The 50,083-nt window shown below is 41.4% G+C and carries 47 protein-coding genes and 1 riboswitch; of the genes, 21 read left to right on the forward strand and 26 right to left on the reverse strand.

The genetic code is table 11. The annotated features are described in order from the left end of the window. Nucleotides 1-236: 236 nt before the first annotated feature. Nucleotides 237-1,184 carry a GGDEF domain-containing protein gene (locus tag HGJ91_RS01140; RefSeq protein ID WP_291345844.1) on the forward strand — a complete coding sequence of 316 codons (948 nt, stop codon included), beginning with the start codon at nt 237-239 and terminating at the stop codon, nt 1,182-1,184. 468 nt (nt 1,185-1,652) lie between these two features. Continuing rightward, the gene (locus tag HGJ91_RS01145) at nt 1,653-2,903 is read left to right on the forward strand and encodes a M14 family metallopeptidase (RefSeq protein ID WP_291345845.1); all 1,251 of its coding nucleotides are present in this window, start codon (nt 1,653-1,655) and stop codon (nt 2,901-2,903) included. A 353-nt stretch (nt 2,904-3,256) separates the two neighbouring features. On the opposite strand, the gene HGJ91_RS01150 is transcribed toward HGJ91_RS01145, so the two are convergent. After that, nucleotides 3,257-3,511, reverse strand: a complete 255-nt coding sequence (locus tag HGJ91_RS01150) for a hypothetical protein (protein ID WP_291345846.1) — start codon at nt 3,509-3,511, stop codon at nt 3,257-3,259. Nucleotides 3,512-3,844: 333 nt separating this feature from the next. On the opposite strand from HGJ91_RS01150, the gene ispG reads away from it, so the two are divergent. Genes ispG through HGJ91_RS01170 form a run of 4 tightly spaced genes read left to right on the forward strand, consistent with a single transcriptional unit; the run spans nt 3,845 to nt 9,933 of the window. Next, nucleotides 3,845-4,939, forward strand: coding sequence for a flavodoxin-dependent (E)-4-hydroxy-3-methylbut-2-enyl-diphosphate synthase (gene ispG / locus HGJ91_RS01155; RefSeq protein ID WP_291345847.1), 1,095 nt, complete (start codon nt 3,845-3,847; stop codon nt 4,937-4,939). Continuing rightward, nucleotides 4,923-6,434, forward strand: coding sequence for a proline--tRNA ligase (gene proS / locus HGJ91_RS01160; protein WP_291345848.1), 1,512 nt, complete (start codon nt 4,923-4,925; stop codon nt 6,432-6,434). Before ispG ends, proS begins: the two co-directional genes overlap by 17 nt. A gap of 9 nt (nt 6,435-6,443) precedes the next feature. Further along, entirely contained in the window at nt 6,444-8,597 is a 2,154-nt protein-coding gene (locus HGJ91_RS01165) for a bifunctional (p)ppGpp synthetase/guanosine-3',5'-bis(diphosphate) 3'-pyrophosphohydrolase (protein WP_291345849.1), read from the forward strand. Between the two features lie 16 nt (nt 8,598-8,613). Then, nucleotides 8,614-9,933, forward strand: a complete 1,320-nt coding sequence (locus tag HGJ91_RS01170) for a PhoH family protein (RefSeq protein WP_291345850.1) — start codon at nt 8,614-8,616, stop codon at nt 9,931-9,933. A 93-nt stretch (nt 9,934-10,026) separates the two neighbouring features. On the opposite strand, the gene rpmB is transcribed toward HGJ91_RS01170, so the two are convergent. From rpmB to aroF, 7 genes are all read right to left on the reverse strand, one after another. Then, nucleotides 10,027-10,221 carry a 50S ribosomal protein L28 gene (gene rpmB / locus HGJ91_RS01175; protein ID WP_291345851.1) on the reverse strand — a complete coding sequence of 65 codons (195 nt, stop codon included), beginning with the start codon at nt 10,219-10,221 and terminating at the stop codon, nt 10,027-10,029. A gap of 84 nt (nt 10,222-10,305) precedes the next feature. After that, a complete protein-coding gene (locus tag HGJ91_RS01180) occupies nt 10,306-10,956 on the reverse strand; it encodes an outer membrane protein assembly factor BamD (protein WP_291345852.1) in 651 nt (216 codons plus the stop codon). Between the two features lie 2 nt (nt 10,957-10,958). Continuing rightward, nucleotides 10,959-11,879: a thioredoxin-disulfide reductase gene (trxB, locus tag HGJ91_RS01185; protein WP_291345853.1), complete on the reverse strand. Its 921-nt coding sequence runs from the start codon at nt 11,877-11,879 to the stop codon at nt 10,959-10,961. A 12-nt stretch (nt 11,880-11,891) separates the two neighbouring features. Beyond that, complete coding sequence (gene trxA, locus HGJ91_RS01190; protein ID WP_291345854.1) at nt 11,892-12,218, reverse strand: thioredoxin; 327 nt, start codon at nt 12,216-12,218, stop codon at nt 11,892-11,894. Nucleotides 12,219-12,393: 175 nt separating this feature from the next. Then, nucleotides 12,394-12,969 (reverse strand): rubrerythrin, encoded by a 576-nt coding sequence (gene rbr / locus HGJ91_RS01195; protein ID WP_291345855.1) that lies wholly within the window; start codon nt 12,967-12,969, stop codon nt 12,394-12,396. A gap of 18 nt (nt 12,970-12,987) precedes the next feature. Next, the gene (gene aroB, locus HGJ91_RS01200; protein ID WP_291345856.1) at nt 12,988-14,019 is read right to left on the reverse strand and encodes a 3-dehydroquinate synthase; all 1,032 of its coding nucleotides are present in this window, start codon (nt 14,017-14,019) and stop codon (nt 12,988-12,990) included. Between the two features lie 2 nt (nt 14,020-14,021). After that, nucleotides 14,022-15,029: a 3-deoxy-7-phosphoheptulonate synthase gene (gene aroF, locus HGJ91_RS01205; RefSeq protein WP_291345857.1), complete on the reverse strand. Its 1,008-nt coding sequence runs from the start codon at nt 15,027-15,029 to the stop codon at nt 14,022-14,024. Nucleotides 15,030-15,124: 95 nt separating this feature from the next. Here aroF and HGJ91_RS01210 point away from each other — a divergent pair, with 95 nt between their 5' ends. From HGJ91_RS01210 to HGJ91_RS01220, 3 genes are all read left to right on the forward strand, one after another. Beyond that, nucleotides 15,125-15,445, forward strand: coding sequence for a hypothetical protein (locus HGJ91_RS01210; protein ID WP_291345858.1), 321 nt, complete (start codon nt 15,125-15,127; stop codon nt 15,443-15,445). Continuing rightward, nucleotides 15,417-16,067, forward strand: a complete 651-nt coding sequence (locus tag HGJ91_RS01215; RefSeq protein ID WP_291345859.1) for a response regulator transcription factor — start codon at nt 15,417-15,419, stop codon at nt 16,065-16,067. Before HGJ91_RS01210 ends, HGJ91_RS01215 begins: the two co-directional genes overlap by 29 nt. Before the next feature lie 124 nt (nt 16,068-16,191). After that, entirely contained in the window at nt 16,192-17,337 is a 1,146-nt protein-coding gene (locus HGJ91_RS01220) for a response regulator (RefSeq protein WP_291345860.1), read from the forward strand. Nucleotides 17,338-17,416: 79 nt separating this feature from the next. On the opposite strand, the gene aspS (HGJ91_RS01225) is transcribed toward HGJ91_RS01220, so the two are convergent. From aspS (HGJ91_RS01225) to HGJ91_RS01255, 7 genes are all read right to left on the reverse strand, one after another. Further along, nucleotides 17,417-19,204 carry an aspartate--tRNA ligase gene (gene aspS / locus HGJ91_RS01225; protein WP_291345861.1) on the reverse strand — a complete coding sequence of 596 codons (1,788 nt, stop codon included), beginning with the start codon at nt 19,202-19,204 and terminating at the stop codon, nt 17,417-17,419. Between the two features lie 17 nt (nt 19,205-19,221). Then, complete coding sequence (gene hisS / locus HGJ91_RS01230; RefSeq protein WP_291345862.1) at nt 19,222-20,478, reverse strand: histidine--tRNA ligase; 1,257 nt, start codon at nt 20,476-20,478, stop codon at nt 19,222-19,224. Nucleotides 20,479-20,585: 107 nt separating this feature from the next. Then, on the reverse strand, nt 20,586-21,881 hold the full coding sequence (hisD, locus tag HGJ91_RS01235; protein WP_291345863.1) for a histidinol dehydrogenase: 1,296 nt from the start codon (nt 21,879-21,881) through the stop codon (nt 20,586-20,588). A gap of 126 nt (nt 21,882-22,007) precedes the next feature. Next, nucleotides 22,008-23,039: a metallophosphoesterase gene (locus HGJ91_RS01240; protein WP_291345864.1), complete on the reverse strand. Its 1,032-nt coding sequence runs from the start codon at nt 23,037-23,039 to the stop codon at nt 22,008-22,010. Between the two features lie 230 nt (nt 23,040-23,269). Next, on the reverse strand, nt 23,270-24,997 hold the full coding sequence (locus HGJ91_RS01245) for an aldehyde ferredoxin oxidoreductase family protein (protein WP_291345865.1): 1,728 nt from the start codon (nt 24,995-24,997) through the stop codon (nt 23,270-23,272). Between the two features lie 95 nt (nt 24,998-25,092). Beyond that, a complete protein-coding gene (locus HGJ91_RS01250) occupies nt 25,093-26,325 on the reverse strand; it encodes an RtcB family protein (RefSeq protein ID WP_291345866.1) in 1,233 nt (410 codons plus the stop codon). Then, entirely contained in the window at nt 26,294-26,971 is a 678-nt protein-coding gene (locus HGJ91_RS01255) for a Crp/Fnr family transcriptional regulator (protein ID WP_367142563.1), read from the reverse strand. Before HGJ91_RS01255 ends, HGJ91_RS01250 begins: the two co-directional genes overlap by 32 nt. A 175-nt stretch (nt 26,972-27,146) precedes the next feature. On the opposite strand from HGJ91_RS01255, the gene hcp reads away from it, so the two are divergent. The 7 genes from hcp to HGJ91_RS01290 all read left to right on the forward strand — a co-directional run bounded on the left by hcp (nt 27,147) and on the right by HGJ91_RS01290 (nt 34,780). Further along, the gene (gene hcp / locus HGJ91_RS01260; RefSeq protein ID WP_291345867.1) at nt 27,147-28,790 is read left to right on the forward strand and encodes a hydroxylamine reductase; all 1,644 of its coding nucleotides are present in this window, start codon (nt 27,147-27,149) and stop codon (nt 28,788-28,790) included. A gap of 79 nt (nt 28,791-28,869) precedes the next feature. Beyond that, nucleotides 28,870-29,604, forward strand: coding sequence for an HD domain-containing protein (locus HGJ91_RS01265; protein ID WP_291345868.1), 735 nt, complete (start codon nt 28,870-28,872; stop codon nt 29,602-29,604). A 74-nt stretch (nt 29,605-29,678) separates the two neighbouring features. Further along, nucleotides 29,679-30,422 carry an ATP-binding protein gene (locus tag HGJ91_RS01270; protein WP_291345869.1) on the forward strand — a complete coding sequence of 248 codons (744 nt, stop codon included), beginning with the start codon at nt 29,679-29,681 and terminating at the stop codon, nt 30,420-30,422. Next, nucleotides 30,419-31,207 (forward strand): 4Fe-4S dicluster domain-containing protein, encoded by a 789-nt coding sequence (locus HGJ91_RS01275; protein WP_291345870.1) that lies wholly within the window; start codon nt 30,419-30,421, stop codon nt 31,205-31,207. The genes HGJ91_RS01270 and HGJ91_RS01275 overlap by 4 nt, the downstream gene beginning before the upstream one ends. A 140-nt stretch (nt 31,208-31,347) precedes the next feature. Further along, nucleotides 31,348-32,313 (forward strand): TAXI family TRAP transporter solute-binding subunit, encoded by a 966-nt coding sequence (locus HGJ91_RS01280; protein ID WP_291345871.1) that lies wholly within the window; start codon nt 31,348-31,350, stop codon nt 32,311-32,313. Between the two features lie 178 nt (nt 32,314-32,491). After that, nucleotides 32,492-34,189 (forward strand): TRAP transporter fused permease subunit, encoded by a 1,698-nt coding sequence (locus HGJ91_RS01285; protein ID WP_291345872.1) that lies wholly within the window; start codon nt 32,492-32,494, stop codon nt 34,187-34,189. 138 nt (nt 34,190-34,327) lie between these two features. Then, the gene (locus HGJ91_RS01290; protein WP_291345873.1) at nt 34,328-34,780 is read left to right on the forward strand and encodes a MarR family transcriptional regulator; all 453 of its coding nucleotides are present in this window, start codon (nt 34,328-34,330) and stop codon (nt 34,778-34,780) included. A 1-nt stretch (nt 34,781) separates the two neighbouring features. On the opposite strand, the gene HGJ91_RS01295 is transcribed toward HGJ91_RS01290, so the two are convergent. Further along, nucleotides 34,782-35,420, reverse strand: a complete 639-nt coding sequence (locus HGJ91_RS01295; RefSeq protein ID WP_291345874.1) for a response regulator transcription factor — start codon at nt 35,418-35,420, stop codon at nt 34,782-34,784. A gap of 3 nt (nt 35,421-35,423) precedes the next feature. Further along, a complete protein-coding gene (locus HGJ91_RS01300) occupies nt 35,424-37,541 on the reverse strand; it encodes a PAS domain S-box protein (RefSeq protein ID WP_291345875.1) in 2,118 nt (705 codons plus the stop codon). A gap of 140 nt (nt 37,542-37,681) precedes the next feature. Here HGJ91_RS01300 and HGJ91_RS01305 point away from each other — a divergent pair, with 140 nt between their 5' ends. After that, nucleotides 37,682-37,966 (forward strand): MoaD/ThiS family protein, encoded by a 285-nt coding sequence (locus tag HGJ91_RS01305; protein WP_291345876.1) that lies wholly within the window; start codon nt 37,682-37,684, stop codon nt 37,964-37,966. Further along, complete coding sequence (gene thpR, locus HGJ91_RS01310; protein WP_291345877.1) at nt 37,966-38,550, forward strand: RNA 2',3'-cyclic phosphodiesterase; 585 nt, start codon at nt 37,966-37,968, stop codon at nt 38,548-38,550. Before HGJ91_RS01305 ends, thpR begins: the two co-directional genes overlap by 1 nt. A gap of 6 nt (nt 38,551-38,556) precedes the next feature. Here the strand turns inward: thpR and HGJ91_RS01315 are convergent, their stop codons facing one another. The 8 genes from HGJ91_RS01315 to HGJ91_RS01350 form a co-directional block, all read right to left on the reverse strand. Beyond that, nucleotides 38,557-40,020, reverse strand: coding sequence for a cobyric acid synthase (locus HGJ91_RS01315; protein WP_291345878.1), 1,464 nt, complete (start codon nt 40,018-40,020; stop codon nt 38,557-38,559). Further along, on the reverse strand, nt 40,017-40,529 hold the full coding sequence (locus HGJ91_RS01320) for a cob(I)yrinic acid a,c-diamide adenosyltransferase (protein ID WP_291345879.1): 513 nt from the start codon (nt 40,527-40,529) through the stop codon (nt 40,017-40,019). Before HGJ91_RS01320 ends, HGJ91_RS01315 begins: the two co-directional genes overlap by 4 nt. A gap of 35 nt (nt 40,530-40,564) precedes the next feature. Further along, complete coding sequence (locus HGJ91_RS01325; RefSeq protein WP_291345880.1) at nt 40,565-40,876, reverse strand: cobalamin biosynthesis protein; 312 nt, start codon at nt 40,874-40,876, stop codon at nt 40,565-40,567. Then, entirely contained in the window at nt 40,873-41,319 is a 447-nt protein-coding gene (locus HGJ91_RS01330; RefSeq protein WP_291345881.1) for a hypothetical protein, read from the reverse strand. Before HGJ91_RS01330 ends, HGJ91_RS01325 begins: the two co-directional genes overlap by 4 nt. A 3-nt stretch (nt 41,320-41,322) precedes the next feature. Continuing rightward, nucleotides 41,323-41,874, reverse strand: coding sequence for a sirohydrochlorin cobaltochelatase (locus HGJ91_RS01335; protein ID WP_291345882.1), 552 nt, complete (start codon nt 41,872-41,874; stop codon nt 41,323-41,325). A 133-nt stretch (nt 41,875-42,007) separates the two neighbouring features. After that, nucleotides 42,008-42,200, reverse strand: a riboswitch (cobalamin riboswitch). Between the two features lie 91 nt (nt 42,201-42,291). Continuing rightward, nucleotides 42,292-43,053, reverse strand: coding sequence for an ABC transporter permease (locus HGJ91_RS01340; RefSeq protein WP_291345890.1), 762 nt, complete (start codon nt 43,051-43,053; stop codon nt 42,292-42,294). Between the two features lie 34 nt (nt 43,054-43,087). Beyond that, entirely contained in the window at nt 43,088-43,699 is a 612-nt protein-coding gene (locus tag HGJ91_RS01345; protein ID WP_291345883.1) for an ATP-binding cassette domain-containing protein, read from the reverse strand. Next, nucleotides 43,686-44,012, reverse strand: coding sequence for a PadR family transcriptional regulator (locus HGJ91_RS01350; RefSeq protein ID WP_291345884.1), 327 nt, complete (start codon nt 44,010-44,012; stop codon nt 43,686-43,688). The genes HGJ91_RS01345 and HGJ91_RS01350 overlap by 14 nt, the downstream gene beginning before the upstream one ends. Nucleotides 44,013-44,338: 326 nt before the next feature. Between HGJ91_RS01350 and aspS (HGJ91_RS01355) the strand changes: the two genes are divergently transcribed. From aspS (HGJ91_RS01355) to gatB, 3 genes are read left to right on the forward strand one after another with little or no spacing between them, the layout of a single operon-like run. Continuing rightward, nucleotides 44,339-46,459, forward strand: a complete 2,121-nt coding sequence (aspS, locus tag HGJ91_RS01355) for an aspartate--tRNA ligase (protein WP_291345885.1) — start codon at nt 44,339-44,341, stop codon at nt 46,457-46,459. Between the two features lie 24 nt (nt 46,460-46,483). Next, a complete protein-coding gene (locus HGJ91_RS01360) occupies nt 46,484-47,728 on the forward strand; it encodes an amidase family protein (RefSeq protein ID WP_291345886.1) in 1,245 nt (414 codons plus the stop codon). Further along, the gene (gatB, locus tag HGJ91_RS01365) at nt 47,718-49,145 is read left to right on the forward strand and encodes an Asp-tRNA(Asn)/Glu-tRNA(Gln) amidotransferase subunit GatB (protein WP_291345887.1); all 1,428 of its coding nucleotides are present in this window, start codon (nt 47,718-47,720) and stop codon (nt 49,143-49,145) included. Before HGJ91_RS01360 ends, gatB begins: the two co-directional genes overlap by 11 nt. A gap of 162 nt (nt 49,146-49,307) precedes the next feature. On the opposite strand, the gene HGJ91_RS01370 is transcribed toward gatB, so the two are convergent. Then, nucleotides 49,308-49,844 carry a GrpB family protein gene (locus HGJ91_RS01370; protein WP_291345888.1) on the reverse strand — a complete coding sequence of 179 codons (537 nt, stop codon included), beginning with the start codon at nt 49,842-49,844 and terminating at the stop codon, nt 49,308-49,310. Nucleotides 49,845-50,083: the final 239 nt, after the last annotated feature.

Raw genomic sequence — 50,083 nt, forward strand, 5'->3', positions numbered from 1 at the left:
GCTGTCTCACGCTATCTAACCTATGTTTTATATCTTTATGGTACCTGCTTTTTTTTGTTTAGGTATGACAAACTGGGATTCTTGCTGGGATCTCAGGTAAATTTTCGAGCTTCTTTAGAGAGGATCAGTAAGTTTAAATAGGTTTTTCAATAACGCCACAATAATTGACAGAAATCCTTGATTCAATCGCACGCTCATGCCAGAATAAATAAAATTATATTAATGTAGAGTTTTATATGATTAATACAAGTGATCTAAATCAATTCAATGTCCTTCATGAGATTGATATCACATCTCTTTGGGGACTCTTTGAACATTGTGCTATACGTAATCTAGACAAAGGTGATGTGCTTTTATCCAAGGGTGATGTTAACCATACCATGTTTTTTGTACTGCTCGGTAGCCTGAGTGTTCATTTGGATTCTCCTGATAGTGAACCAGTGGCTTTTGTAGAAGGTGGTCAAACAGTTGGAGAGCTATCAGTTATCGATGCTGCTCCAGTTTCAGCTTATGTTGTGGCCGCTGAGCCTTTACGGCTGATGTCTGTTGAAGAAGACACGTTTTGGCGATTGATCCATGCTTCCCATGAGTTTGCTGCAAACATGTTATTGCTATTAGTTCAACGTATGCGCTCCACGAACAAAACTGTCTCTCAAACAACAGTTCAAAAAAAACAGTTCGAACGAGACGCCTTGTTTGACCGATTGACTGGTTTACATAATAGACGTTGGCTGGACAAAGAGTTGCCACGCATTGCCCAACGCTCTCATTTTGATAATTGTCCAATATGTGTTTTGATGACAGATATTGATCACTTCAAACATTTTAATGATACCTACGGACATTTATCTGGGGACAAAGTACTCGCCACGGTTGCAAAAACATTGCAAAAGAATGTTCGCCCACTTGATATGGTTGCACGCTACGGTGGTGAAGAATTTATTGTCATTTTAACAAACACAGATATTCATGGAGCAAAAATTGCTGCAGAAAGAATTCGAAAATCCGTCAGTGAAATCTCCCTTGTACTTGACAGTGGAGACTCTCCACAAGTTACTATTTCTATTGGTGCAGCGCAGTTTTTCCCTCAAAACAATAGCACAATGGTGATTGATAGGGCCGACGAAGCACTCTATAACGCAAAAAATAACGGTCGCAATCGAGTTGAATGTTGGCAAAAATAAGCTAATCTATTTCAGTTCGCTGTGAGAGGTCATAGAAGGTAGAGTCTAATCAAATTATTCGAAATCTAATTTTAATTCTATTTTGTAAAAAGAGTTATTAAATCAGTTTTTTAAATATTGAATATACTAACGATTATAGATGGTGTTATCAAACAGGAGTCAAATCCCCCAATTTACCGAGCGTTTCTTTAACCAGTCCGAGCTTTTTGAATATTTATCAGGATAACAGATGTAGTATGGACGGATTTTCAGGTTCAGATTTGAAATTACAATATATGTAACAGCCTCATTCCAAATCTAAAAAGCTTGCTATAAATTATATTGGAGATCAATTTTATTTTTATAATCCTGCATCCAGAAAATTTACTACATCATTGACACTGCCCTCTATTTTTTTATAGGGTTCTATTTGTCTTTTAAAAAAAACTCATATGACTTTTCAATTTAATTTGTAGACATGGAGATATTGTGAAAAAAACTCTAAAAATTATTTCTATTCTGTTGGTTTTAATAATTTTGTGCGCCCTTGTCGTTACAACGTATCAATACAATACTTTTACACCTGTTGCAGTAATACAGGATGCTGATTCAAAAAACCTTGTATATTTTCAAAACTCCTATGAAGAATGCCGTAAAAATTTTATTTTATTAGCTGATAAAATAAATAAAAGATTTGAAAAAGTAACAATCTCAAAATTAAATATTGAAAGTAAAAAAGATCCAGATTTGACGATTAACTATTGTTATGTCCCGGCACAAAAAAAATTTAAACGTCTGTTAATTCTATCATCGGCTGTTCATGGTATAGAAGGGTATGTAGGAAGCGCTGTGCAGCAAATGTTTATGGAGGAACTACTTGAAAAAATGAATTTGTCTGAAATGGGAGTTCTTCTTATACATGGAATGAATCCTTATGGATTTAAATATAAACGAAGAGTGTCGGAAAACAATGTCGATTTAAACAGAAACTGTTCAAATGATAGCAAACTTTATAAAAGCATTAATGCCGGATATTCAAATTTATACACAATGCTTAACCCAAAAGGAGAAGTCAGTCTTAAAAGTATTAAAAATATGTTTTTCCAGATAAATGCTATACAAAAAATCATTCAATATTCCATGGGAACTTTAAGACAGGCAATTTTACAGGGTCAATATCAGTATCCAGAAGGTCTCTATTTTGGCGGCAATGAACTTGAACCTTCAATCAAAGCTATTACACCAGTTTTAAAACAAATTACAGAAAACTATGGGATTGTATTTAATATTGATTTGCATACAGGATATGGTGCAAGAGGAACATTACATCTTTTTCCAAACCCTATTGAAGATAAAAAATTAAAAAATGATATAGAAACAATCTTCTCTGGTAAGCACATCGATTGGGGTGATGGAGATAATTTTTATACTGTTACAGGAGATTTTACCTCGTATATAGGACGGATTATTCCAAAAAAATATTATATTCCCATGGTTTTTGAATTTGGAACCCTCGATAGTCAGACAACAATGGGATCAATAAAATCATTACATAATATGATTGTTGAAAACCAGGGCTTTCATCATAATTACAAAACCAAAAAAGATGAAATCAAAATTAATAAGGATATACTTGAAATGTATTATCCCACTTCAGAAAACTGGAAATCCAAAGCTATTGAGGATGCAAGAATAATTTTATCAAAGTCAATGAAACAGTTTAGTTCCATAGAAAGGTAAATGTTAAAATACTGTATGCATAATAAAAAATACAGCACTATAAAGAGTGGTACAAGGTAAATAAATTTTCAAAATATAATTCAATTATATGGGAAAGGGCAAACCGACATGGATCAAAATTCCATTACGCTATATTGGAGAAAAAAATGAAGGATATCCATTCTGATATGGTGTAGACTTTGTCTATAATTTTTCTCCCCCAATACCGGAATTAAAAGCCAGAACTATTATTAACAGCCCCGGTGGGTTCTGAATTAAAGCCCGACACAATATTTTGTGGTTGAAGGAAATTTTATTCAACACGCAGATAATCAACTTGATATATAAATCATATTTTAGCAGATTTTGAAAAATTATTCCCCTGTTTCATCAAACGATTGATAATAACGAATATTTATTTTTGGTATTAAAAAAAAATCTGCTATTAAATCTGATGTATTCATATCTTTTGTTATATTGAATACTTTTAGATGTTTCGCACCATGCGTTTCTATAAAATCAGAAAATCTTTTAAAACTCATTATATTGATTTCCCCGGTTACCTGGTCACCACAATTTAATACAATCGTCACCCTTGTTGGATTCATTTTTGTTGGATTCATGTCCATAATGCATCACTCCCAAAATCAAAAATTAGTTTTTATCTGCCCTCCAGGCAAGAATCTATCTTGCCTTTATTGAGAAGTGTTTTGATGGCAGCTTCAATGGCCTGTTCTTAATTTAGTATTCTTAAAAGAAATGAAAAGCAACATTAAAAAGAAATGAATATCAATTATTTGGTAGAAAGTTAAAATTTACTGGCGATTACCCAAAGTTTAAAAGAGTGTTGTCTTGAATAAAAAGAACAGCTTTGATATCTTTCAAGAAGGTGAATGTTTTTAGCTTACAGTTTAAATGCAATGCTGTAAGCTTTTAATTTTTGTAAACTACAGGACAATAAGATGTCACTGGTTCGGAAAAGACGGCAAACAAGGCAAATCAGTATCGGAAAGGTCAAGATCGGTTCGGATGCACCGATTTCAGTCCAGTCTATGACCAATACCCAGACCCAGGATGTGGAAGCCACGGTTAATCAGATCCTTTCCCTTGAAAAGGCCGGGTGTGAAATCATCCGTGTGGCAGTTCCGGATATGGAAGCAGCCGAGGCCATTGAGAAGATCAAACAGCGCATCACCATTCCAATAATTGCCGATATTCATTTTGATTTCAGGCTGGCCCTGGCATCTGCCAGAGCAGGTGCTGACGCCTTGAGAATAAATCCGGGCAATATCGGGGAAGCGGAAAAGATCAGGGCTGTCGTGGATTGTGCAAAAGATCATGGTATCCTCATAAGAATCGGTGTGAATGCAGGCTCCCTTGAAAAAGAGATTGAACAGCGTCTTGGGATTACAGCCGAGGCCATGGTGGAAAGTGCATTGCGCAATATAAAAATTCTTGAAGACTTAGATTTTTATAACATCAAAGTTTCTCTGAAAGCGTCGGATGTCTCAAGAACGGTAAAAGCTTACCGGCTATTGGCATCAAAAACTAATGTGCCGTTTCATGTCGGGGTAACAGAAGCCGGAGGCCTTTATGCCGGTATCACAAAGTCGGCCATTGGCATCGGCATGCTGCTGGCAGAAGGTCTTGGTGATACCCTTCGGGTTTCATTGACAAGGGACCCTGTTGAGGAAATCAGGACCGGTTATGAGATCCTGAGGGCTCTTGGGATCAGAAGCCGGGGGCCGGAGTTAATCTCGTGTCCCACGTGCGGACGGTGTAAAATTGATCTTTTTAAAATTGCAGAACAAGCAGAAAAAGCTTTACTTGAACGGTCTTCCCAGATTAAAGTTGCTATTATGGGATGTGTTGTAAACGGTCCCGGTGAAGCAAAAGAGGCAGATATAGGTATCGCAGGTGGTGATGGCATGGGGATTCTATTTAAAAAGGGAAAAGTGATACGGAAAATAGACCAGGATAAACTTGTGGATCAATTGCTGAGCGAAATTGATACTATGACAGAGAATTCGGAGGAACTGAATGGCAAAAAAGAATAAAACAGCGATCACACCCACCCGGGAACAAGACTACCCCGCCTGGTATCAGGAAGTGATTAAAGTGTCGGATATGGCTGAAAATTCACCCGTCAGGGGATGCATGGTGATAAAACCCTGGGGATATGCGCTTTGGGAAAATATGGTGCGTGAGATAGATGCCATGTTTAAGGAAACCGGTGTAAAAAATGCCTATTTCCCTTTGTTTATCCCGTTAAGCTATCTGGAAAAAGAAGCAGAGCATGTGGAAGGGTTTGCCAAAGAGTGTGCTGTTGTTACCCACCACAAGCTTGAAAAGGATGATAAGGGCGGTTTAAAACCGGCTGGAAAACTGGCCGAACCGTTAATCGTCCGCCCTACATCTGAAACCATTATCGGGGAATCCATGGCCAAATGGACATCAAGTTACAGGGATCTTCCGATTTTATTAAATCAGTGGGCCAATGTGGTTCGATGGGAGATGCGGACTCGCATGTTTTTAAGAACCAGTGAATTTTTATGGCAGGAAGGCCATACCGCCCATGCCACAGAGCAGGAAGCAAAAGAGAGAACCATGCTCATGCTGGATGTCTATACAAAATTTGTTGAAGAATATCTGGCCATGCCGGTGATCAGGGGCAGAAAGACCGTATCAGAACGGTTTCCAGGGGCTGATGATACCACCTGTATTGAAGCCATGATGCAGGATAAGAGGGCGCTTCAGGCCGGCACATCTCATTTTCTGGGTCAGAATTTTGCCAAAGGTTCCAATATTAAATTTCAAAACGAAGAAGGCGAAGAAGCCTATGCCTGGACCACATCCTGGGGAACATCCACCCGTATGATCGGCGGGATGATCATGGTACACTCAGATGATGACGGTCTTGTGCTTCCACCACGGGTGGCGTCAGCCCATGTCGTCATTCTTCCGATTTTCAAAAAGGATGGTGACAATCGAGCTGTCAAGGAAAGCGCCCAAGACCTTAAAGATGCATTGGAAGAAAAGCAATACCATGGCAGAAATGTCACAGTTGAAATTGATGACCGGGATATCGGCGGTGCCAGGGGATGGGACTGGGTGAAAAAAGGGGTTCCTGTCCGGATTGAGCTGGGGCCGAGGGATATGGCACAAAACAGTGTTTTTATGGCCAGAAGGGATGAACCATCCAGTCAGAAACAATCCATGAACAGGGAAGAATTTATCGGTCAAATCACAGATATTCTGGACAATATTCAGGATAATCTTTTTAACCGGGCAAAGAACTATAGAGAAGAAAACACCTTTGAGATTGATGATAAAAAAGCCTTTTATAAATTATATAAAAAAGCCAGGGGATTTGATAATGGTGCCTTTGTCATGGCCCATTGGTGCGGATCAGAAGAATGTGAAGAAAAAATTAAAAAAGACCTGTCCGTCACCATTCGCTGTATTCCTTTTGACAGTTCGACAGAAGAAGGAAACTGTATTTGTTGTAATAACGCAAGCTCAAGAAGGGTACTTTTTGCAAAAGCATACTAAGCATAGCTCATGATCAGGATCACCGACATACTTGATAAAATTTATGAGTACAACCCCGAAGGGGATACGGATATTATAGACCGGGCCTATATTTACTCGGCAAGGGTTCATGAAGGCCAGATGCGGCTTTCCGGAGAACCCTATCTGTCCCATCCCCTTGAGGTGGCTGATATTTTGGCAGATATGCGGCTGGATGTTGAGAGCATTGCCGCAGCCCTTCTGCATGATGTAATTGAAGATACACCTGCAACAAAAGAAGATATTGAAAAAATGTTCGGGGCGGATGTTGCCCATATTGTTTCCGGTGTAACAAAGCTTTCAGCTCTTCAAACTTCAACCAAAATAGCCCAGCAGGCAGAAAGTTTAAGGAAAATGATTCTTGCCATGGCAGATGATATTCGGGTGGTTCTGATTAAGCTTGCAGACAGAATTCATAATATGAGAACCCTGAAATATCACCCTACTCCTGAAAAACAGGCGGCCATTGCCCAGGAAACCCTGGATATCTATGCTCCTATTGCAGCACGCCTGGGGATTTTCTGGATAAAGTATGAACTGGAGGAAATTGCTTTTTATTATACTTTAAGGGACGAATATGAACGTATTGACACCCTGGTGAATAAAGCCAAGGGCGAAAAAGAAGAGTACATTAAAGAGGTCAATGAGAAACTTCATGGAAAAATGAAAGAAATGGATCTGGAATGTGAAATTAAGGGGCGGTACAAACAACATTACAGCATTTACCAGAAAATGATCTCTCAAAATCTTGAATTTGATAAAGTTTATGACATTATAGCCTTTAGAATCATTCTTGATTCGGTTCCCCAGTGTTATGCCGCCATGGGTGCCATCCATTCCATGTGGAAGCCGATTTACTATAAAATTAAAGATTATATCGGCAACCCCAAGCCCAATATGTATCAATCTATCCATACCACGGTTGTGGGTCCAAAAGGGGAGCGGGTTGAAATTCAGATCAGGACCAATGATATGGACCGGATTGCAGAATCCGGAATTGCAGCCCACTGGAGTTATAAAGAAGGCTCAAAGGTTGAGGAGAGTGCCGGAGAGCTGTTCTCCTGGATCAGAAAGCTTGTGGAAAACCAGGAAAATTATAATGACCCGGATGAATTCCTGGAAAATGTCCGTATTGATTTATACCCTGGTGAAATATATGTATTCACCCCTCTGGGCGACATCAAGACCCTGCCTAAAAAAGCCACGCCTGTAGATTTTGCTTATTTGATACATACGGAAGTCGGTGCAGCGTGTACAGGAGCAAAGGTCAACGGAAAACTTATTCCGCTCACCCATGAGCTGAAAACCGGTGATGCCGTTGAAATTATTACAACCAAAGGCCATAGCCCAAGTCCTGACTGGCTTAATTTTGTAAAAACTGTAAAGGCCAGGACTAAAATACGCTCCTGGATCAATGCCCGGGAAAAAGAGAGAAGCTTTTCTCTGGGACGCGAGATGTGTGAAAAGACATTCAGAAAGAGAAACCAGAATTTCAATGCTCTGGTCAAATCAGGAGAAATCAAAAAGGTTGCCGACACCTTTGGGTTTAAAACGATAGACGACCTGATCGCCAATGTCGGTTTTGGAAAACTTACTCCTTTGCAGATTTTGAATAAAGCCCTGCCGGAGTTTGAAAAACAGGAAGTTAAAGTAGGAAACCTTCTTCAGAAACTGGTTGGAAAGCGAAAGAAAAAAGAGAGCACAGGCATCATCGTAAAAGGGCTTGATGATATTCTTGTTAAGTTTTCAAAATGCTGCAATCCTCTTCCGGGCGATCGTATTATCGGTTATATCACCCAGGGCCAGGGGGTGACCATTCACCGGAAAGGGTGCTTAAATATCATGAAAATGAGCAATGAGCGCCAGATCGAAGTCCAGTGGAGTGATGATTTTACAGAATTTTATCCTGCCAGTATCAAGGTCAGAACGGATGACAGGTTCGGGCTTCTGGCAGATATTGCCTCTGTTATCAGTAAATACAAATCTAATATTTTAAGCGCAAAAACCGAAACCCGGGAAACAGGTGTTAGTCTGTTCTATTTTACCATCCTGGTTGAAAGCTCTGATCAGCTTCGAAAAATTATGGCAAAAATTAGAAAAGTGAAAAAAGTAACCGATGTCAAACGGATCATCCGAAACGATTAAATCATAGGAGAGCTCTATGAAAAAAATCTTTATTCTGGACACCAATGTAATTCTTCACGACAGCAGCTGTATTCACCAGTTCAAAGACAATAATATTTATATTCCCATCACGGTTATAGAAGAGCTTGATAAATTCAAGAAAGGAAATGATGTTATAAATTGTAATGCCAGGGATTTTTTACGATCCCTGGATGCATTGTCCAGTGACAAGATTTTGAATGGCGGGGTGCCGATTGATAATGGGAACGGGAAAATATCAATATTACTTGAAACGCCTTTGAATGAGAAAATAAAAGAGAATTTTAGTGAAATTACACCGGATATCAGAATATTAAATATAGCTTATTCTATTACCCAAAAGCATGATTTTAAAAATGTTATTTTTGTGACCAAAGATGTTAATTTGAGGTTAAGAGCCAGATCCATCGGCCTGAAAACAGAGAATTACAATTCAAAATATGTTGAAAACCTTTCTGACATGTATACCGGGCTTAAGGTGATAGAAAATGTCAGGGAAGATGTATTTGACGATCTTTATCAAAAGCCATATAAGACTGAAATTTCTAGGCTTGAAGCCGACGAAAAATTTTTCCCCAATGAAAATGTGATTTTAAAAAACGGGTCAAAATCGGCCTTGGCTTTTTTTAATGGGATTGATCAAACCATAAGGCGGATACAGCCAAGGGTCTGTTATGGGATTAAACCGAGAAATTCAGAGCAGACCTTTGCTTTGAATGCCATGTTGAATCCTAATATTCCCCTTGTAACCATATCCGGAAAAGCAGGTACGGGAAAAACCCTTTTGGCGCTTGCCGCAGCACTTGAAAATAAACGGTTTTACCGGCAGATTTTTGTCGCCAGACCGGTTGTTCCGCTAAGTAATAAAGACATAGGGTTTCTTCCGGGGGATGTTGCCTCTAAGCTGGATCCTTATATGCAGCCGTTGTACGACAACCTGGCTGTTATCCAGAATCATTTTAATGAGAACAATGTTTCCTCAAAACCGATAACCCAGTTGATAGAAAAAGAAAAAATCGTTATTACGCCCATCTCTTATATCCGCGGGAGAAGCATTGTAAAAGTATTTTTTATTGTTGATGAGGCTCAGAACCTGACTCCCCACGAGGTAAAGACCATCATCACGCGGGCAGGAGAAGGGACTAAAATTATTTTTACCGGAGATATTTTTCAGATAGATCACCCCTATCTTGACAGCCAGACAAACGGGCTTGCCTTTATCATTGAAAAAATGAAAGGACAAAAAGTGTATGCCCATATCAATCTTGAAAAAGGTGAACGTTCCGAGCTTGCGGAGCTTGCCTCAAAAATATTGTAAAATATAAGTACAAATATAAAGGTTCGGGCTGTTTTTTTAAACTGCCCGAACCGGAATGCTTAAATTGGAATGATGTAAAAAAGGGAAGTGATCTTAGGATGCTTTAATTACTTTTCCTGCTTTAATACAACTTGTGCACACATCTATTTTTCTAACGCAACCTTGTTTAATAACTGCGCGAACTCTTTGAAGGTTAGGATTAAATTTTCTCTTATTCAGGTTGTGGGCATGACTGACATTATTGCCAACCATTGGTTTTTTTCCGCAAATTGCACATTTTTTCGACATTTTTATACTCCTAAAAGAAAAATCTTTTTAAACAAAAATAACCTGGGATTGATACAGCAAAAATAAATAAAAGTAAAGAAAATTTTAATTTTTGTTTGCCAGCGCCCGGCACTTAGGGATTTTATTCAATGCTTCTTTGCTTTCTTTTGAATCCGGATAGGTTTCGACAAGATACTCATATCTTTTTAATGCAGCCTTATATTTTTTTGTTTTGTAATAAAAATTGGCCACATAGAGTTCATGTCCTGAAAGGTTGGTCACACATTTTTTAATATTTTCCTTTGCTTTTTGGGCATATTCACTTTCAGGGTATTGCTCGATAAGGCGGTTAAACTGAGTCAGGCTGTTTTTAGCAGGGGTGTGGTCCCTGTCTATCGTATCCAGCTGGTTAAACCAGCAAAGTCCGATTCTGTAAACCACATAGGGAATGGCTTCATTCTTCGGGTGCATTCTTTCAAATTCTTCATAGGCGATAATTGCTTCATCATACTCTTCAAGATGATAATGGGAATCGGCAATTTTGAGCTCGGCTAAAATGGCATACTTACTGAACGGATACCAGTCCTTCAAGTCTGTATAGGCTTTTACCGCAGTTTTATAGTCTCCTGAAACAAAGGCAGAAGACCCTTCGGAAACAAGCTCGCCGGCATTTTTTTCCATTTCATGTGACGTTTCAAACAAAGCGCATCCGGAAAGAAGCAAAACAATTGTAAAAAATAAAAATAGTTTTTTCATAATTATAGGTTCTCAATAAAATGTTCTGCAGAAACAGCAGCAATAGCAGCATCGCCTACCGCCGTTGATATTTGCCTTAAAGGGGTGTCTCTTACATCGCCGACAGCATATACTCCCGGAACAGATGTTTGCATGTTTGCATCAGATCGAATAAATCCGAATTTATCTGTTTCAACGGAATTATTCAAAAAAGAGGCGTTTGGTAAAATACCGACCCATATAAAACAGCCGTCCGCCTTTATGGTTTTTTCTTCATTGGTTTTTACATTTTTTACCTTGACACTCTCCACACCGAAAAAGCCTTCTACTCCGGTTGGAACACTGTCCCAGACAAGTTCAAGTTTATCATTTGCAAAGGCACGTTCCTGTAGTATTTTAGTGGCTCTCAGCTCATCTCTCCGGTGAACCAGATAGACTTTTTTTGCAAATTTTGTCAGGTAGATAGCCTCCTGGACTGCCGTGTCTCCCCCCCCAATTGCAACCACTGTTTTTTCCTTGAAAAAAGGTGCATCACATGTGGCACAAAAAGAAATGCCTTTTCCCATAAATTTATCTTCACCAATGCCAAGTTTTTTCGGTGAGGCTCCAGATGCAATGATGAGAGCTTTGGCTGTGATAGTCTTGTCCTTTAAAACAATTTCTTTTAATTCTTCGGAAAGATTGAGAGAGTGGACCTCTGCCGTTTCAATTTTCAGTCCCAGTTCTTCCGCCTGGACTTTCATTTTTTCAGCAAGATCAAACCCTGAAATACCTTCGGGAAAACCAGGGTAGTTTTCTATCCAGTCGGTCACCAGGATCTGACCGCCCGGTACGACTTTTTCTAATAAAAGGACATTCATCCTTGCCCTGGCGGCATAGATTCCTGCTGTCAGACCGGCAGGGCCTGCACCAATAATTACAAGGTCATAGTCAGTCGTTGTCATTATAATCTCCCCCTAGATGACGCCTTTGATAGTTTCCTCAAGTTTTTCTTTGGCAACCATTCCGGTGATCTGATCCGCTATTTCTCCGTTTTTAAAGAAAATCAGGGTAGGAATTGCCTGAACACCATATTTGCTGGGGCTGACTGGATTTTCATCAACATTTATTTTTACAAAAGCCATTTTGTCGCCATACTCTTTTTCAAGGGCATCAACTGTGGGGGCAATGGCTTTACAAGGACCACACCAGGGTGCCCAGAAATCTACCATTACAGGTTTATTTGATTTGAGAACTTTATCCTCAAAGGAATCATCATCAAGTTCAATTATATTTTGTGTCATGCTAACCGTCCTAAATTTATGTTTATGGTTTAAAAAATATCTTGTAAATATATGTTCTTATTCATTCTTTGTCAATTAATCAAATGCTGTTCGAATAAATAAGGGGCAAATGCTTTTGATGATTTAATAAAAGCTGTTTTACCCCTTAAATTCGTATTGACAAGTATATTAAATTTTACCAGTTTTCAGCCAGCAGCTCAAAATGAGCCTGTGGATGGACACAAGCCGGGCACATTTCAATGGCTTCTTCTCCTTCATGAACATATCCGCAGTTTCTGCATCTCCATTTTGTACTGCTCTTTTTTTTAAATACCATTCCCGTTTCAACATTGGCAGCCAGTTCTGCATATCTTTTCTCATGTTGTTTTTCTGCCACAGCAATCATTTCAAAAACAAGAGCAATGGCATCAAAGCCTTCTTTCCTGGCAGTTGCGGCAAAATCAGGATACATCTCTGTCCATTCATATTCCTCTCCTGCTGCAGCCGCTTTGAGATTTTCAAGGGTTGTTCCGATCACACCTGCGGGAAATGCACCTGTGATCTCAATTTCTCCGCCTTCAAGAAATTTGAAAAATCGTTTGGCATGTTCTTTTTCCTGGTTGGCGGTTTCTGTAAAAATATCAGAAATTTGAACAAAGCCTTCCTTTTTCGCTGCACTGGCAAAATAAGTATACCGGTTTCTTGCCTGGGATTCACCAGCAAATGCGGTTAACAGGTTTTTTTCAGTTTGGGTTCCTTTTAAGTTTGTCATAAATCTTTCCTCCTTTTATTATTTAAAGACCGATGTTATGAATTTATTCATTTCATCAAAGCTGATTTTTTCAACTCTTGCCCTTCCAATTTTTTCAAGGAAAACGTAAAAAAGGTCGTTGCCCTGTTTTTTTTTATCTTTACCGGCAGCGCCGATAATTTTTTTTGCATTATAATCAAGGGTTATTGGCAGATTAAGATCATGTAAGAGTGAACGGATTCTTGAAACATCTCCCTGGTTTATCAGCTGTCTGGCCTGAGAAAATCTGGCTGCAGCTACCATTCCCATGGCGACAGCTCTTCCATGACCTGCTTTTTCTATCTTTTCAATGGCATGGCCAATGGTGTGACCGAAATTGAGTTTTCTTCTTTCACCGGATTCTTTTTCATCCTGCTGGACTACTTGGGATTTGATTCTTAAGGAATCTGCGACAAGCCTGAAAATGGTGTCATAATCAAGAGCAAGGGCTTTTTGTTTATTGTTTTCGATAAAATCAAACATGTCGGCATTTGAAATCAACGCGTGTTTAACGATTTCAGCAAGCCCGTTTGAAATTTCATTTTTCGGCAGGGTGTTTAAAAGGTCAATATCACAAATGACAAATTCGGGCTGGTTAAAGACCCCCACCATGTTTTTATAGGAATCCAGATTAACCCCGTTTTTTCCGCCAATACTGGCATCAACCTGGGACAAAAGAGAGGTGGATACAAATCCGAAGTTTACCCCCCTTAAAAAGGTAGAAGCCGCAAATCCTGTAATATCACAGACAATACCACCACCGATTCCCACAATAAAGCTATCACGGTCACAGGAATGATGGATAAGCTCTTTGAGTATGGTTTCAACGGTTGCAAGGGTTTTAATCCCTTCTCCGGTGCCAATGGTGATGACGGGAACATTCGGGAAATCTTTTTGATAATATTTTTTTATATTTTCATCTGTGACAATAATTGTTTGGGTGGAAGGCAAGTAGTTTTCCAGGTTTTTAAGGCTTTCTCCCACATAGATGGAAGAAAGCTTTAACTGGCCTTTAACATGGAATGTTTCCATTATTATTTCTTAATAATTGCATGGATGGCGTTCATTTTTTCCATAACGGTAACAAACTGATCAGGATATAAAGATTGTGCCCCATCGCTCATGGCTTCTTCCGGGTTGTTGTGAACTTCAATCATTACGCCATCAGCACCTAAGGCTGCTGAGGCATAGGCAAGGGGAATAACCTGGTCTCTGACACCGGCTGCATGGCTGGGATCAACAATGATGGGAAGATGGCTTTCTTTTTTTGCTGCCGGCACAACAGACAGATCCAGCGTGTTTCTGCTGTGTCTGACAAAGGTCCTTACCCCTCTTTCACAAAGAATGATATTGGTGTTGCCTTCTTCCATAATATATTCAGCCGCCATGAGCCACTCCTGAAGTGTGGCCGACATCCCTCTTTTTAAAATTACAGGTCTGTCGGATTTTCCGGCGCGTCTTAAAAGACTGAAATTCTGCATGTTTCTGGTACCAATCTGAACAACATCAGCATATTCTTCAACAAGATTAAAGTTTTCAACATCCATGACTTCCGTTACAATGGGCAAGCCTGTTTCTTCCCGTGCTTTTGCTAAAAACACAAGACCTTGTTTTCCAAGTCCCTGGAAAGAATAAGGAGAGGTTCTCGGCTTAAACGCACCCCCTCTGAATAATTTTGCACCGGCATCTTTAACAGATTTTGCAATAGATAGAACTTGGTTCTGGCTTTCAACAGCACAGGGGCCGGCAATTACAGGAAAGCTTCCATTGCCGAAAACAGCATCCCCAACTTTAATGTGGGTATTTTCCTGCTTAAACTCTCGGCTGACAAGTTTATACGGTTTTGTCACCGGAATAACCTCCTTTACACCGTCAAGCCCTAAAAAATGGGCGGCATCGACAGAACCCTTATTGTGCAGAATTCCGATGGATACCCTGTCTCCTCCGGGTATGGGGCGAGCGGTGTAACCTCTTCTTTCAATTGCATTTACCGCAGCTTTAATTTTTTCTTCGCTTGTGCCTTTTTCCATTACGACTAACATTGTTTTCCTCCATTTGATTTTGTATCAGTATTCAACCGTTTGAGCAATAAAAAAGGCTGTAGGTTTTTACAGCCCTAAAATAGGAAAAGGCTGCAATGTTTGCCCGCAGCCTTTTTGTTTTAAGTTATGGTTTTATTTTTCAGGGTAGACTGCTGCTACAGGTATTTTTGCGCCACCATCGCCAAAGTGGGAAACCTGCCGCAGTGTTTTTGTCGACTTGTTGCTGCCCAATATTTGTTTCTATATACAAGAACATCGTAATGTGGAATTATACGCAATCAAATTTTTTTGTCAATAAAAATAATAAAGGATTTAAAGTATTGTTTGATTTTAGGGTGTCGTCAGGATACACTTTTGTCGGTTCAAATAAAATTGGCAGCAGGGAATATGAAAATCAAAGTAATCATAGCAGATGATCATACCATTGTTCGGGAAGGACTGAAAAGTCTTCTTGAAAAAAAGGGAATTGATGTCATTGATATTGCAAAGAATGGCCGTGAAGCCATATCTCTTGCAAAAGCGCATCAGCCCGATGTTGTGCTGATGGATATTTCAATGCCGGATCTCAATGGCGTGGAAGCAACGGCAGCTATTCGGCGGGCAGTTCCAAAGACTAAGGTCATTGCTCTTTCCATGCATTCCAGTAAGAAAATGATAGATAAGATGGTTGCATCCGGTGCATCAGGATACGTCCTAAAAGAGTCTGCATTTGATGAATTGTATGATGCCATAAAGGAAGTTAATAAAGACAATTTTTATTTAACTCCATCCATTGCCAGGATGTATGGGGGCAGCAAGGGTAAAATGGTTAAAGATATCGATGATATGCCGAAATTCAAAGAAATTTCAAAAAAAGAACGGGAAGTTCTTCAACTGGTTGCAGAGGGGAAAAAAACCAAGAATATTGCTGAAAAACTGTGCGTCAGTATCAAAACAATAGAAACCCACCGCGCAAGTATCATGAAAAAACTCGGTATTTCTACTATTGCCGGGCTGACAAAATTTGCAATTAAAGAAGGGATTATTTCCCTGGAGTAAAAAAAGTTTAATTTTTTTCAAAAATCAGGGTTTTCCCTGATTGAAAAATTCTTATAGTTTTATTATATTAAAAGTTGTTTGAATTAATATAGAATATTAATTGGTTATAAAATAGGGTGGGAAAATGGAACATATTCAATTAAAAGGTGAAGCTCCCGATGTGATGGAAGCGATTGCAGGTGGAATGGCTCATGATTTTAATAATCTTTTAGCCGAAATTAAAGACAGAGCATCGCTGATGATGAATAGTGTAGAACCTTCTGATCCGCTTTACCAACATATTATAGAAATCATCCGCTGTATTGATAAAGGCTCTGAAATTGCAAACCAGTTACTTGGTTTTGCAAAAGTTGATGGGTATTCTACCAGCTCTATTGATATGAACCGGCTGGTTCGAAAAGCAGTGGAAAATCTTGATCTTAAGGGAAAAAGAATTGTTTTGGATGTGGACCTTGACTCAAAACCCCTGATCGTTGAAGCAGATTCTGATAAAATCAATCAGGTTCTTATAAGTATTGTCGACAATGCATTACAGGCCATGCCAAGGGGTGGGAAACTTTCCGTTGTCACGGAATCCACCACTATTTTAAATGGAAGTGCAGGCTCTTATGGGTTAAACACCGGATTTTTCGTAAAAATTACCATAACAGATACCGGTATCGGGATGGAAAAAGATGTGTTGGAGAATATTTTCACTCCTTTTTATTCCACAGACCAGGAACGCTATCCTGAGAAAAAGGGACTGGGGTTAACCTTTGCCAAAGGAATTATTCAGAATCATAACGGGGTCATTGATGTGTGGAGTTCTCCAAAGATTGGATCTTCTTTTTCCATTATTTTACCTTTAAAGGAAACGACAGATAATATAGATATCCCTGCTGAAGATGAAAAGCTGGTTTTGGGGAATGAATCGGTTCTTCTGATTGATGACGAGGAAAGGATTCTGACGATTGGACGAGAAATTTGTAAGGCGCTTGGGTATAGTGTAATAACTGTAGCTTCCGGAGAAGAAGCAATAAGAATTTATAAAGAGAAAAAAGAAGAGATCAACCTTGTTGTTCTTGATATGATTATGCCGGAAATGAACGGACTTGAGACATTCCTGAAACTCAAGAAACTAAATCCCGATATTAAGGTGTTGCTTTCAACAGGGTATTCCATTGATGAAAAGGTCCAGGAAATGCTCAGACAAGGGTGCAAAGGGTATATTCTGAAACCTTACAGTGTTATCGATTTTTCTCATAAATTAAGAGAAGCTTTAGAATTGTAGACTTTCCAAAAAACTTGCAGGCAGCAGTGGAAACTGCTGCCTGCAAGTTTTGTTTTTCAAACACATTCAATCCTTGACGCTATTCTTTTATTTTGGATACTTTAATTGCAAGATCCTGAAGCTGTGCCGTTGCTGCTTTTGACGGTGCTTCCGTCAGAAGGCAGGTTGCTTTCTGTGTTTTTGGAAAGGCAATGACATTTCTGATAGAGTCTTCTTTGCACAACAGCATCATCAGCCGGTCGAGCCCGAATGCGATTCCGCCATGGGGTGGCGCCCCGGATGCCAGGGCATTTAAAAGAAACCCGAACTTTTCATTGGCTTCGGTTTCATCAATTCCAAGACAATCTAACACTTTTGACTGAAGTTCGGCAGAATGGATACGTATACTTCCGCCGCCGATTTCAATTCCGTTCAACACCAGGTCATAGGCCCTTGATTTAACCGCAAGAGGATTGGAAGAAAGCTTTTCAATATCTTCCTCAAGAGGTGCGGTGAATGGATGGTGAAGGGCTTGATAGCGTTTTTCTGTTTCATCATACTCAAGTAAGGGGAAGAGGGTCACCCAGGTAAATTCATAGGTATCATCAGAAATCAGCTCAAGCCGTTTTGCCAGTTCATTTCTTAACTGGCCAAGGGCTTCATTTGTGATTTTCGGCTGGTCTGCCACAAAGAAAACAATATCCCCGGGTTCAAGCTCAAGTCGTTTTCTTAAGGTCTCTTTTTCTTCATCGGTGAAGAATTTTACTATGGGAGACTGCCATCCCTCTTCTTTTATCTTAATCCAGGCAAGCCCCTTTGCTTTATATACAGCAGTAAAATCCGTCAGTTCGTCAATCTGTTTTCTGGTAAAGCTCGCGCATCCTTTTGCATTAATGGCTTTAACAAGCCCACCGTTTTTCACCACGTTTGCAAACACTTTGAACCCGGCATTTTTTACAATATCCGAGATATCACATAATTCCAGGCCAAATCGCAGGTCAGGCCTGTCCAGACCAAATCTTGCCATGGCTTCATCGTAGGTGATCTGTGAGAATGGTGTGACAAGGTTAATATCCAGCACTTTTTTGAAGATAGCGGTTATCATGCCTTCGGCAATTTCCATAACCTGCTGCTCCTCAACAAAAGAAAGCTCCATATCGATCTGGGTAAACTCGGGCTGCCGGTCCGCTCTTAAATCTTCATCCCTGAAACATTTGACAATCTGATAATATTTGTCAAAACCTGCGATCATCAATAATTGTTTGAAAAGCTGGGGAGACTGAGGCAAGGCATAAAATTCCCCTTGATTGACCCTCGAAGGAACTAAGTAATCCCTTGCTCCCTCAGGTGTACTTTTGGTCAAAAAAGGTGTTTCAATATCCACAAACCCGTTATTATCAAGATAGTTCCTGACAGCTATGGTGGCCTTATGTCTTGCCAGAATATTGTTTTTCAGCTGGGGTCGTCTTAAATCCAGGTATCTGTACTGTAACCGAATGGATTCCGATGCTTCCACCCGGTCTTCGATCTGGAATGCCGGGGTTTTGGCCCTGGAGAAAATACGAAGCTCGTTTATCAGAACTTCAATGGCACCGGTTTTCATATTCGGATTGAGCATATCATCGGGTCGAGCAATGACTTTCCCCTTTACACCAAGGACATATTCGTTTCGAAGTTTCTGGGCTTTTTCATGAATTTTTTTTGAGACTTCCGGGTTAAAAACGATCTGAGTGATACCTTCTTTGTCCCTTAAATCAACAAAAATAACCCCTCCGTGATCACGACGGTGCTGAACCCAGCCCATTAAGACAACATCCTTATTAATATCGGTGTCTCTTAATTGGCAGCAATGATGTGTTCTTTTTAAATCTCCTAGTAAATCTGTCACGTAATATTTCCTCTAGTTTATTTTTTTAATATCTTGATCAGTTCAGGAATCAGAGTTTCAAGGCTAAGTGAAACCTGCTCTTTTGTATTCATGTTTCTTAAAATAATGGTATTTTCAGTCAGCTCATTTTCTCCCGCAATCAATACATATTGGGTATTGAGTTTATTTGCCCGTTTCATAAGGGCTTTCATGCTTTTCCCCCTGAAATCCATTTCTGTACGGATGCCGGCCTGATTCAGCTTGCAGGACCAGAGATATCCTTTTTCCATGGCCGTATCGCCTAAAGATACGATAAACAGATCAAGAGGCTTTTCTTCAGGTGCTTTATCAATCTGTTCCATGACCTCAACCAGACGGTCAAATCCAATGGCAAATCCAATCGCAGGGGTTTGCGGTCCGCCCAGTTCTTTGACAAGGCCGTCATATCTGCCACCGCCGGCAACAGCACTTTGTGCACCAAGGGTGGTGGTCTGAATTTCCCAGGCGGTTCGGGTATAGTAATCCAGACCGCGTACAAGGGATTTGTCTACAATAAAATCAACACCTTGTTTTTCAAGGGTTGCTTTCACTGTGTTAAAATGGTCTTCACACTCTTTGCAGAGACAATCCAGGGTTGCAGGTGCATCAGCAATCGCTTCTTTACAATCTAATACTTTACAGTCAAGAATCCTTAACGGGTTCTTGTCCATCCTTCTTGTGCAATTGTCACAAAGACGGCTTTTTTTTGATTCAAGAAAGTCTAAGAGTGCCTTTTGAAAGGAAGGTCTGCATTTGGGGCATCCAAGGGAGTTAATATGTGCAGAAAGTCCGCTCAGGCCAAGACGTTTAAATAATTCGTTTAAAAGATAAATCAATTGGCTGTCGATATAGGCGGATTCTACTCCAAATATTTCCGCATCAATCTGATAAAATTGACGGTATCTTCCTTTTTGGGGTCTTTCCCTTCTGAACATGGGGCCGATCATGAAAAATTTTCTGACAGGATCAGTGGCATACATTTTATGCTGGATATAAGATCTGACAATAGAGGCAGTGGCTTCCGGCCGCAATGTCAGTTTGTCTCCTTTTCTGTCCGGAAAGGTGTACATCTCTTTTTCAACGATATCGGTTACTTCACCGATGCTTCTGGCAAAAAGTTCTGTTTTTTCCAGGATGGGAATCCGGATTTCTTTAAACCCGAATGCTTCAAATAAACATGTTGCCTCTTTCTCTACTTTTTGCCAGAGGGGAATATGCTTCGGCAGTATATCTCTAAACCCTCGTATGGTCTGCATTATTTTTTCTTTAACCTAAAAATTATTATCAAAATTTAAAACAACCGTTATTTATAGATTAAAATCAGGGTGTTAGTCAATACGTAAAATGATGTTTCAATAAATTGTTATTTTCTGATTTTAATCGAGTTAGCATGGGCGGCCAGCCCTTCGGTTTCAGCCAGTCGGATCACATCGTCGGCTTCCTTTTTAAAGGCAGCTTTTGAATAATGAATTAAACTGGTTTTTTTTGTGAAATGCTCAACACTTAAAGCTGAAGAGAATCTTGCTGTCCCGGCAGTCGGCAGGACATGGTTGGGCCCTGCAATATAATCTCCCATGGGTTCAGGGGTGTATGGCCCTAAGAATAAGGCGCCGGCATTCTGTATCCGGTCAATATAATCAAAGGGATCTTTGACAATCAGCTCAAGATGCTCAGGCGCAAGACGATTTGAAAGTTCGATTCCGGTTTCAATATCCGGCACCAGCATAATGGCACCGAAATGATCGATGGACTGCTTTGCTATATCTTTTCTGGGCAGTTTTTTAATCTGTATTTCAAGGGCGTCGGCCGTATTTTGGGCAAGGTCTTGTGAATCTGTTACAAGTATGGAAGAGGCCATGGTATCGTGTTCAGCCTGGGAAAGGAGATCTGCTGCTAAAAATTGGGGATTGGCATGTTTATCGGCAATGATCAATATTTCACTGGGGCCTGCAATCATATCAATTCCTACTATGCCCGCAACAATTTTTTTGGCAAGGGTCACATAAATATTTCCAGGACCGACAATCACATCCACTTTTGGAACGGTTGGGGTTCCATAGGCTAAAGCCCCTATAGCCCAGGCACTGCCGGCCTTAAAAACTGAAGTAATACCAATTTTTTGGGCCGCGGCAAGAATGTGCGGATTGATTTCACCGTTTTCCATTGGAGGGGTCATAAGATTAATGGATGAAACACCCGCTGTTTTTGCAGGGATTCCTCCCATTAATACAGATGACACAAGAGGTGTTTTCCCTCCCGTTGCACCTGGCGCATAAATACCTGCTGCACCCACGGGTTTTACAAGCTGCCCGACCATGACACCGTTTCTAGGTGTGTCAATCCAGGAGTTTTCTTTCTGTTTTAAATGAAAATATTCCAGTTGATTGACAGATCGGTCAAGGGCTTTTAAAAATGACATATCAACATTTTTTAATGCGATTTCAAATTCTTTTTGAGTAACCCTCAATGAGTCAATGGTGACCTTGTTTGAATCAAATTTGTTGGTGTATTCAACAAGGGCCTCGTCTCCCCTTTTTTTGACATCTTCAAGATAGGCTTCAACCGTTTCATAATCCTGTTTTGAGAACCCTAAGCCACGTTCTATGGTATCTTTTACTCTTTTTTCTGCACTCTTGGAAGGATATTGATATGTTTTCATTTTTTTATTATTCCAAAAAAAGTATAGTTTATATTGCAATGATCATATGGCTTTTAAATACTGATAAATTTCAGACACATATAATACTTTGGCCCTTTTTATAGCAAAAGAAAGTCTATAAAGCCATCAAATAAATTTGAACAGGGTTATTTCAGGAAAGGTTCCAAGCCTTAAGGGTGGTCCCCAGTATCCGGTCCCCTGGCTGACATAAAGCTGTGTGTTTTGATAGTGGTACACCCCTTTCACAAACGGGTGTTTAAGCCTGATAAAATAATTAAACGGGAAATACTGACCGCCATGGGTGTGACCGGATAATTGCAGATCAAATCCTGCTTGTGAGGCCCTGTAAATACTTTTGGGCTGATGGGCACACAGCAGTTTGAAACTGTTTTCAGGGCATCCTTGAATAGCTTTTTCGGGGCTTGACACATGATCCTTGAAGAAGCTTCCTGCCCTGATATCTGTCACGCCTGCAAGGGTTAATAGTCCGTTGTTGTATTCGATTACCCGGTGTTCATTGATGAGCGGTTCAAACCCTAACAGCTTTACTTCATGAAGCCATCGTTTTGCACCGGAATAATACTCATGGTTGCCTGTGACAAAATATTTTCCAAGGGGTGTGTAAAGGTCCATCAAAGGGGAGACGTCAAGGGCAAGATCCTGCGGAGACCCGTCTGCAAGATCTCCTGTAAAAACAACAAGATCGGCTTTCAGGGTGTTGATTGTATCACAGACACGCTTAACATAATTGTATTTGATGGTGGAGCCCACATGAAGATCTGTAAACTGAACAATTTTTAACCCTTTTAAGTTTTTGAACGCTTCTTTTAATTTGATATCAATCTGAACAACTTTTGGCTCTCGCAGAGCAGAGAAATATCCAAAGGCTGCGGCAGATGTGCTCAATGCAGTGATTGTTAACCCTGAAGCCTTAAACAAAAATCCTCTTCTTTCCGGGTTAAAAAAGGGCGCTTTCTTCGGTTTTATAAAGAGCTGTTTTATTTTTAATGCTATCAGGGAAATGATGATCAGAAGATCACGGAAAAAAGAAAGACAAAAAAAGTAACTGACAAGCCCAAGCGATGTATATCCAACCCAGGCTAAACTTTGTGAAATATCCGGGTAAATAAAGTTGACACGTAAATAAAGATGCACCATCAAAGAGACAAGGGAAAGAATAAGAATGAGCCAACACCATAGCGCAGCCCTTTTGTTTAAAAGAGACGGGATTAAACGGAAACCGGCGTAAAGGTAAATGATAAAAAGAACGCTGCTGAAAATGAAAAAGAAGGCCATTTGGTTATTTTAAATATTGACAGGTTTAAGTTATAGTTGAAAAAGTAAGGGCAGAAAATCCGCCCCTACTTTTAGGATATTATGAAGTACTGTTAAAATTTGAGCGTTTCTGACAATTCTTCAGGAGTAAAATCCCACGTTGTATTATGAGGAGGAAATGTCTCATTAAACATTTCAGGGAGCTGATCATCAACTTTAGTGAATCCGGCTTTTCTGTTGAATTCCTTTTCATTATTCAGCGTGGATTTTCCAAGGGCAACAACATCATCCGGTGTGAGCGTCAGTCCATATCTGGCATTCAGCATGTCGACGATGGTTGGAACCCCGTCTTCATTGTCCAGCACGGCAAAGGCAATAAACAGACATAATCCTGCGGAATCAATGGCTGCTGTGGCGATCTGAAGGTTCTGGGAAAGCTCGACATTGCCTTTTTTTTTGCAGGGGTCAATGGTCCCGCCGACACTTAAAATGTTGGCTGTAACACCGTACCCAGCCGTATGATCCGCCCCCATGGGAGTTGTGGCATAAGTGACCCCTTGGCCTTTACAGGATCTTGGGTCATAGGCCGGAAGGGACTGCTTTTTCACCACAGGTACCCTGTCCACACCAAGAGCATCGCCAGTGAACACGGCACCATTACCGATGATTTTTCCTTCAGGCGCATAATCACCCACTTTTGAGAGCAGTTCAATGGCTGCCTTTCCGTCTCCCCATGGAATCATGCCGCCTTCCATGGCAATACCTATAGCGACACCCATTTCAATGGTATCAAGGCCGAAATCATCACAAAGTCTGTCCAGCATGGCGATATCGTCGAGTTCTTTGATGGTGGTATGAGCACCAAATGCCCAGATGGTTTCATATTCAAACCCGGTAGTGAGAAACTTGCCATCTTTGTCATGGTACACATTGGAACACTTAATCACGCAACCCGGATGGCATCCCTCGGTTGTAACACCGCCTCTTTGTTCAATGAGTTCAGCCATTTTTTCACCGCTGATATCCTGGGCATGCTCAAACCGGCCGGATCGAAAGTTCTTGGTAGGAAATGCACCGGCTTCATTGATCACATTTACCAACACTGCTGTGCCAAGGGCAGGCAGGCCTTGGCCGGATACTGGATGACTTCTTAACATCTCCACCCATTTTTTATTGGCGGCTTTAAAAGCCTCTGGATCTTTAATTTCAACACGGGGGGCGCCTTTGTCATCCACGACGATGGCTTTGATTTTTTTGGATCCCATGACAGCACCCAGTCCGCCCCTGCCGTGGGCACGTCCCGGTCTTCCGTTCAAATCCGCCTGGTTCATACTGGCGCTTTTGAGGCATTGTTCACCTGCCTGGCCAATACTGATAACAGCAACATTTTTACCGTATTTTTGCCATAATTTTTCCATCACTTCATAATTACCCGCATTCACAAGATCTCCTGCCGGCAGAATTTGGACACCATCATTGTTAATCACAATAATGCTGAAGTCATCCCCATCCGGCTTATCTTCAAGAACCAGAGCGGCAATGCCCAGCCTTGCAAGTTTCTGGGAAGCATATCCGCCGGAATTACTCTCTTTGATGCCACCTGTCAGCGGTGATTTGGCCCCGGCTGACAATCTGCCTGAATTGGCTGCGGGGGACCCGGTAAGAAGTCCCGGGGAAAAGATCAGTTTGTTTGCTTTTCCAAGCGCATGACAGATCGCCGGCACTTCATCCAGAATCATTTTGGATGTGAGTGCCCGGCCTCCTAAACCTGCATAAGCTTCCGGTACTTCTTCAAACCCAAAGGTTTTTTCTTTTGTGTTTACTCTTAAAAGTTTTCCCATTTTCCCCTCCTTGACTAAGTGGTCAAGTAAAAATAAATTACGGCGCAATCCGTACAATTTGTTTTTACTTGCCTCCTAAGGTTAATAAAAAACAATTATTTTCTTTTTTTTCGTCGTTTTTTTCTGCCGGGTGGTGCCATTTTTACCAGTCGGGGTTCAAATTTCGCCACAGTTTCAACAAGATCCTTTTGTTGATCCATGACAACTTCAATATTTTTATATGCCATGGGTATTTCATCAAGTCCAGCAGAAATTAACGTCACCTCTTTTTTTTGTAAAATTTTTTGTAAATCTTTAAAACTGAATCGTTTCATGGCAGCATTCCGGCTCATTTGCCGACCAGCTCCATGAGCGGCTGAATTTAAAGAGTCATCATTTCCAAGTCCCCTGACAATAAATCCCGGATCAGCCATGGATCCGGGGATGATACCCAAAACGCCTTTGTCAGCAGGAGTTGCCCCTTTGCGATGGACAATCACGGAGTGTAATCCGATTTTTTCCTTCCAGGCAAAATTATGATGATTTTCTATTGTTGCAATTGATTCCTCCCCAAGAAAGCTTAACACGGCAGTATGAATAATTTCATGGCTGGCAGATGCATACCTTCCCATCAGCTCCATGGCTTTGAAGTATTCAATGCCTTCCCCTTTTTTCATGTCCAGCCAGGCAAGATTGTTTAACGGTTTGCCAAGTTCAGGATGTAGTCTTTTTGCAAGATTTGAATAATGGTCTGCAATCCTGGCACCTGCACCCCTGCTGCCCGAGTGGGTCAAAAACGCGATATATTCTCCTGCCGTTAAACCGATGTCATCTTGGGTCAGGTAGAGCCTGCCGAATTCTGCAAAATGGTTTCCTGATCCACTGGTTCCCAGTTGTTTATGGGCCTTGTCTTTTAATGACTTAACGACATGGCTGAATGTCCAGTCTTCATCCATGACGCGATGCTGCCTGGGGCGAGAAAACTCTTCCCCCACACCAAATTTTGTCTGGGTTTCAAGGGCCTGTCTGAAGACCTGTTTATGGGTCTGATAATTTTTGAAAGGTATGGGAAGCACAGACATTTTCATCCGGCAGGCTATGTCAACTCCCACAGCGTATGGAATAATAGCATCCTTGACCGCCAGCACACCACCGATGGGAAGCCCGTATCCCAAATGGGCATCCGGCATTAACGCACCTTTGACGGAAACAGGCAGACTTATTGCATCTTCCATCTGCGATATGGCAGCAGGATCAAGGTCTTTCCCAAAAATGGTATACTTTGCCTTTTTTGTCATACGATTGGTGCTTTTTTTCTTAAGAAAGACTGCCTGAATCTGACAGTTCAAGAAGCCCTTCAAGGTCTTTAATTAAAATGGTTTTGGTCTGTACTTCAATATAAGAAGAAGTCATCATTTTTTTAAATATTCTGGAAACAGTTTCAGGCGTGGTGCCGATCAGGTTGGACAATTGTGCCTTTGATATGGGAAGGATCACTTGTTTTTTGTTTTTCTGTTCTTTGGAAAGTGTGAGAATATAGGCGGCAAGCCTGGCAGGGACTTCTTTTAAACTTAAGTTTTCAATCTGCATGGTGAATTCCCGAAGCCGCTTAGATAAATCTGCAAGCAGTGTCATCCCAAGTCCTGGTGTTGCAGTAATCAAATCTACAAATTTATTCCTGGGAAGGAAAATAATGACAGATTTTTCAAGGGCCATGGAAGAGGCGGGGAAATTTTTTCCTTCAAAAACCGGGACCTCCCCAAAGGTGTGGCCGGGGCCGTAAATATGAAGAATCTGCTCTTTGCCTTCAAAGGAAAGTTTGAAAACTTTAATCTTTCCTTTTTCAACTATATAAAGCCCGTCTCCCTTATCTCCTTCATGGAAGATGATCTGGCCTCTGTTAAACTTAAGTGTTGAGGCAATGGATGATATTTTTTCCAGGTGTTCCTCGGACAGGCCTGAAAAAAGAGGGATGGCTTTTAATTTTTTAATAATATATAATTCTCCAGTTAACTTTCGAAAATAATTAAAAAATTTTTAAAATCAAAAAAAATCAAAAAAAGTAAGATTACTTGATCCAGGTCAAGGATTTATATCCTTTTTTATAATAATTTCAAACCAGGATGTAAAGATTAATTGTTCATTAACTATAATATAAGGAGAAAGTAACATGTTTTGTTTTCAATGTCAGGAAACAGCGAAAAATCAAGGGTGCACCATTAAAGGTGTTTGCGGAAAAGAAAATGATACAGCTAACCTTCAGGATTTGTTGATTTTTAACCTCAAAGGAATCGGGGTTATTGCAAGCGCGGCCAAGGCAAAAGGTTCAGCAACTCCCAAAGATGCCGCTCTGTTTGTTGCCCAGGCTTTATTTACCACTATTACAAATGCAAATTTTGATGAAGAAAAATTGGTTGACTGGGTTCAGCAGGCGCAAAAAGTTAAAAAAGAGCTTTATGAAAGTGTGAAGGATCAAGTGGGGTCGGATCTTCATGAAAGTGCCACCTGGTATTCCGATGATGTGGGTTCCTTTGGTGCCAAGGCACAAGCCGTAGGTGTCCTTGCCACTGAAAATGAGGATGTCAGATCTCTTCGTGAGCTTCTTATCATCGGGTTAAAAGGGATTGCCGCTTATGCAGATCATGCATCGGTTCTGGGTGTAGAAAAAGATGAAATTTTTGATTTCATGTTTGAGGCCCTTGCGTCCACCACCCAGGATCTCTCCGTGGATGAAATGGTGGGCATGGTACTCAAGGCTGGTGAAGTGGCAGTTACCACCATGGCAGCCCTTGATGAAGCCAACACAACTGCCTATGGCCATCCGGAACTGACCGAAGTGAATCTCGGTGTTGGGTCTAATCCTGGAATACTGATCTCGGGACATGATCTTAAAGATTTGGAAGAACTTTTAAAACAGACAGATGGAACCGGCGTGGATGTATATACCCATGGTGAAATGCTTCCGGCCAATTCTTATCCTGCTTTTAAAAAGTTTGCCTACCTTAAAGGTAACTATGGAAGCTCATGGTGGCACCAGAATGAGGATTTTGAATCCTTTAACGGTCCTGTTCTCATGACTACCAATTGCATTATCCCCATGAAAAAGAAAAATACTTACAAGGACAGGGTCTTTACCACTGGCGTGGTCGGCTATCCAGGGATAAAACATATTGCAGACAGGGTGAATGGCGGGGCCAAGGATTTTTCTAAAATTATCGAGCTTGCCAAAACCTGCAACGCACCGGAAGAAATTGAAACAGGAAAAATTGTTGCCGGGTTTGCCCACAACCAGGTATTGGCCCTTGCGGACAAGGTAGTTGATGCCGTAAAATCAGGCGCTATCAAACGCTTTATTGTCATGGCCGGTTGTGATGGCCGTCAAAAAGGAAGAAATTATTTTACCGAAGTGGCTGAAAAATTGCCTAAGGATGCCGTAATCCTGACTGCCGGATGTGCAAAATACAGGTACAATAAACTGGATCTGGGCGATATCGGCGGAATCCCAAGGGTACTTGATGCCGGACAATGCAACGATTGTTATTCACTTGTCGTCATTGCACTTAAACTCCAGGAAGCCTTTGGTCTTGATCATATTAACGATCTGCCGATTTCTTTTGATATTGGATGGTATGAACAAAAGGCCGTAGCCGTTCTTTTAGCCCTTCTGCATCTGGGTGTCAAAGGTATCCGACTTGGACCCACACTGCCGGCTTTTGTTTCCCCGACTGTCTTGAATGTTTTGGTTGAAAATTTTGATATTAAACCGATTACAGACCCTGATGCTGATATCGAAGCCATGATGCAGGGTAAGTAAATAAAGAAAAGTTAAAGCCGGTGTATATGAAGGGATCATGCACCGGCTTTAAATTAAAAGTTTTTAAAGGAGGCTAAAAATGAAATGCCCGGGACAAGATACCCAATACTGGAATAAGGATGCCATCTTTGAGACTGAATGCCCGGAATGCGGTCATCCCATGGAATTTTTCAAGGATGATGCCACACGAAGATGCGCAAACTGTAAGAAAAAAATTGTTAATCCCAAGATGGATTTTGGCTGCGCCTCTTATTGCAAATTTGCTGAGCAATGTCTTGGCACGCTGCCTGAAGAGTTTATTGCCCAGAGAGATGATCTTTTAAAAGATCGGGTGGCTGTAGAAATGAAAAGATATTTTAGAACGGATTTTAAACGCATCGGGCATGCAGCAAAGGTGGCAAATTTTGTAGAGAAAATCGGAAAAAAAGAAAAAGCAAATCTTGCCGTGGTTCTTTGCGCGGCATATTTATATGATATCGGTGTAAAAAATGTTCTTGAAAAATATGACTCCATTGAGCCCCAATACTTGGAAAAAGAGAGCCCGAAAGTGGCCAGAGAGCTCATGGAAAAACTGGGAGCAAAAGAAGAATTGATCAATGAAGTCATTGATATCGTAGGACACCATAATCGTCCGGCAGAAGAAGACAGTTTGAACCGCAAGGTTCTGCATGATGCCGACATGCTGACCCATATGGCAAGTTGCGAAGGGAAAAACGGTGTTGATGATAAGGCGTTTTTCGCCAAACTTGACCGGCTTTTTTTAACCACAGCTGGAAACGAGTTGGCCAAACAGGTGTTAAGGCAGACAAATTAGGAAATAAAAGTTGAATCATATGTGAGTCAAAAAGTGCATATAATTCAAATCAATATAGAGTGAGAGGGACTATTATGAAAGTGATGAGAAAAATAATCGAAATAGACGAAGAATTGTGTGACGGCTGCGGAAACTGTGTGCTTGCCTGTGCAGAAGGCGCGATTCAAATTATAGACGGCAAGGCAAAAGTGATTGCGGATAAATATTGTGATGGTTTAGGGGCGTGTATAGGTGACTGTCCTCAGGATGCTTTAAAAATTATAGAAAGAGAGGCAGATGATTTTGATGAAGAAGCTGTTGAAGGGCTGTTGAAACAACAGAAAGCAGACAAAAAACAGGCAGAACCCATTGCCTGCGGATGTCCTTCCACAACAATCAGCACATTCCCGACAGCGAATGCAGGGTCTTGCGACTGCGCCAATAAACCAACGATACAATCATCCGGGGGTGCATCCAGTCTGGGTCACTGGCCGGTTCAGATCAAACTGGTTCCGGCAGGCGCACCCTTTCTTAAAGATTCAAACCTTGTGATTGCAGCTGATTGTGTGCCCGTGGCCTATCCGACTTTTCATGCAGATTTTTTGAAAGGGAATACTGTGATGATCGGATGCCCCAAATTTGATAATGCCGATGAAAATGTCGAAAAACTTTCCCAGGTGTTTAAAGTGTCCGGGATCAAGAGTATCACAGCCGTCATCATGGAAGTACCCTGTTGTTCTGCCATGCCCATGATCATTAAAAAAGCCCTTGAAAAAGCAGACGTTGATATTCCGTATAAAGAGGTTGTGGTCAGTTACCGAGGAGAAATTCTTCCATGAAATGGTCCCTGGATGCAGACCATGCTATAAAGAAAGTTCCTTTTTTTGCAAGGAAAAAAGTTAGAAAGAAAGTTGAGGATTTTGTTGCGCAAAAGAAAAAGACATCTGTTGAATTGTCAGATGTGAATGAATTGAAGAAAAAGTTTCTGTCCAAAGGCGGGATGGAAAAAGAGATCAAAGGATATGAAGTCACCACCTGCTTTGGGGGTGCGGGATGTCCCAACACGGCAAATTCCGGCACCCGGCTTGCAAAAAATATTGAAACAATTATTGAAAAAGAGAATATCCTTTCCTTTTTAAAAGAAACGGTAAAAGGGGACCTAAAATTCCATCACGAGTTCAGAGTTTCGCTTTCCGATTGCCCCAATGCCTGCTCAAGACCCCAGATCGTGGATATTGGTATTATCGGTGCAGTTCTTCCAGATATTTGTGATGAAGGCTGCACTCTTTGCCGTGCCTGCGTGGAGGTCTGTGATGAAAACGCCATTACGCTGGATGAAGATAATGAAAAACCTTTGATTGATTATGATCGATGCCTCATGTGCGCCAAGTGCATAAAGGTTTGTCCCACCGGAACCATCGTAGAAAAAGAAAAAGGTTTCCGGGTGATGCTTGGCGGAAGACTGGGGCGCCACCCCAGGCTTGCCATAGAAATTGCGGGGCTCCACACCCATGATGGAGTATTGCATATCGTTCAAAAGTGCCTGAAATTTTATAAAGAAAAGTCTAAAAACGGCCAGAGATTTTCCCATATCCTCTCCTCTGTGGATCAGGTTGTCACCTGACAAAAACTTATAATTTTGTAAGAAATTTACCTACACCAGAATCAGAAATCCTCCAATTGATTCGTTGGCTTCATATCTAGTAGCCTGATAAATGGTAGAAATGGAATTTTATGTTTTAACACCAAACACAGGAGAATTATATGAAAAGTAAACAGTTATTAATCATTGGATTTATCGCTGTCCTCACTATGGCATTTTGTCAGACAGCCTTTGCAAAAGAAAGACTCGTATTCGGTGGCGGCCCTGCCGGCGGCACATTCCAGGTAGTTGCCAATGCTGTCCAGGTGTACAAACCTGTAAAAGCGTCTGCCACGTTTAAAGTGCAGGCACAGTCTTCAGCAGGTTCCGTGGAAAACTTGAGAAAGACAGATGCCGGCAAACAACAGTTTAGTGTTGTTTATTCCGGTCATGTTTATCTAGGCCGAAACGGTATGATGAAAAATGATACCAAAAAGTATGAAAATGTCCTGGCTGTTGCATGGCTCTATGGCGCACCGGGTCAGCTGGTTACCCGTGCGGGTTCCGGAATTAAAAGCGTAAAAGATCTGGTCGGCAAAAAAGTGGGTGTTGGTAATGCCGGTTCCGGTGCATTTGCAAACTGTGAGCTTTTTTTCAGCCACATGGGTGTCTGGGATAAAATTGAAAGAAATGCTATGGGTTACAATGATGCAGCTCAGGCATTCGGAAACAAGCAATTGGATGCTTTCTGGCTGTTTACTGCCTTCCCGAGCGGCGCGGTCATCATGGCGGCACAGACCAATGATATTGCCCTTGTAAATCTTGATGCAGATGCCAAAGCAAGCGGATTTTATGATAAATATCCGTACTTTGCAAAACTGTCTGTTCCTGCAGGGACCTATAAGGGTGTAGATTATGACTCTCCTTCCTTTCAGGATTCAGCCCTTTGGGTAGCCAATTCAAAAGTGTCTGCAGATGCTGTATATGAAATACTTTCTCTTATTTATACAGATGAGGGGCTGGCCCATATGCATGCTTCTAAAAAGACATTTAAGAAGATGGCCCTTGCAACCGGTGCTGACGGTGTTGTAACGCCTTTCCATCCGGGCGCTGAAAAATTCTGGAAAGATAAAGGTATTTTAAAATAGACATACGTTAGTTTAACGGGTATATCTTATTGAAGAGGCAGGTTTTTTGAATAAAGAAACTTCGTATCTTTTAATCGGTAACTGAATCATTGGGGGCAGATTTAAACTCTGTCCCCAATGATTTCAAACAACAGAAAGGCAAGCCGTGTACGAAAAGTTAAATAGATTTGAGCAAATCGTGTTTGATATATGCTCAGTGATCCTGGTCGTTTTTTACTCCTATGCTGCAGTGATTCATCCCATGGCAACCCAGTATCACAGGGGCGTTTACATCATTATAACCTATTTGCTTGTCTTCCTTTTATACAAATCAAAATCAAAAATTATGAGGGTTGTAGATTATATCCTCATTCTTCTTTCCCTTGCCTCCATCGGATACTGGATGTTTATGTTTGAAACCATTAATTACCGTACTGGTGCGGAAACACAAACGGATATGGTGTTTGCCATTATTGGTGTATTGGTTGGTATCGAACTTGCCAGACGGGTGGTGGGCAAAGTATTTGTTTTTCTGGGTGTTATAATGCTTACCTATGGTGTTTACGGGTATCTGGCACCGGATCTGGTTTCCCATGCAGGAGCTCCTTTTACTGAATTGTGTATCAGTATATTTTATAAAAGTGACGGTGTGTTTGGAATTATGGCCAATGTTCTGGCCACCTATGTTATTTTGTTTGTTCTTTTTGGTGCTTTTTTAGAAAAATGCGGGGCCCAGAAATTTTTTATTGACTGGCCCCTTGCCGCGGTTGGACATACAACCGGTGGGCCTGCCAAGGTCTCGGTTATCGCCTCCGGACTTTTTGGTTCCATTTCAGGATCAGCCATTGCCAACACGGTTTCCACAGGCATGTTTACCATTCCAATGATGAAAAAAGCAGGGTTTAGACCTCATGTGGCTGGAGGAATAGAGCCAGCTGCTTCCATTGGCGGAATGTTTATGCCCCCGATTATGGGTGCGGGTGGATTCATCATGGCAGAGCTGACAGGCGTGCCCTATTCCAAAATCATGCTTGTGGCCATATTCCCGGCTTTAATGTATTTTTTCTCCGTTTTTTGTATGGTCCATTATGAAGCTAAGAAGTATAATATTGTGGGCGAAAAATCAGAAGTCTCGGCCAGGGAAATTTTTAAAAAACAATGGTTTTATACCATTCCTTTGATTGTCATCACTATTTTTATGCTCTATGGGTTTTCCCCAGGGTATTCAGCCATTTTAGGGCTTGTCTCATGTATTGTCATCAGTTATGCCAGAAAAGAGACAAGGATCGGTCCTAAAAGATTTGTTCTAGCTTCAAGAGAAGGGACTGTAAATAGCCTCAAGATTGGTGCTACCGTGGGTATTATCGGTATTATCATCGGAGTTTTGACTTTCTCGGGCCTGGTGCTTACCTTTGCCGATATTATGATAGAGCTGGCCGGTGGTTCTTTATTGCTGACCATTTTTCTGGTTGCCTTAGCATCGCTTGTACTGGGAATGGGAGTGCCGGTAACTGCAGCTTATCTTATTACTGCAGTGGTTGCTGTTCCAGCTCTCACCCATCTGGGAGTAAATGAGCTTGCCGCCCATATGATTGTTTACTGGCTGTCACAGGATTCCAATATTACACCCCCGGTCTGTATCGCAGCCTTTGCCGGTGCAACCATTGCAAAAGCCAACATGTGGAAAACAGCTTTTACATCATTTAAGTTTGCAAAATTTTTGTACCTGGGTCCCATCCTTTTTGGCTATGTGCCAGGATTTTCCCTTGATGGCAGTTCCACTGATATTATTAAAGCGTTTGTAATAATCTTTTTCGGAACCTGGGGCTATGCATGGATACTCAGTGGTATCTGGATTAATTATATAAAAGCAATTTTTAAGAAAAATCCGGCATAAAAGACTTTCTTTAAAAAATTGATCCACCCCTGATATTTTGTCCTTGTCAGGGGTGGATTTTTTATTTTCATGAATTATAGATTTTTTATTGAAAAAATTAGTTGCATCATCAACGATTGTGAGATAAGAAATATCCATATGGAAACATTTGAGAAAGTCATTGATTCGTCTATTGCATATTTAGTGGGCCGAACATCCAGATCAATTATTAAAAGGCTGACCAAAAAATTTTCAGATGCCGGGTTTGACGTGAGCTATGAACAGTGGAGCATCCTTGTTCATTTGTATCGAAAAGATGGGCAGACCCAGCAGGAGCTTTCCAATATAGCAGTAAAAGACAAGGCTGCCATTACAAGGCTTTTAAATGTTCTGGAAAAAAAGAATATTGTGTTAAGAATACCGGACAGGAATGATAAGCGAAGCAAACTTGTCTATCTGACCCATAAGGCCAAAGACTTTAAACCAGAGTTGATTGCTGTTGTTGAAGAATTGTTAGAGGAGGCGGAACAGGGAATCCCTCTGGAAGAAATGGCGCGATGCAAAACCACTTTAAATAAAATATTTTCTAATTTTGACCAACTGAATCAATAATCTACAATTCCACCAGTTTGTTTTGAATGGCATACCTGGATAACTCGGCATTGTTTCTTAAACTCAGCTTTTTTAATATCCTTGATCGATAGGTGTCAACCGTTTTTATACTGATGTTATAGGATGTAGCAATTTCTCTGTTTGTCGAACCCATGGCAAGCTTTCGTAATACTTGAAGTTCTCTCATGGACAATGATTCTGTAAGCGTCTGATTTTTATTTCCACGGATTACTCTAAGGGCCAGGGCTTCACTTGCCTTTTCCGTTAAATATCTTCCCCCGGAATAAATTTTTTTTACGGCCGCAACAAGCTGCTCGGGAGCAGACTGTTTTGTGACATATCCAAAAGCTCCTGCTTCTATGGCTCTGATAACGTATTGTTCTTCATCATGCATGGTCAAAATAAGGACAGGCACATCCGAACAATAACTTTTAAGGCGGGCCACCACCTCAAGTCCATCCATTCCCGGCATGGAAATATCAATCACTGCCACATCGGGTTTTTTTTTCATGACCTCATCCAAAGCTGTTTCTCCATCTGCTGCTTCCGCAACCACCTCAATCTCATTGCTGTCTTCCAGAACTTTTCTTAAGCCTTCCCTGACAATAGTGTGGTCATCTGCAAGAAGTACTTTAATCATGGATTATCCTTTCACTTTTACTTTACAGCAAATACTTGTACCTTCGGACAATCGGGAAGATATATCAAGTTTTCCGCCGACAAGATTGGCCCGTTCTCTCATTCCCTCAAGTCCGAATCCGTTAATTCCATTGTTGTTGTGGGCTTCAAAGCCACACCCGTTATCTTGAATGGCCAGAATGATTCCTTCTTCATCGTTTTTAAGTTCAACTGTAATAGTGGAGGCATTTGAGTGCTTAAGGGAGTTGGTCACAGCTTCCTGACCAATTCTGTATAATGCTGTTGCAAGTGTGTCATTAATTTTGGGAATTCCATCATGCTTGAATACACAGGAAACATTAGAGCGCTTTTCAAAATCTGAGAGCAATGACTCCAGTGCATCGGCAAGTCCCAGGTCATCCAGCACTCTTGGTCTTAAGCGATAGGCCATATCTCTTACATCATTAATGGTATCATCGATTAAGGAACGCATTTTCCCTGCCCTGTTTTCCGCATTTTTATCAATGCGAGCTAAATATTTTTCAACCCATACCGCATCAATGCGAAGGGCGGTTAACACCTGCCCCAAATGATCGTGAAGTTCCCTTGCAACAAGTGCTTTTTCCCTTTCCTGGGAGGTAATAATATTTTTGGACAGATTTTTCAGACTATCCTGGGTTTTTTCAAGCTGAGCTGTTCTCTTTTTTACCTGTTGTTCCAGATCAAGGGAATATTGGGACAGCTTTTCCTTGGCAAGTTGAAGATCTTTTTGAGCACGATTTTTTTCCGTTACATTCACGCTTACGGCCAGGGACCGGAGAATATCACCTTTTTCATCCCTGACCCCATAGCCGGACAGCAGTATATCCATTTTTTCTCCATTTTTTTTGGCATAGGTATAGGGAATATCTTTGCAGAACCCGGTACTGAAAAATTTGGGAAAAATTACATCGATTGCATATTTTTGTGATTCAGGGGTAAAAAAGCTGATGAGCTTTTTGCCAATGACATCTTCCCTTTTATATCCCATTACCTCCACCCAGTGGTCAGATACCCGGATAATTTTTCCCTCTGTGTCAATTGAATGAAGCATAACAGGGGTTTTATGGTAGATATGCCGGTACCGCTCTTCACTGAGCCGAAGTTCTTTTTCTGCTTTTTTACGTTTTGTAATTTCCTGAATTCCCAATTGGTAAAGAATCAGGACCAGAATACCGGTCAGGATTAATATAGAAGAGATAATCGGTCCGATAACCCTGACAAAGGGTTCGGACACCTGCTTTTCAATTTTTTTCAAATTTCTTAACTTAATGACTTTCCAGCCCGGATAATTTGCCACAGTGAGGCTTGTAAACAGGTATTGGGTATCATTTTTATCTGTTACATAATCGGTATTGTTTTTTGAAAAACCGGTCCAGGCCCAGGGGTCATTGCCAAATTGTTTTGAATTCATTATCGTGTTGATTTTTTCTTCAGGAAGTTTCCATAAGAGTTTAAACCTTAAAGCCTCTTTATTGGAGATGAAAATGACACCATCAGGATCAACAAAAAGGAGTGTATGATCAGATTTTGGAAACAGTTTTGTTTCAACAAATTCCACAGAAGCCTTGATAATGGCAACCCCAAGGATAGAACCATTGCTTTCATCATAAACCGGGTGAGAGTAATAAACGCCTCTTTTCCTGGAAGTGGTGCCAAGAGCAAGATAGGTTGCAGATGTGCCATTGATGGCCTTTTTATAGTAGGGTCTGAAAGAAAAATCTTTTCCCACAAAACTGTCTTTGGCATTTCGATTGCTGGAGCATAATGTAATCCCATTTTTATCCATAAGATAGCTGACTTCAAGATCAAGGGATTTTGTAAAATTATCAAGGATTTGGTTGGCCTGATAAATCGATTCCAGATTGGTATCTTTAAGAGCTGTTTTAAATTCTTTTATACCCGAAAGGGTTTTAACCGGTTTGATATGTTCGGAAAGATAAGAGGACAGATGATCTGTCAAAAGTTTCAGCTTGGAATAAGCGTCGGCTTCCGTTTTTTGAAAGGCCGCTTTTTTAAAAGAGTGATAATATAAGAGCCCGCCGGTTGAAGCCGATAAAAATGCAACCAGGGCCAATATCAATATAATGATTCGAAGTCGCATAAAAATAAGTATATCCGCATGCCCTGGTTTTTTCAATGACTTTGCCAACAGGGCCTTTTAAAAATCATTGTGAATTTGTAAGATCCCTTATATTATACATCATAATGGGTTGTCATAAATAATAGCGAAAGGGTCAGGATATGCCGGTCATCACATTTAATGCATTTTCATTTTTACAGAAAAAGTTGAAGAAAAAACAGATTGAATATTCCAATGTGACCATGAAGCTGAAACAGGGAACCCGTGCAAAGGATTTAATCAGGCAGGTTCAATTGGACTTTGAAGATGTTGAGGTCGTGTTTATTAATGGGAAAGTGGCTCCTTTTGATACAATTATTAAGGATAATGACCGTGTGGCCCTGGTGCCTCAGGGTACTCCAGGGCCTTACAGAGTTCTACTTGGGTTTAAAAATAAAAAATTATAGTGAATGATGACAACAGCCATATCCGTGCATTTATTGCCATATCCCTTCCAAAGGAGATAAAAAAAAAATTACATGGCCTTCAGGAACAATTGCGAAAATCAGGCATCAAGGCCTCCTGGCCGAAACCTGAAACCATGCATTTAACCCTGAAGTTTTTTGGGAATATAAATATCAATAAGATTGATGCCGTTAAAACATGCATGACCAAGGCGGTAATAAGCGTACCAATACATACCTTGTACGTCTCGGGGATAGGGGTGTTCCCGTCGGTAAAAAAAGCCAGAGTCCTCTGGTCAGGAACAAAGGGGCAGACAAATGTTTTAGAAAAACTTGTCACTCGATTGGAGGCTGTCCTTTTTGAGGATATGGGAATAGAAAAGGAAAATAAAAGTTTTTCGCCTCACTTGACAGTAGCAAGAATTAAAAAATCAATTTTTCCAAAAAGAATGATTAAACTGATACAGGAGTTTAAAGAATTTCATTCTGAGGATTTTTTTGTTTCCGAGATTAAATTTTTTCAAAGCGAATTAACACCATCCGGTGCAATTCATAAATTAATTTTTTCAGTACCGTTTAAACTTTAATTTATTTTAAAAAATATGACTCATATCAATATGGGCTTCAAAGTGCTCTTTTAAAAGGGCATAGTCCCTCTGTTTTAAAGAGTGCATGTCATCACATGGATAATTGACATCCAATCCTATTGTTTTTAACCATTTTAACAAAATTTTCGATGAATCAAAAAACCCATGCAGATATGTTCCGGCGATCCTGCCATCCTCTGAAATACAGCCATCTGTATCAGTACAGGGCATATAATTTCTGGAACTGATCTCAATCAGTGAGGCACCCGCACTTAAGGAAGTGTAACCCATGTGGATCTCATACCCTTTGCCTTTGGCATCCTCCCAATGAAAATCGCTTAAGGTTGTCGTTTTCGGTGCCTTTAGTACGGTTTGAACCGGCAAAAGATTGAGCGCTTTTGTTCTTCCCGGTGTGCCTTCAAGCCCGTCGGGGTCATCGACAAATTCACCCAGCATTTGATATCCGCCGCAAATGCCGAAAACATATCCCTTTGAGTGATAATATTCTTTAAGGGGCTCTTTAAATTTATTTATTAACCACTCAAGATCTGCCCGGGTATTTTTTGAGCCCGGTATAATCACTGCCTTGAATTTGGACAGATGATTCGGCCTGTCAATAAAAATGGTTTGAATTCCCTTTACTTTTGACAGGGCATGGAAATCTGTAAAATTTGCAATATGGGGCAGACGGATGATTCCGATTGCTGGCATATCAGGGCTCAAGTATTTGAAATCATTGCATTTTTCGATTTCAACAGAGTCTTCAGCCTCAATTTTAAAATGTGTATACCAGGGCAGAACACCCAATACTTTTTTGCTGGTTTGTTTTTCAATCCAGTCAACCCCATCCTTAAACAGGGCAATATCTCCTCGAAATCTGTTGATAATAAACCCTTTTATCATGTCACAATACTTTTGCGGGAGACATTCAAGGGTACCGACAATTTGTGCAAACACACCTCCCCTGTGGATATCCGCAGCAAGGATAACATCTGCACCGGCATATTCGGCCATGGCAAAATTCACAATGTCATTGGACATCAGGTTGACTTCAGAACACGACCCGGCGCCTTCCAGGATGATCCGGTCATGGACCTGTTCAAGGCGGTCAAAGGCGTCACAAGCCTTTTTAAAATAGAATTCTTTGTTTCTATGGTAATCCATGGCAGTATGATTACCGTAGACCCTTCCATTGAGGATGACCTGGGATTGCTTTTCTCCTGTCGGTTTTAAAAGAATGGGATTCATATTGACATGGGGAATAATTTTTGCGGCTTCTGCCTGAACAATCTGAGCCCGTCCCATTTCAAGGCCTTCAGGGGTAATACCAGAGTTGTTGGACATATTTTGAGCTTTGAAGGGCGCGACCTTAACACCCCTGTCCGCAAGGGATCTGCAAATAGCGGCGGCAATAATACTTTTTCCAACATCAGAGCCGGTTCCAAGAACAGCGATATTTTTTTTCATCATTTTTCGATCCCAACCCTGGCAGCCACGCCTTTTCTATAATAATGTTTGATTTCTTTCATTTCCGTAACAAGATCCGCTTTTTCAATCACTTTGTCAGTTGCTCCCCGTCCCGTGATCACCAGTTCAACATTTTCGGGCTTCATATCTATCAATGCCAGGAGTTCTTCTTCGGAAATGAGATTGCACATGACAGCAACATTAGCCTCTTCGGCAATGACCACATCATGTTTATTTTCTTTTAAAAGTTCACATAGCTTGAGATACCCTGCAGCACCGGCAGCAATATCCTCATCAGATGGCTTTCCTTTAACAAATTTTCCAAGGCCGTATTGTTCAACCATGATATTGTCAAATCGGGATAAGGCTTTGATTTCAGAGTAGTCCCCCTTTTTTAAAAACTGAACAATATAGACCTTAAGGCCTGCACCAGCAGCTCTGATGGCAAGTCCCAGGCTCGCTGTTGTTTTCCCTTTCCCATTGCCTGTGTATATTTGAACATACCCTTTCATATATGGCCTCCTAATGTTTTGTTTATTTTCAAGTTTTATATTTTTTTGATGCCTATTGTTGCAAATCGACAAATGCTGTTAACAGACGACCCTTCTTTTTTTAGAACCATAAATAAAAATTGTTTAAGCTCTTTGAAACTTGTTCCCCTGTTGCGCCTAATGTCGGCACTTAAGACATGAGGACTTGAAATTAGAGTTTCACGTGAAACGGTTTTGATCTTATAGGAACAAAAAATTTTTTCTGTTGCTTGATCCGTATTGATTGTGTCTGTCCAAAAGAGTTTAGGCAGATTTCCTTTTTGGATAAGGCCTTTTTTGCCTTGACCGATACCGTCTATCGGGTTCATATTATGCCACCATATAGTAAAGGGTTCCCATTAATAGGATACTCAATACTCCGAATACCCGACCCGATAATAACAGCTGCAGCCCCATTTTGGGAGAAAAAATTCCCAATATTGAATTTTTTGATGAACAGGATAGAAATATGATAGCAAGCAGGGCGGCACAGGCACCGGTAAAAGCAAAATGCAGAAACGGAGACAAAAGCAGCACCAGCGGCAGAACAGGTAAGTATCCCTAGCGGTCGTACATTTAATATTACCGCCAAATAGGTTTCGTTGGTGGTTTCTATGAAATGAAAATTTTCAAAGATTTTTCCTATAAGAATGTTGATGATATCCATTGAAAGGGAAGCGAACATCATTAAAACAAGAAAAAGGGAGGAAAGGACCACCAGATATCCTTTCCTCCCTTTTGATATGGCAACCGGTATACTCATTTTTGCCATAACCTACAGGTCAACGCCTGAAGCTTTTGCCGCATTTTTTATATTGGCTATAAAAAGATCTGCGAACTGATTATTAGAACCAAGACCCCGGAGAATTATTTCAATATCAAATCCAGCCTTGCCTAATATGGTTTTCCAGGAATTTTCTTCATCACCGGCCATGTCATCGGCAGCGTGGTTTCTATCGACAATCATTAATGGTTTTAACAGGATTTTATCAATTTTAGGGGTATAATGGTTTAGCCTTTTCTTGACATCCTCAAGGCCAGGATACCCTTCAACACTCTCAACAAAGGTTTTAACTTCAGGATAAAGCTCTCTCCTTAAGTTTTGGAGTTCAACATATATACCCGTAGACCACAACCCATTTCCATGGCCCACATAAACTAGGACAACTCCCTTTTGTTTGGCAAGGACTATTTTATTAAATGGGTTCCATTTATCCCTGATGGTTTTGATATCCCCGATGGCATTCACATATTGCATTAAATCATGGTATTGTTCCATGTGAAACAAATGAATAGGCTGAACGACAATACCCTTAAATTTTTTCATAATATTCCCTCGGTTATTATGAATTATAATAACGCGGGACAGGGCATGAATAAAAAATCCCACACCAGATTTTAATCTGACATGGGAACCGTTTTTATCCTCATTTTATTGATCTGCCCAGAGCCTCGCAAGCAAATAGATCAAATATTCAGGCAGATTTTCTGACTTCCGGATTTCTTTACTTGTCACGCCTTCCCATTAAAACAACTCAATTTAACAGTGGCAAATGTGACGTTCATCCCCGGTTACAGCGGCGGGTCCGTTCCTGACTCTCACAGGATTCCCTTTTACCTGCACCTTGCAGCACCTGAAACATTTAATAAAATAGACGTATTACAGTCACGTGTCAAGAAAATTTTTTGATCGGCAATGAGGATACCCTCAATATAATAAACTACTTGCTGAAAGGAAAACATTTTATTCTTTGGAGATAAAAATATTTTGATTTAGAACATCAAGTTCATTAAATCCCACTTTTAAAGAAAACAGAACAGACAGCATGGTGCTGAAATACTCTGTGTAGAAAATTGAGAACATGATGGCAATCTGGTATTTTATTGCCACAATCGGAATTGATCCCCCTAGGATCTGTCCTGTCATCATGCCCGGAAGAGAGACAAGCCCGATGGTAGCCATGGAAGCGATAGTCGGAGTGATGGCTGCCAAAAAGCTTTCCTTAAAATAGGGTTTTAATGCCTGGATACGGCTATTAAACATTGATATGGAATACAGGTAGACTTTCTCATCCTTTTTAATTCCCGAGTAAAAATTGTTCAGCCCGATGATAATACTTCTCAGGCAGTTACCAAGCAGCATACCACCGATCGGGATAAGATATTTTGCTTCAAACAGATTGTCAATTCTTACTACCACGGCATTAAAGAAAATTAAAATAATGGTGAACGGAATAAGCAGCGAAAAAAATACAGGCATAAAAAAAAGTTTTACCTTGAGGTTGCTTGACCGTATGATGGACTGACAGGCGATGGATATCATGATCAATAGATAAACTGTGTTTAAAACCGGTGAGTTAAATTTGAATAAGAATTCAAGATAAATCCCGACAAAACTCAATTGAACACACATTCTGATGATAGAGGTGACCATGGTTTTGTTTATTGTGAGCCTTAATCGTCTGTTGATATAGAAAACAGGGATAAGAAATATGAATAATGACATAAGTGATAAAAGATTAAGATCCTGGGCGCCCAATTTATAACCACCTTTCTATTTTAACGGCATCATTTTTTTTCCAGACGTTATCGTGGGAAATAAGGACAATCGTTTTTTCCTGATCAAGGATATGATCTGCAATCTTTTTTTTCATGATATCATCAAGGGCTGAGGTCGGTTCATCCAAAAGCCAGACAGGTCGATCCAGAAGAAAACAGATCAACAGCCCGATTCTCTGGCGTTCACCACCGGATAGCTCCTTGACGGTTTGATTCAGGATTTTATTATTCAGATCAAGAAAATTCAGCAGATTCGTAAAATGGGCGTTGTCCTGATTTTTTAATATGTTCTGGTCCCCAATTTCATCAAGAATGCGGCTTACCCTTCCATCCTTAAGATCAATATCCTGGCTTAGATAAAAAATTTGATGTCGTATCTCCTTGATATGTTTTTTAACTATATCAAGATCATTAAAAGAGACTCTTCCTCTATCTATTGTTTCAAATCCAAGAAGAATTTTAAATAAAGTTGTTTTGCCAATACCTGATTTTCCCTGAATCAATACTTTTTCGTTTTTTTGAACAAAAAAGTTCAACCCGGAAAAAATCTTTTTATTGTTTCGCTTTAGATATACAGATTCAAAGTTTATCATTTTGTCTGCCTTCAATTTCATGGAAAAGCTGACCAGCCTTTTCCCCCGCATCTTTGAAAACTTCCAGCCCCAATGGAGTGATGGTGTAATATTTTCTAACCTTACCGCCTACAATTTGTTTTTTTTTTGTAAGCAGACCGCTGTGTTCCATCTTATTTAAGAGGGGATATAAGGTTCCGGGGCCGATGTTGTATCCATGCTCTTTGAGTTCTTCCATCATCCAGGCTCCGTAAACAGGTCCTTGTTTTGTATGGTGCAGGATATGCAACTGGACAAAACCGTGATAGAGTTTTTGTAATATTTTCTTTTTCATTTTTTAACCAATACGCTCCTTTGTATCGATATTAGATATCGAAGTTCAATATCTAATATCGATAAAGTAATAAAGCAATTAAGTTTTGTCAATTGAAAAGTGTCAGATGATGAAAACTCAAGGGAAAATCCGTGTCAGGATGGATGGAGTTTTGAAAATTGTAATGGAAGACTAAATTCTTATGTATTTTTTCATGATTCCTTTTTGGCGAACCACAGCCATAAGAAAATGTTTTGTCCTTTACAAAAATATTTTTTTTTTCTATAGCAATCGGGAATATAGTGGTTTTTTTACTATTACTCCTATAGGAAAAGGAAGTTTGTGTTATGCTGTACCATGACAGATTTAATTGTGGCCGGCTGGGGCTGGCCGATATTGGTAAAACCGTTCACCTTGCAGGCTGGGTTGATGCGCTTCGGGACCACGGGGAAGTGCTTTTTATCCATCTTCGGGACCGGAGCGGGATTGTTCAACTGGTTTTCAGCCCTGAATTTGCCCCTGAAGAGGTTTGCCGACAATCAACATCCCTTCGAAGCGAATACTGTATTACAGCTTTTGGCAGGATAGTACAACGGGCCAAAGGAACAGAAAATCCAAATATCGAGACCGGAGACATTGAAATTATAGTCACGGATATGACAATCCTGAGCCGGTCCGATACGCTTCCGTTTTCCATTACTGAAAAAGCCATGGTTGGAAGTGGAAACGAATCTGAAAGCCGCGAACCCGTCTCCGAAGAGTTGAGACTTCAGTACCGCTACCTGGACTTGAGACGTCCAGGTATGCAGCAATTTCTTATTAAACGGCACAAAATAAACGCCTGCATCCGAGAATTCCTGGACCAAAATGAGTTTATCGAAGTTGAAACACCGATTTTGACCAAGAGCACGCCGGAAGGCGCACGGGACTACCTGGTTCCAAGCAGGGTCAATCCCGGGCATTTCTATGCCCTGCCGCAATCACCCCAGCTTTTCAAGCAGCTCCTCATGGTCGCAGGCTTTGAACGATACTATCAGATCACCCGGTGTTTCAGGGATGAAGACTTAAGATCCAACCGACAGCCAGAATTTACCCAGCTCGACCTTGAAGCCTCGTTCATTGATGAAGCATTTATTTTTAATCTTATTGAAGAACTTTTGTGCCGAATGTTTGAAGCCGGTGGAACAAGTCTTCCAAGACCCTTTCCCCGCATGACCTGGCAGGAAGCTATGGACAAAACCGGATCAGACAGGCCGGATCTGCGTTTTGAAATGCACTTTGTCGAGGCAACTGATATTTTCAAGGAAACCCGCTACAGCATCTTCAGACAAATCCTCCAGCGGGGCGGGGTAATCAAGGGAATCAATGTCAAACAGGCTTCTGACAGCCTGAGCAAAAACGTCCTCCAGAACGAATATGCAAAACAGATTGTTCCCGGATTTGGCGCCAAAGGCATGACCTGGATGCGGGTGACAGGAGATAAGCTTGATTCCAATATCGTCCAGTTCTTCAGCGATCAGGAGCAGCGGGCCATCATTGAACTATTCAATGCCGAAAATGGAGATGTGATCCTCATCATAGCTGACGCGTCCCTGGAGGTGGTCAATTCTGCCCTTGGACGTCTCCGCCTCCATGTTGCGGATCGCCTTGACATGATCCCCAAAAACAGGTTCGAACCGGTCTGGGTCACGAATTTTCCATTGTTTGAAGCCACAGAAGAGGGGGTGACTTCCAGCCATCATCCTTTTACTGCCCCGGACCGAATGGATTTCGATCCCACCGATCAGGAAGATCTTCTCTCCCTTTTGTCCCGCTCCTATGATATTGTTGTCAACGGTGAAGAATTAGGCGGAGGCAGTATCCGTATCCATGATCCTTCCATCCAGCAGAAGGTGTTCACGGCCCTTGGACTTTCGCCCCATGAGGCAGAAAAAAAATTCGGCTTTTTCCTCAAAGCTCTTGATTTTGGCCCGCCGCCCCATGGCGGCCTTGCCCTTGGCTTGGACCGGGTGGTTGCCATGATTCTGAAGACCCCTTCCATACGGGAGGTGACAGCCTTTCCAAAGAACAGAAGTGCTTTTTGTCCCATGACCCGGGCGCCATCCCGGGTGGCCCATGAACAGCTTGTAGAACTGGGCCTGCTGGATCTTGGCAAAATCGAGGCTCTTCCTGGTTCGGATCAGGAGCAGGAGACCATTGACTATCTTTCCTGGGTTTCCAGAATCGGTTTTGAGGAGGATGAACGGTCCATGATCCAAAGCGCACTTGAAGATGCCGTGAGGATGGCTAAGGAAGTCTCTGGCAATGCCCGGGAATACGAGCCTGCTATCTCGGTGTTCCGGGGACAGAATCGTTTCAGAAAGGGCAATGCAGCCACAAGGTCCTCATTTGTCAAAACCCGTGACCTGTTTAAAAATACTCCTTTTGTAAAGGGGGATTACTTCAAGGTTGCCAGTATTCTTGAGTAATTGAGAAATACGAAAGGATTTTTCATGGAATCTAAGATCTTTACATATATAAACACCTCAACCCTGTCCAGAGAGGACGGCTCCATGGCCGGGACCAATGTGGCTGTTGAGTCCGGCATATCCGTTGCCAACTGGCCTACGGATGCCCAGTCCCCGGCCCTTGAAAATTATGTGGCCCTTGAAGACGCCACTCTGATACTGCGCCTGCGCAATGCCGGAGCAAAGCTCAAAGGGAGGACCTTGATGGGGGAACTTGGTCTGGGTCTTGACAGGGATACCTGCGGTGATGCCATAAACAGCGGACTTTCTGATGTTGTGCTGAAAACAGACACCACGGGCGAGGCAAGGATGGCGGCTGCAATCTCCGGCTGTTTTGGGTTTAAACCGAGCTATGGCCTTATCTCCCGTTTTGGCCTGTTCAGCCTTATCCCATCCATGGAGACCTGCGGCATCCTTTCCGGGTCCCTTGAAACGATTTCAAAAACAATTCACACCATGGCCGGATTTGATGAGCGTGATCCGTCCATGGACGAATCCGGCATTGATCAGGCCATGTCCCAATTTAATTTTCAGGAAGATTTCCAGGATGGCCCTTTGACCGTGGGCCTGGTCCGGGAATGGAATACAGTCATGGGGCAAAGTGGAAACAAAGGATTCGAACAGGCTGTTGCAACACTTGGCAAGGCCGGTGTTCAGATTAAAGAGGTCTCCATCAAAGACTTTTCCCTTGCCAGGACCGTTCACAACGTGATCGGAACCGTTGAGGCATCGTCCAGTGCCGGCAGGTTCGACAGTGTCCGCTACGGGCACAGGACATCGGCTTTGGTAAAGAACTGGAATGAGATGTACGTTAAATCCCGTGGTGAATCCTTTGGCCCGCTGGTCAAAGCCTATCTTTTCCAGGGGGGATATTTTCAGTACCAGAATTACAGCGCCTTTCTGGATGCCTGCCGCATCAGGGCCCGTTTGATCGAAACCTTTGAAAAAGCGTTTGAAACCGTGGACCTGATCGCTCTGCCCGTGTCTGGTAATTATGGACCAACGACTGAAAAGCCGGACACAGTATCTGACTTCTATGATATTTTTTCTTTGACGCTTCTTGCGAATCTCACCGGGAACCCGTCGATTTCTATTCCCGGGCCTGTCAATGACGGCAACACCGGGCCTGCCCTTCAACTTATCGGTCAAAGGTTTAATGATGCACGATTGCTTGCCCTTGCAGCCAGCGTATCCGACATCTATACAGGAGAGATGCACCATGAAATATGAAGCCGTAATCGGTCTTGAAATTCATATACAGCTGAACTCAGCCACCAAGATGTTCTGCGACTGCGCCAACAACCCTGGTGACGATCCAAACACCAATGTCTGTCCTGTCTGTCTCTGGATGCCCGGAGCCCTTCCTGTCTTGAGCCGGGAAGTACTGGAAAAGGCAACCCTTGCCTGCCTTTCCCTTAATTGCGAGATTCAGGGTGAAAGCGCCTTTGACCAGAAGGTCTATTACTATCCTGATCTTCCCAAGGGATTCCAGCTTTCCCAGGCCCATAAGCCTCTTGCCAGGCAGGGCTGGGTGGAAATTCTGGATGAACAGGGAAATTTGAAAAAACTCAGCCTCCACCATGTTCACATGGAGGAGGATGTGGCAAAGCTGGTCCATGAAATCGAAGGCAGAGTTCCCATAAGCCTGGTAGATTTCAACCGTGCAGGCACACCTCTTATTGAAGTTGTCACAGAACCCGAGCTCAAAAGCCCCCATGATGCCATGGAATTTTTAAAAGCCATAAGAAACCAGGTTCGGTACACGGGCTGTGCCGAATGCAGCATGGAATCCGGGACCATGCGGTGCGATGCAAACATCTCCATTCGGCCTGCGGGCAGTGACCAGCTCAATACCAAGGTGGAAGTCAAAAACATGAATTCCATCCACCATGTGGGTGATGCCATTGCCTATGAGATCAAACGTCAGATCGATTCGTATAACAACAATGAACCCATTGTGCTGCACACCCGGCTGTGGGACCCTGAAAAACATGTCACCACTGCCATGCGGGCCAAGTTTGAAGGGCCCTGCATTCCCGATCCTTGTGTTCCTTTGATCGTCCTGACCGACCCCTGGCTTGAAAAGATAAAATCCCTTCTTCCGGAGATGCCCGGTCAGAAGGTAAAACGATTTGTCCAGGAGTATTCATTGATCCATGACGAAGCCGTACTCATGAGTTCCGAACGAGGGCTTTCCGAGTTTTTTGAATCCGTTGTAACCCTTGGCGCACCTGCGCGCATGGCAGCAGGCAGGATAGCCAGCCAGCTTCTTCCTGCATTAAAGGCCCATGGGCAGACCCTGGCAGACACCAGTATCACCCCTGAAAGATTTGCAGGCCTGATCCAATTGCTTGAAAAGGGTGAGATCAATTCAAACTCAGCCAAATCTGTGCTGGAAAAACTCTTTGAGACTGACAAAACACCCGGACAAATCGTTGAACAATTCGGTTTCAGGCAGGTATCTGATACTGCTGAGCTTGCAAAAATTGTTGACAAGATTATTTCTGACAATGTTTCCGCCGTGACCAATTATAAAAACGGAAATAAAAAATCCATGGGCTTTCTTGTGGGACAGGCCATGAAAGTCTCCCGGGGCAAGGCTAATCCCAAGGTCATCCAGGAGATTATTAAGGAACTATTGGCGTAAGATAAAGGCGGAAAAGGTTGAAAAAGTTTTAAACAGCGATCAAGCCATGACACCAGGAAAAGGAACTACATGCGGAAGTATCCGCGACGATTGTCAAGGGCGCGCAGCGCCCTTGACAACACAATCATCACCGGCGTGATAAGCGTCCGGTGGATGTATTCGTTATTGAATTTTCCGAGCTTTACTGAGAATTTCACGTATAAAGATAGATTTTGCTTTATTGTAGGTTGCATTATTGATCACATATCGTTCAGAAAGACCTCGTTTTAACTCGCCATAGGTTTTTGCATCATCTGCGTGATCTAATAAGTAATCACGAAATATAAGAGAATCTGTCCAGCCCCGGCTTGAAATAGGTTGTATAATGACATGAATCCTGTGGATATCAAATTCTTCTTTTAATTTCTCTCCTTTCCAAAGGAGCTTAAAATCAGGGATAACTTCTTCTAATTCAGGTTCATAATAGTACCCGACAGCCTGAATTTTATTAACCAACTGACAAGAAATATTGAAATCATCAATACCTACCGCAATGTCAATTATAGGTTTAGCCGCAAGCTTAGGTATCGAAGTACTACCAATATGCTCAATAACAGGATCGAATTCTGAAATGCATTCATTTAGAATTTCCTTTTCTGCTATAAATAGTCTTGGCCAATTGGTATCATAATCAACAATTTCAAGCTTATATTTTTTCATATATCGATAATCTCAATAACAAGTAATTATACGGATCCGTTTATCTTGTAAATTTGAATGATGATTGTATAAACATTACGAAAATTATAGTTGATTGAGAAAGATATTGCCAGAGTAATCTTATAGTAAGCGCTCAAGGAACCGCATCTTCAAATTGGATTCAGGGCATGAGATGATAAGCCAACTTTAACATCAAAGGAGGCTTACAACATGGCAGACAGATCCAAAGTAGCAAATAA

This window comes from Desulfobacula sp., assembly GCF_014237455.1.
Classification (GTDB): domain Bacteria; phylum Desulfobacterota; class Desulfobacteria; order Desulfobacterales; family Desulfobacteraceae; genus Desulfobacula.

Excerpts from the sequence above, each read along its gene's own strand:
- HGJ91_RS01245 (WP_291345865.1), bottom strand. The coding sequence starts at position 24,997 with ATGGGAAAACTTTTAAGAGTAAACACAAAAGAAAAAACCTTTGGGTTT.
- proS (WP_291345848.1), top strand. The coding sequence starts at position 4,923 with ATGGCAAAAAAGAATAAAACAGCGATCACACCCACCCGGGAACAAGAC.
- HGJ91_RS01215 (WP_291345859.1), top strand. The coding sequence starts at position 15,417 with ATGAAAATCAAAGTAATCATAGCAGATGATCATACCATTGTTCGGGAA.
- hisS (WP_291345862.1), bottom strand. The coding sequence starts at position 20,478 with ATGCAGACCATACGAGGGTTTAGAGATATACTGCCGAAGCATATTCCC.
- HGJ91_RS01290 (WP_291345873.1), top strand. The coding sequence starts at position 34,328 with ATGGAAACATTTGAGAAAGTCATTGATTCGTCTATTGCATATTTAGTG.
- HGJ91_RS01170 (WP_291345850.1), top strand. The coding sequence starts at position 8,614 with ATGAAAAAAATCTTTATTCTGGACACCAATGTAATTCTTCACGACAGC.
- gatB (WP_291345887.1), top strand. The coding sequence starts at position 47,718 with ATGAAATATGAAGCCGTAATCGGTCTTGAAATTCATATACAGCTGAAC.
- rbr (WP_291345855.1), bottom strand. The coding sequence starts at position 12,969 with ATGACAAACTTAAAAGGAACCCAAACTGAAAAAAACCTGTTAACCGCA.
- HGJ91_RS01295 (WP_291345874.1), bottom strand. The coding sequence starts at position 35,420 with ATGATTAAAGTACTTCTTGCAGATGACCACACTATTGTCAGGGAAGGC.
- HGJ91_RS01270 (WP_291345869.1), top strand. The coding sequence starts at position 29,679 with ATGAAAGTGATGAGAAAAATAATCGAAATAGACGAAGAATTGTGTGAC.
- hisD (WP_291345863.1), bottom strand. The coding sequence starts at position 21,881 with ATGAAAACATATCAATATCCTTCCAAGAGTGCAGAAAAAAGAGTAAAA.
- HGJ91_RS01370 (WP_291345888.1), bottom strand. The coding sequence starts at position 49,844 with ATGAAAAAATATAAGCTTGAAATTGTTGATTATGATACCAATTGGCCA.
- trxB (WP_291345853.1), bottom strand. The coding sequence starts at position 11,879 with ATGACAACGACTGACTATGACCTTGTAATTATTGGTGCAGGCCCTGCC.
- HGJ91_RS01165 (WP_291345849.1), top strand. The coding sequence starts at position 6,444 with ATGATCAGGATCACCGACATACTTGATAAAATTTATGAGTACAACCCC.
- HGJ91_RS01345 (WP_291345883.1), bottom strand. The coding sequence starts at position 43,699 with ATGATAAACTTTGAATCTGTATATCTAAAGCGAAACAATAAAAAGATT.
- HGJ91_RS01360 (WP_291345886.1), top strand. The coding sequence starts at position 46,484 with ATGGAATCTAAGATCTTTACATATATAAACACCTCAACCCTGTCCAGA.
- HGJ91_RS01275 (WP_291345870.1), top strand. The coding sequence starts at position 30,419 with ATGAAATGGTCCCTGGATGCAGACCATGCTATAAAGAAAGTTCCTTTT.
- HGJ91_RS01330 (WP_291345881.1), bottom strand. The coding sequence starts at position 41,319 with ATGGCAAAAATGAGTATACCGGTTGCCATATCAAAAGGGAGGAAAGGA.
- HGJ91_RS01265 (WP_291345868.1), top strand. The coding sequence starts at position 28,870 with ATGAAATGCCCGGGACAAGATACCCAATACTGGAATAAGGATGCCATC.
- HGJ91_RS01180 (WP_291345852.1), bottom strand. The coding sequence starts at position 10,956 with ATGAAAAAACTATTTTTATTTTTTACAATTGTTTTGCTTCTTTCCGGA.
- aroF (WP_291345857.1), bottom strand. The coding sequence starts at position 15,029 with ATGTTAGTCGTAATGGAAAAAGGCACAAGCGAAGAAAAAATTAAAGCT.
- HGJ91_RS01350 (WP_291345884.1), bottom strand. The coding sequence starts at position 44,012 with ATGAAAAAGAAAATATTACAAAAACTCTATCACGGTTTTGTCCAGTTG.
- hcp (WP_291345867.1), top strand. The coding sequence starts at position 27,147 with ATGTTTTGTTTTCAATGTCAGGAAACAGCGAAAAATCAAGGGTGCACC.
- aspS (WP_291345885.1), top strand. The coding sequence starts at position 44,339 with ATGCTGTACCATGACAGATTTAATTGTGGCCGGCTGGGGCTGGCCGAT.
- aroB (WP_291345856.1), bottom strand. The coding sequence starts at position 14,019 with ATGGAAACATTCCATGTTAAAGGCCAGTTAAAGCTTTCTTCCATCTAT.
- HGJ91_RS01210 (WP_291345858.1), top strand. The coding sequence starts at position 15,125 with ATGTTTGCCCGCAGCCTTTTTGTTTTAAGTTATGGTTTTATTTTTCAG.
- HGJ91_RS01280 (WP_291345871.1), top strand. The coding sequence starts at position 31,348 with ATGAAAAGTAAACAGTTATTAATCATTGGATTTATCGCTGTCCTCACT.
- HGJ91_RS01325 (WP_291345880.1), bottom strand. The coding sequence starts at position 40,876 with ATGAACCCGATAGACGGTATCGGTCAAGGCAAAAAAGGCCTTATCCAA.
- ispG (WP_291345847.1), top strand. The coding sequence starts at position 3,845 with ATGTCACTGGTTCGGAAAAGACGGCAAACAAGGCAAATCAGTATCGGA.
- HGJ91_RS01320 (WP_291345879.1), bottom strand. The coding sequence starts at position 40,529 with ATGAAAGGGTATGTTCAAATATACACAGGCAATGGGAAAGGGAAAACA.
- trxA (WP_291345854.1), bottom strand. The coding sequence starts at position 12,218 with ATGACACAAAATATAATTGAACTTGATGATGATTCCTTTGAGGATAAA.
- HGJ91_RS01300 (WP_291345875.1), bottom strand. The coding sequence starts at position 37,541 with ATGCGACTTCGAATCATTATATTGATATTGGCCCTGGTTGCATTTTTA.
- HGJ91_RS01340 (WP_291345890.1), bottom strand. The coding sequence starts at position 43,053 with ATGTCATTATTCATATTTCTTATCCCTGTTTTCTATATCAACAGACGA.
- HGJ91_RS01315 (WP_291345878.1), bottom strand. The coding sequence starts at position 40,020 with ATGATGAAAAAAAATATCGCTGTTCTTGGAACCGGCTCTGATGTTGGA.
- HGJ91_RS01335 (WP_291345882.1), bottom strand. The coding sequence starts at position 41,874 with ATGAAAAAATTTAAGGGTATTGTCGTTCAGCCTATTCATTTGTTTCAC.
- HGJ91_RS01150 (WP_291345846.1), bottom strand. The coding sequence starts at position 3,511 with ATGGACATGAATCCAACAAAAATGAATCCAACAAGGGTGACGATTGTA.
- rpmB (WP_291345851.1), bottom strand. The coding sequence starts at position 10,221 with ATGTCGAAAAAATGTGCAATTTGCGGAAAAAAACCAATGGTTGGCAAT.
- HGJ91_RS01240 (WP_291345864.1), bottom strand. The coding sequence starts at position 23,039 with ATGGTGCATCTTTATTTACGTGTCAACTTTATTTACCCGGATATTTCA.
- HGJ91_RS01140 (WP_291345844.1), top strand. The coding sequence starts at position 237 with ATGATTAATACAAGTGATCTAAATCAATTCAATGTCCTTCATGAGATT.
- HGJ91_RS01305 (WP_291345876.1), top strand. The coding sequence starts at position 37,682 with ATGCCGGTCATCACATTTAATGCATTTTCATTTTTACAGAAAAAGTTG.
- HGJ91_RS01220 (WP_291345860.1), top strand. The coding sequence starts at position 16,192 with ATGGAACATATTCAATTAAAAGGTGAAGCTCCCGATGTGATGGAAGCG.